The sequence below is a fragment of the Kineosporia rhizophila genome (assembly GCF_021277265.1).
Lineage (GTDB): Bacteria > Actinomycetota > Actinomycetes > Actinomycetales > Kineosporiaceae > Kineosporia > Kineosporia rhizophila.
In genome coordinates this window covers 56,421-111,048 of sequence record NZ_JAJSOH010000024.1, presented here as the reverse complement: position 1 = coordinate 111,048, position 54,628 = coordinate 56,421, and the positions used below count along the sequence as shown (strand labels likewise).

At 70.8% G+C, this 54,628-nt stretch carries 46 protein-coding genes, 1 tRNA gene and 2 pseudogenes; 16 read left to right on the top strand and 33 right to left on the bottom strand.

Features of this window, described 5'->3' with window-relative positions:
• Positions 1–113: 113 nt before the first annotated feature.
• On the top strand, positions 114–260 hold the full coding sequence (locus LWF15_RS27250; protein WP_232813802.1) for a hypothetical protein: 147 nt from the start codon (positions 114–116) through the stop codon (positions 258–260).
• Positions 257–1,465, top strand: coding sequence for a glutathionylspermidine synthase family protein (locus tag LWF15_RS27245; RefSeq protein ID WP_232813801.1), 1,209 nt, complete (start codon positions 257–259; stop codon positions 1,463–1,465). Before LWF15_RS27250 ends, LWF15_RS27245 begins: the two co-directional genes overlap by 4 nt.
• A 50-nt stretch (positions 1,466–1,515) precedes the next feature.
• Here the strand turns inward: LWF15_RS27245 and LWF15_RS27240 are convergent, their stop codons facing one another.
• Complete coding sequence (locus tag LWF15_RS27240) at positions 1,516–2,382, bottom strand: sugar phosphate isomerase/epimerase family protein (RefSeq protein WP_232813800.1); 867 nt, start codon at positions 2,380–2,382, stop codon at positions 1,516–1,518.
• Positions 2,383–2,642: 260 nt separating this feature from the next.
• Here LWF15_RS27240 and LWF15_RS27235 point away from each other — a divergent pair, with 260 nt between their 5' ends.
• Positions 2,643–5,288, top strand: a complete 2,646-nt coding sequence (locus tag LWF15_RS27235) for an AMP-binding protein (RefSeq protein ID WP_232813799.1) — start codon at positions 2,643–2,645, stop codon at positions 5,286–5,288.
• 12 nt (positions 5,289–5,300) lie between these two features.
• On the opposite strand, the gene LWF15_RS27230 is transcribed toward LWF15_RS27235, so the two are convergent.
• A complete protein-coding gene (locus LWF15_RS27230) occupies positions 5,301–6,491 on the bottom strand; it encodes a hypothetical protein (RefSeq protein WP_232813798.1) in 1,191 nt (396 codons plus the stop codon).
• Positions 6,492–6,719: 228 nt separating this feature from the next.
• Complete coding sequence (locus LWF15_RS27225) at positions 6,720–7,436, bottom strand: hypothetical protein (protein WP_232813797.1); 717 nt, start codon at positions 7,434–7,436, stop codon at positions 6,720–6,722.
• A 272-nt stretch (positions 7,437–7,708) separates the two neighbouring features.
• Between LWF15_RS27225 and LWF15_RS27220 the strand changes: the two genes are divergently transcribed.
• Positions 7,709–7,781: transfer RNA gene (locus tag LWF15_RS27220), tRNA-Asn, on the top strand.
• A 527-nt stretch (positions 7,782–8,308) separates the two neighbouring features.
• Here LWF15_RS27220 and LWF15_RS27215 read toward each other — a convergent pair.
• Positions 8,309–10,867, bottom strand: coding sequence for a sensor domain-containing diguanylate cyclase (locus tag LWF15_RS27215; RefSeq protein ID WP_232813796.1), 2,559 nt, complete (start codon positions 10,865–10,867; stop codon positions 8,309–8,311).
• Between the two features lie 212 nt (positions 10,868–11,079).
• On the opposite strand from LWF15_RS27215, the gene LWF15_RS27210 reads away from it, so the two are divergent.
• From LWF15_RS27210 to LWF15_RS27195, 4 genes are all read left to right on the top strand, one after another.
• On the top strand, positions 11,080–12,264 hold the full coding sequence (locus LWF15_RS27210; RefSeq protein WP_232813795.1) for an NAD(P)/FAD-dependent oxidoreductase: 1,185 nt from the start codon (positions 11,080–11,082) through the stop codon (positions 12,262–12,264).
• Positions 12,265–12,339: 75 nt separating this feature from the next.
• Positions 12,340–13,074, top strand: a complete 735-nt coding sequence (locus LWF15_RS27205) for a hypothetical protein (RefSeq protein ID WP_232813794.1) — start codon at positions 12,340–12,342, stop codon at positions 13,072–13,074.
• Positions 13,071–15,857 (top strand): hypothetical protein, encoded by a 2,787-nt coding sequence (locus LWF15_RS27200; RefSeq protein ID WP_232813793.1) that lies wholly within the window; start codon positions 13,071–13,073, stop codon positions 15,855–15,857. Before LWF15_RS27205 ends, LWF15_RS27200 begins: the two co-directional genes overlap by 4 nt.
• Positions 15,854–16,504, top strand: coding sequence for a hypothetical protein (locus tag LWF15_RS27195; RefSeq protein ID WP_232813792.1), 651 nt, complete (start codon positions 15,854–15,856; stop codon positions 16,502–16,504). Before LWF15_RS27200 ends, LWF15_RS27195 begins: the two co-directional genes overlap by 4 nt.
• Positions 16,505–16,526: 22 nt before the next feature.
• On the opposite strand, the gene LWF15_RS27190 is transcribed toward LWF15_RS27195, so the two are convergent.
• The 12 genes from LWF15_RS27190 to dusB form a co-directional block, all read right to left on the bottom strand.
• A complete protein-coding gene (locus LWF15_RS27190; protein WP_232813791.1) occupies positions 16,527–17,813 on the bottom strand; it encodes a hypothetical protein in 1,287 nt (428 codons plus the stop codon).
• A gap of 74 nt (positions 17,814–17,887) precedes the next feature.
• A complete protein-coding gene (locus LWF15_RS36875; protein WP_269810893.1) occupies positions 17,888–19,132 on the bottom strand; it encodes an RNA polymerase sigma factor in 1,245 nt (414 codons plus the stop codon).
• 15 nt (positions 19,133–19,147) lie between these two features.
• Positions 19,148–19,579 (bottom strand): YciI family protein, encoded by a 432-nt coding sequence (locus LWF15_RS27180; protein WP_232813790.1) that lies wholly within the window; start codon positions 19,577–19,579, stop codon positions 19,148–19,150.
• A gap of 57 nt (positions 19,580–19,636) precedes the next feature.
• Positions 19,637–19,981 carry a hypothetical protein gene (locus tag LWF15_RS27175; protein ID WP_232813789.1) on the bottom strand — a complete coding sequence of 115 codons (345 nt, stop codon included), beginning with the start codon at positions 19,979–19,981 and terminating at the stop codon, positions 19,637–19,639.
• Positions 19,978–22,494, bottom strand: a complete 2,517-nt coding sequence (locus tag LWF15_RS27170; protein WP_232813788.1) for a glycosyltransferase family 2 protein — start codon at positions 22,492–22,494, stop codon at positions 19,978–19,980. Before LWF15_RS27170 ends, LWF15_RS27175 begins: the two co-directional genes overlap by 4 nt.
• A gap of 42 nt (positions 22,495–22,536) precedes the next feature.
• Complete coding sequence (locus LWF15_RS27165) at positions 22,537–23,064, bottom strand: MarR family winged helix-turn-helix transcriptional regulator (RefSeq protein ID WP_232813787.1); 528 nt, start codon at positions 23,062–23,064, stop codon at positions 22,537–22,539.
• 708 nt (positions 23,065–23,772) lie between these two features.
• Complete coding sequence (locus LWF15_RS27160; RefSeq protein WP_232813786.1) at positions 23,773–24,345, bottom strand: hypothetical protein; 573 nt, start codon at positions 24,343–24,345, stop codon at positions 23,773–23,775.
• Positions 24,346–24,384: 39 nt separating this feature from the next.
• Positions 24,385–26,682, bottom strand: a complete 2,298-nt coding sequence (gene dnaG, locus LWF15_RS37845) for a DNA primase (protein WP_232813785.1) — start codon at positions 26,680–26,682, stop codon at positions 24,385–24,387.
• A gap of 9 nt (positions 26,683–26,691) precedes the next feature.
• Positions 26,692–27,063, bottom strand: a complete 372-nt coding sequence (locus tag LWF15_RS27150) for a hypothetical protein (protein ID WP_232813784.1) — start codon at positions 27,061–27,063, stop codon at positions 26,692–26,694.
• A gap of 100 nt (positions 27,064–27,163) precedes the next feature.
• Positions 27,164–28,435 carry a deoxyguanosinetriphosphate triphosphohydrolase gene (locus LWF15_RS27145; RefSeq protein WP_232813783.1) on the bottom strand — a complete coding sequence of 424 codons (1,272 nt, stop codon included), beginning with the start codon at positions 28,433–28,435 and terminating at the stop codon, positions 27,164–27,166.
• A 15-nt stretch (positions 28,436–28,450) separates the two neighbouring features.
• On the bottom strand, positions 28,451–28,657 hold the full coding sequence (locus LWF15_RS27140) for a hypothetical protein (protein WP_232813782.1): 207 nt from the start codon (positions 28,655–28,657) through the stop codon (positions 28,451–28,453).
• Entirely contained in the window at positions 28,650–29,861 is a 1,212-nt protein-coding gene (dusB, locus tag LWF15_RS27135; protein WP_408624098.1) for a tRNA dihydrouridine synthase DusB, read from the bottom strand. Before dusB ends, LWF15_RS27140 begins: the two co-directional genes overlap by 8 nt.
• 83 nt (positions 29,862–29,944) lie before the next feature.
• Here dusB and LWF15_RS27130 point away from each other — a divergent pair, with 83 nt between their 5' ends.
• The 5 genes from LWF15_RS27130 to LWF15_RS27110 all read left to right on the top strand — a co-directional run bounded on the left by LWF15_RS27130 (position 29,945) and on the right by LWF15_RS27110 (position 33,432).
• On the top strand, positions 29,945–30,376 hold the full coding sequence (locus LWF15_RS27130) for an SRPBCC family protein (protein ID WP_232813780.1): 432 nt from the start codon (positions 29,945–29,947) through the stop codon (positions 30,374–30,376).
• A gap of 102 nt (positions 30,377–30,478) precedes the next feature.
• Positions 30,479–30,775: a hypothetical protein gene (locus tag LWF15_RS27125; protein WP_232813779.1), complete on the top strand. Its 297-nt coding sequence runs from the start codon at positions 30,479–30,481 to the stop codon at positions 30,773–30,775.
• Positions 30,772–32,205 carry a putative T7SS-secreted protein gene (locus LWF15_RS27120; protein WP_232813778.1) on the top strand — a complete coding sequence of 478 codons (1,434 nt, stop codon included), beginning with the start codon at positions 30,772–30,774 and terminating at the stop codon, positions 32,203–32,205. The genes LWF15_RS27125 and LWF15_RS27120 overlap by 4 nt, the downstream gene beginning before the upstream one ends.
• On the top strand, positions 32,202–32,825 hold the full coding sequence (locus LWF15_RS27115; protein WP_232813777.1) for a hypothetical protein: 624 nt from the start codon (positions 32,202–32,204) through the stop codon (positions 32,823–32,825). The genes LWF15_RS27120 and LWF15_RS27115 overlap by 4 nt, the downstream gene beginning before the upstream one ends.
• Position 32,826: 1 nt before the next feature.
• Positions 32,827–33,432 (top strand): hypothetical protein, encoded by a 606-nt coding sequence (locus tag LWF15_RS27110; RefSeq protein WP_232813776.1) that lies wholly within the window; start codon positions 32,827–32,829, stop codon positions 33,430–33,432.
• A 12-nt stretch (positions 33,433–33,444) separates the two neighbouring features.
• Here the strand turns inward: LWF15_RS27110 and LWF15_RS27105 are convergent, their stop codons facing one another.
• The 5 genes from LWF15_RS27105 to LWF15_RS27085 form a co-directional block, all read right to left on the bottom strand.
• A complete protein-coding gene (locus LWF15_RS27105; RefSeq protein ID WP_232813775.1) occupies positions 33,445–34,155 on the bottom strand; it encodes an HAD family hydrolase in 711 nt (236 codons plus the stop codon).
• An 8-nt stretch (positions 34,156–34,163) separates the two neighbouring features.
• Entirely contained in the window at positions 34,164–36,422 is a 2,259-nt protein-coding gene (locus LWF15_RS27100) for a hypothetical protein (RefSeq protein WP_232813774.1), read from the bottom strand.
• A gap of 115 nt (positions 36,423–36,537) precedes the next feature.
• Positions 36,538–38,643, bottom strand: coding sequence for a hypothetical protein (locus tag LWF15_RS27095; protein ID WP_232813773.1), 2,106 nt, complete (start codon positions 38,641–38,643; stop codon positions 36,538–36,540).
• 102 nt (positions 38,644–38,745) lie between these two features.
• Positions 38,746–40,134 carry a glycine--tRNA ligase gene (locus LWF15_RS27090; RefSeq protein ID WP_232813772.1) on the bottom strand — a complete coding sequence of 463 codons (1,389 nt, stop codon included), beginning with the start codon at positions 40,132–40,134 and terminating at the stop codon, positions 38,746–38,748.
• A gap of 51 nt (positions 40,135–40,185) precedes the next feature.
• Positions 40,186–40,578, bottom strand: a complete 393-nt coding sequence (locus LWF15_RS27085; protein ID WP_232813771.1) for an antibiotic biosynthesis monooxygenase family protein — start codon at positions 40,576–40,578, stop codon at positions 40,186–40,188.
• A gap of 75 nt (positions 40,579–40,653) precedes the next feature.
• On the opposite strand from LWF15_RS27085, the gene LWF15_RS27080 reads away from it, so the two are divergent.
• On the top strand, positions 40,654–41,055 hold the full coding sequence (locus tag LWF15_RS27080) for a Fur family transcriptional regulator (RefSeq protein WP_232813770.1): 402 nt from the start codon (positions 40,654–40,656) through the stop codon (positions 41,053–41,055).
• Positions 41,056–41,142: 87 nt separating this feature from the next.
• Here the strand turns inward: LWF15_RS27080 and rpmG are convergent, their stop codons facing one another.
• Together rpmG and LWF15_RS27070 are read right to left on the bottom strand one after the other, a co-directional pair.
• Entirely contained in the window at positions 41,143–41,310 is a 168-nt protein-coding gene (gene rpmG, locus LWF15_RS27075; protein WP_232813769.1) for a 50S ribosomal protein L33, read from the bottom strand.
• Between the two features lie 90 nt (positions 41,311–41,400).
• Positions 41,401–42,216 carry an isoprenyl transferase gene (locus LWF15_RS27070; protein WP_232813768.1) on the bottom strand — a complete coding sequence of 272 codons (816 nt, stop codon included), beginning with the start codon at positions 42,214–42,216 and terminating at the stop codon, positions 41,401–41,403.
• A 138-nt stretch (positions 42,217–42,354) separates the two neighbouring features.
• Between LWF15_RS27070 and LWF15_RS27065 the strand changes: the two genes are divergently transcribed.
• A complete protein-coding gene (locus tag LWF15_RS27065) occupies positions 42,355–42,684 on the top strand; it encodes a nucleoside triphosphate pyrophosphohydrolase family protein (protein WP_232813767.1) in 330 nt (109 codons plus the stop codon).
• Positions 42,685–43,460: 776 nt separating this feature from the next.
• Here LWF15_RS27065 and recO read toward each other — a convergent pair.
• A pseudogene (recO, locus tag LWF15_RS27060) lies at positions 43,461–44,189 on the bottom strand (DNA repair protein RecO); the annotation flags it as partial.
• Between the two features lie 751 nt (positions 44,190–44,940).
• Positions 44,941–46,665 (bottom strand): 2-isopropylmalate synthase, encoded by a 1,725-nt coding sequence (leuA, locus tag LWF15_RS27055; RefSeq protein WP_232813765.1) that lies wholly within the window; start codon positions 46,663–46,665, stop codon positions 44,941–44,943.
• Positions 46,666–46,901: 236 nt separating this feature from the next.
• Here leuA and LWF15_RS37840 point away from each other — a divergent pair.
• A pseudogene (locus tag LWF15_RS37840) lies at positions 46,902–47,447 on the top strand (VanZ family protein); the annotation flags it as partial.
• 171 nt (positions 47,448–47,618) lie between these two features.
• Here the strand turns inward: LWF15_RS37840 and LWF15_RS27045 are convergent.
• The 8 genes from LWF15_RS27045 to LWF15_RS27010 all read right to left on the bottom strand — a co-directional run bounded on the left by LWF15_RS27045 (position 47,619) and on the right by LWF15_RS27010 (position 54,561).
• Positions 47,619–48,935, bottom strand: coding sequence for an MFS transporter (locus LWF15_RS27045; protein WP_232813764.1), 1,317 nt, complete (start codon positions 48,933–48,935; stop codon positions 47,619–47,621).
• Positions 48,936–49,853: a GTPase Era gene (era, locus tag LWF15_RS27040; RefSeq protein WP_232813763.1), complete on the bottom strand. Its 918-nt coding sequence runs from the start codon at positions 49,851–49,853 to the stop codon at positions 48,936–48,938.
• Entirely contained in the window at positions 49,850–50,287 is a 438-nt protein-coding gene (locus LWF15_RS27035) for a ribosomal protein L7/L12 (protein ID WP_232813762.1), read from the bottom strand. Before LWF15_RS27035 ends, era begins: the two co-directional genes overlap by 4 nt.
• Positions 50,284–51,603: a hemolysin family protein gene (locus LWF15_RS27030; RefSeq protein WP_232813761.1), complete on the bottom strand. Its 1,320-nt coding sequence runs from the start codon at positions 51,601–51,603 to the stop codon at positions 50,284–50,286. Before LWF15_RS27030 ends, LWF15_RS27035 begins: the two co-directional genes overlap by 4 nt.
• A 6-nt stretch (positions 51,604–51,609) precedes the next feature.
• Positions 51,610–52,071: an rRNA maturation RNase YbeY gene (gene ybeY, locus LWF15_RS27025; protein WP_232813760.1), complete on the bottom strand. Its 462-nt coding sequence runs from the start codon at positions 52,069–52,071 to the stop codon at positions 51,610–51,612.
• A 77-nt stretch (positions 52,072–52,148) separates the two neighbouring features.
• Positions 52,149–53,231: a PhoH family protein gene (locus tag LWF15_RS27020; RefSeq protein ID WP_232813759.1), complete on the bottom strand. Its 1,083-nt coding sequence runs from the start codon at positions 53,229–53,231 to the stop codon at positions 52,149–52,151.
• Positions 53,232–53,371: 140 nt separating this feature from the next.
• Positions 53,372–53,656 (bottom strand): HIT domain-containing protein, encoded by a 285-nt coding sequence (locus tag LWF15_RS27015; RefSeq protein ID WP_408624109.1) that lies wholly within the window; start codon positions 53,654–53,656, stop codon positions 53,372–53,374.
• 158 nt (positions 53,657–53,814) lie between these two features.
• On the bottom strand, positions 53,815–54,561 hold the full coding sequence (locus LWF15_RS27010; RefSeq protein ID WP_232813757.1) for a 16S rRNA (uracil(1498)-N(3))-methyltransferase: 747 nt from the start codon (positions 54,559–54,561) through the stop codon (positions 53,815–53,817).
• Between the last annotated feature and the right edge of the window lie 67 nt (positions 54,562–54,628).

Here is a 54,628-nt window from a genome sequence, read left to right as displayed (position 1 = left end):
GGGACAGGGGGGGGGCGGGGGCGGGGGGGGGGGGGGGAACCCCCGGGCTGCGCGGGGGCGGGGGGGGGGGGCCCCCGCCGATCGGCGGGAAGATCGCCAGCTATCCGGGCGGCGTGACCACCCTGCCTTCCGGGCACGCCGGGGCCTACGGCGGCGCCGAGGCCAAGGGCGGCACGGTCAGCAAGGCCAGCGCCAAGACGGCGATCGAGCGCGGCGGGTTCGGCAAGACCAGCCGCAGCAGTGGGAGCGTGGGCGGTTGATCAGGTTGCCGCAGACTCCGCGGCCGAACGCGTACCAGCTGGTCGAGGAGGAGGGGCTGGCCTACGCCCGCGAGCGCAACGACGGGCCGGACGAGCTCCCCTACTGGTTCGAGGGTGCCGCCTACCGGTTCACCGAGGCGCAGGTCGACGAGCTCGAGCGGGTCACCGACGAGCTGCACGCGATGGCCATGCACGCCACCCGGGTGATGTGTCACGACACCGCCACCCTGCGGCGGCTGCGGATTCCCGAGTACGCGTGGCCGCACCTGCGCCGGTCGGTCGAGGAGAACTGGACGCTGTACGGGCGTTTCGACCTGCTGTGGGACGGCAGCGGGTCACCGAAGATGCTCGAGTACAACGCCGACACCCCGGCCGCGCTGGTGGAGACCGCGGTCACCCAGTGGTCGTGGCTGGAGACCGTCCAGCCCGACCGCGACCAGTGGAACATGCTGCACGAGCGGCTGGTGCGCACCTGGCAGAAACACCTGGGCGACAACGAGTTCGTCCACCTGGTGGCCGGGGTGGCCGAGCCGCTGGAGGACTGGAACACCATCGCCTACCTGGCCGACACGGTGCGCGAGGCCGGTGGCCGGCCGATCACCCTGCCGATCGACCAGATCGGTGTCACCGGCGACGGCCGCTTCGTCGGGCTCGAGAACGACCCGATCCGGACCTGTTTCGCGATGTACCCGTGGGAGTGGATGCTGGCCGAGGACTTCGGCCGCCGCGCGGTCGAGTCCGGTGTGGTCTGGCTGGAGCCGGTGCACAAGGTGCTCACCGGTTCCAAGGCCGTCCTGGCCACGATGTGGGAGCTGTACCCCGATCACCCGAACCTGTTGCCGGCCTACTGGTCGCCCGACCGGCTGGGGCCGGACTACGTGGTGAAACCCGTGCACGGCTGGGAGGGCGCCGGAGTGAAGGTGGTGCGCGACGGTCGCACCGCGGCCAGCGTGGCCGACCGGCACACCGCCGGCCAGGAGGCGATCTACCAGACGTACCAGGAGATTCCGCGGATCGGCGACTGCCTCCCGGTGCTGGGTACCTGGGTGGTCGGCGGGCACGCAGCCGGTCTCGGGATCCGGGAGACCGACGCAGGCCGGCTCATCACCGACACCCAGGCCCGCTTCGTCCCCCATTTCATCGACGCTCCCCGATCCACCCCGCAAGAGGTGCAGGGCTGGATCGACGAGGCCGAACAGAACTGATCAGAACTGCTTGAGGACGTCGGTGAGCGGCCACGGTGCGGCCGCTCACCTCAGGCGGCGGCGGGCTCGCGCAGCAGTGCTTCCACCGAACGCGCGGCGAGCATCGCCACCTCGACCGGGTTGCGGGCGTCCAGTTCGTCGGAGAGCACCTCGACGGCAAGGGGGAGCTGCACGCCGACCTCGTTCAGGGCGCCGAGGAAGCCGGCCAGGTCGACCACGCCCGCGCCGGGCAGCAGGCGGCCGTGCCGGCCCTCCTGCCGGAGGTCTTCGTAAGGCGTTGCCCCCGCATCGCACAGCTGAACGGCGAACACCTCGGAGGCCGAGAGCGTGCGCAGCTCGTCGGTGGTGCCGCCGGAGCGGTGCCAGTGCCACGCGTCGAGCATGAGCCCAGCGTTGCCGGTTCCGGCCTGGGACACCAGTTCTCGGGCATCGTTCAGGGTGCGCAGGGAGCTGTAGGGCATGAATTCCAGTGCGATCCGCACGCCGTGGTCGGCGGCCCGGGTGCACAGGCGGCGGAACTGCTGTTTTTGGACGTCGGTGGGCACGTCGGCGAAAAGGCCCACGTTGATCTGGGGCACGCCGAGCAGATCGGCCAGATAGAAGAGCAGGTCCTCCTCGAGCCGCACGCCGCGCACATCGGCCTCACGCCACCAGTCGGTCAGGAACTCCAGCTCCACCACCCGCAGGCCGTGGCGGGCCACGTAGTCGGCCAGCTGCTCCTCGGAGAACTCCGAGCGCCGGGCGTCCAGGTAGTCGACGGCCCCCAGGCCGATCCCGGTGAAGCCTGCGGCGGCCGCGGCCAGCACGCGGTCGGAGAACGAGGCGTAACGCAGAGTCATGGCCGAGAGGTGCAGGTCCACCGGACTGGTGCGAACGGGAGTACGGCGGGTGGACCAGGGGCCCGGGGCGTCGATCATGCGTTCACCCTACGAAACGAATTCTTCAGCTGTGGTGCTTCTCCGATTTCTCTCAGCCGTATGCGTCTATTGTAATGATGAAATTCCCTCCTTTCCACCGCGAACCGGTACATATCGCCTCGCCCCGGGTCGGCATTGTTAACACCACAACGGGCGCGTAACCCGGATTCCTTGGCATATTGGAGTGCCGACAGACAGAAGTCTCACGCTGCGTAATGGATCACCATTGACGCCCGCGCGTGGGGAACAGGGAGGGGATCATGACCGCGCAGACGGTTCACACCGGGCGCCGCGCCGATCCGTTGACTTATGCGGATGTCGAAGCAGGCACCATTGCCCGGCTACGTCACGTAGTCATTGCCCAGCCCGATGCAGTGGCCGTCCACGACGGCGACCTGAGCCTGACCTACGCCGAGTTCGCCCTCCGCGTCGCTGCCGTGCGGCGCCAGGTGTTCGCCGCCACCCACGGCCCGGCCGGCTCGCAGGACGAGCGCCCGGTCGCGCTGCTGTACTCGCACGGCGCCGCCGCCGTGGCCGCGGTGTGGGGCATCATCGCCTCCGGCCGGCCGATCCTGGTGCTCGACCCGCGCACTCCCCCGGCCCGGCTGCGCTCGTTCGTCGAACGGGTCGACGTGCGCCTGTGTCTCACCGACCAGGCGAACGCGGCCACCGCCGCCGAACTGGTGGAGCAGGTGCTGGTCGACGCCTCGGCCGAGGAGAGCGGCAGCCCGGCCGATCTGGACGCGCTCTGGGGCACCGCCCCCAGGCCCACTGACGCAGCGGCCTACGCCTTCACCTCGGGCTCCACCGGCCGTCCCAAGGTCGTCGTCAACGATCACCGCATGCTGGTGCGCGACGCCTGGGCCAACGCCCGGGCCACCGACTGCTACGACGTCGACGACGTGGTGGCGCACACCCTGCCGATGGCCTTCCACGCCGGCCTGATGGCCACCTGTGCCGGCATTCTGGTGGGCACCACGATGGCTCTCTACGACATCCGCTCGCGGGGTATCAACGGACTGCCCGCCTGGATCGAGCAGAACCAGATCACGATCGTCCAGGCCAGCCCCGCGATTCTGCGCAACCTGGTGGGCATTTCACCGGATCCGCGGCTGCTGGCCCGGCTGCGCTCGGTCACGATCGCCGGTGAGGCCGCCTACGGCCCGGACATCGAGGCCGCCCGGGCCCTCTTCCCGGCCGGCTGCACGCTGCGCAACCGCTACGGCTCGTCCGAGACCAGCCTGCTCACCGAGTACCAGGTCGACAGCGAGCACCCGCCGCTCGAGGGCCTCCTCCCGGTCGGCCGGCCCATTCCCGACATCGAGCTGAGAATCGTCGACGCAGAAGGCGTTCCGGTCCCGGTCGGCGGTTCCGGCACGGTCACGCTGACCGGTCGCAACCTGGCCACCGGCTATCTGGGCGACCAGGCGGCCACCGACAAGGCCTTCACCCCCGACCCCGCCACCGGCGGTCGCACCTACCGCAGCAGCGACGTGGGCACGGTCGGTCCCGACGGAGCACTGCGGCTGCTCGGCCGTCGCGACCACAGCGTGAAGATCCGCGGCTACCTGGTGGAACCGGGTGAGGTCGACGCCGCGCTCTCGTCGATGGAAGACGTGCGCGAGTCGCTGACCGTGGGGGCCGAGAAGGGCGGCGACAGCGGCGGCAAGCGGCTGGTCTCGTACGTCGTCTCCACCGCCGACCGGCCCAGCGCCGCCGCGATCCGCCAGCACCTGGCCGGTGTCCTGCCTTCGTACATGGTTCCCGAGAGCATTGTCTTCCTCGAGGCCCTCCCCCGCACCGACCGCGGAAAGCTCGACCGCAACGCCCTTCCCGAGCCGCCCGAGGTCACCGCCGGCCGGGGCGCCGAGCACCTCAGCGAGTGGGAAGAGGTGGTGCGGGCCCTGTGGTGCAGCGTCCTCGCGCTGCCCGAGGTGGGCCTGGAAGACGACTTCTTCGAGCTCGGCGGCGACTCGCTGGCCGCCGAGAGCCTGATGAGCCGGATGGCCTCCGAGCTCGGTGTGCCCACGGCCGAGGCGCAGACCACCGTGCTGGTGCAGGCGCCCACCCTGGGCGAGTTCGCCGAGCGGGTCACCCGCAAGGTCGACGTCGCCAACCAGACGCTGGTCCCGTTGCGCGGCACCGGTTCCCGCCCGCCGCTGTTCCTGCTCACCGGGGGCGGTGGCCTGGGCGTCACGCTGGTGCCGCTGGTCCGGCACCTGCCCGAAGACCAGCCGGTCTACGCGCTGCAGGCCCATGGGCTGGAGGCGCGCGGAATCCCCGACTGGAGCGTTGAGGCTTCGGCCCGCCGCCACATCAAGACGCTGCGCACGATCCAGCCGGTGGGGCCCTATTTCATCGGCGGGCACTCGTTCGGCGGGGTGCTGGCCTACGAGGTGGCCCAGCAGTTGCGCGAGGCTGGGCAGCAGGTCGAACTGCTGGTGGTGATGGACTCGTTCCCGCCCGACGGCAAGTCGCACGCGCCGCTCGAGGGCACTCCGGTGCAGAAGCTGAAGACGGCGCTGGGCGTGGCCACCACGGGCCTGCGCGGTACCCCCGGAGACGACCAGTACTGGCGTTTCTGGCGGCAGAGCAACTATCTGCACATGCGTTACCGGGCGCGCCCCTACGACGGGGAGACCCTGGTCATCGTGGCCGCCGACAGTGAGGAGAAGGCCGAGCGCCGCTCCTGGGCGTCCTTCCTGACCGGCACCTGGCGGCTCACCCACGTTCCCGGTGACCACATGTCGATCCTGCGCGACCCGTACGCCCTGAAGACGTCGCAGCTGATCTGGGAGCAGCTGGAACCGGCGCAGCGGCGCGAGCCCAGCGACCCACCCCAGCGCCGGGAACGCTCCCGCCCCCGGCTGTTCCGGCGCAGCAAGGCCTGGCCGGACCAGTTCTGAGATCCGAACGGTTCAGCGGTAACCCGCGGCGCCGGTGATGGTCGACTCCTCACCCGGCTCCGCGGCCCGCGGCGAAAGCCCGGCCAGCAGGTCGTCGTAGGAGGTCTTCAGCGCGTTGGGCATCCGCCAGCCCCAGACGCCGTAGGGCTTCCACACCGCCTCGACCAGCAGCATCCGGCCCTCCACGGGGATGAAGGTGGCCCGCACCCGGGCATTGTTGGTGATCTGGGTGCACTCCCGCGTGGAGGAACGCACGCTCGTGCGGTAGATGCTGGTGTTGTCCGGGTCGTCGCCGTTCCAGCCACAGAACAACGGCAGCCGGGCGTAGCGGCTCTGCGGTTCGGCCATCGACGAGCGCCGGTAGTCGATCTGGGTGGCGGTACGCCCGTCCACCTCGACCGTGCGCACGCCACTGATGAACACGTCGGGGTGACTGCGCAACCAGCCCGCCGGATCCGGGGGCATCGGGGCCCGCAGACCGTTGGGGGTCACCACCTCTTCGGGAACGGTCACCAGAACCCAGCCCCCCGAGGCGAACTGCACCCCCACATAGCTTTCGTCGGCCGTGGCCACCGCGCCCTCGGGCAGGTTCAGCGCCACCGGGGCAGTGAGATGCCGGCCCAGCACGACCGTGTCCCCGGTGGGCTCTTCTTCACCGGCCAGGATCCCGGGGATAGACAGCCCGGCGACCACGGCGGCCAGCACAGCCGCTGCGAGCACGAACACCTTGCGCCTACGGGGATCGGGCGGGGCCGCCTTGCCGCCCTCGTCCACCCACCCGTCAGGTTGGTCGAGATCGGTGGCCCAGTCGGAAGCGTCTTCAATTGGCGCCCTGCTGGTATCGGTTGCCGGGCGCTCACCGAGGTCGTACTCCCAGACCCCGCCCTGCCCATCGATCGCCTCCGCCGCAGGGGCGGCACCACCGGTCTTCTGCACAGCCAGAATGGGGGACGACGATGGTGGCGTACCCAGCGTGCGTACCGTTGGGGAGGGCACCAGTTCGGGAGCCCGGGCATCACTTCCCGGCGCCCAGGAGGACGCTTCGGGGGCCGCCGGACTCTCGTCCGGCTCAGGCGGGGCAGTCTGCCGGGGCTTGCTACGAGCGGTGGAGATGATCACCGGCTCCTGCCCCGGTGGACCCCACAGAGCTGCCGACTCCTCAGGCGACATCTCTCCCGAAGCCTGCGACACCGAACCCGCCATTGCCGACTCCTCGTTCACTTCACGCCTACCCGGAACATTGTCACATCCCGATAACGATTCGGCCTGTTGGGTGACAACGGCGAGTCCGATCGGGTGGTTCCCAGATTTCAAGGCAAGTGAAGAGACCGGGCCGACACCACCCGTCCTCAAGTTCGAAACAGCAGTTCAGACGCCCGACGGCCCGCCACGATCAGGTGGCGGGCCATCGGGGTTCCGATCGACTCTGACTCAGGCCACGCCCAGGAAGGACGACTCGCTGGTGCCGGGGCTGCCGTCCTCACTCTGTTCCGAGTCCTCGCCCCGCTCTCCCGGGCCCCAGTGGTCGAAGCGCGGCCCCTCGCCGTCCAGGCCCTTACGCAGCTCACCCGGAGCAGGCAGCTTGGGCAGGCCCTCCTCGACCACCTCACGGATGCGCTCCTCGAGGTTCTTCTTCACCTCGGCGGCGTTCTCCTCGGAGATCCGGCCGGCCTCGACCGCCTCGTCGACCTTCTCGGTGGCCGCCGCGACCAGCGCGTCCACCACCTCGTCGACGCTCTTGCCCTTCTCCTCGGCCAGCTCCTTCAGCGACTTGCCGTCGGCCAGACCGCTCTCCGCCTCGTCCCGGGAGAGCCCGAGCGCCTCGGCCACCTCGTCCAGGGCGACCCCGAACGGGCCCCCCATCCGAAGGTGCATCCCCGGCCCGGCGAAGTCGGCGTCCGACAGCTTCTCGGCCACCTTGTCGGCCTGCTCCTGAGTGAGTGTGCCGTCCTCGACCAGGCCCTTCAGCGCCTCCTGGATCCGCGACTCCCCCCGCTCCTGGCGCTCGGCGGGCTCGCCGGGCTCGGCGCTCGCCGAGGGCGAACCGCCCGGCGTCTCGTCGGCGAAGGCCGGATAGGCCGCGAACCCCGCAGCTCCCAGAGCGATGGCCCCGGAGGCCACCACCACCGTCAGTCGTCGTGTGCGCATGCTTCGGTTCCCCTCGTTCGGGGCCGCCCCCGCCAAGTACCCCCGGACCTGAACCGGGTCGGGCGCCGCCCTCCACCCTCGACGCTGATGCCGCCCCCTGTGGCCGGGCTTGGCCGCACCTGGCAGTTCCCTGTGAAGCTGTGCGCCACCTGTGCCACCCCTGTGACCCAGCTCCCAGTCACTCCTGCGCCACACCGGGCCGGGGATGGTCACGAGCACTGCCCCGGCTGCGGTAGAGTTTTCCGTGCCGGAGGGAACTCCGGAGAGCACGATCCCCCGTAGCTCAATTGGCAGAGCATGCGACTGTTAATCGCAGGGTTACTGGTTCAAGTCCAGTCGGGGGAGCTTCCACTCCTGGTCAGAGGCTTTTAGCCTCCCAGGGAGTGCGGGTCGAAGTCATCTTTCCGACCGTTTTCCCCCACATAAGCGCCGCTCGCACGAGGGTGGGGATATTCGAGCTGCGGTGCACTCACCTCGTCCAGCCACTAGAGCTGCTGCGTCGTGATCTTCAGACCGGCAGCCGCGAGGTTCGAGGCAAGCTGATCCACGCTCCTCTGGCCGACAACGGGAACAATCCCCTTCGACATCGCCCAGTGGATCACCATCTGCTCCTTGAGCCTTGCATCGGTCTGCCATGGGCAGCCGACTTTCGCGGCAGTAGCCCAGCTTTCTCACCGCTGGCCGTACGATCCATAACGTGAAGTGGGGTAATTCTTCATACATCGTCCAGCTCCGCGAACGTTCTTGATGCGCCGGCCTCCATCCACAGGGCGCTGTCACTGGCCCGCCCTGAAACGTCGCCTCTGTCCCGCTCCACGCGAGGGCACCACAGGCCTGCGCCGTGCACACCAACCCGCGTCGGCTCTGACCTCTCACCGAAGGCTCAACCGCACAGCCCCTTTCCCCGCCCGCTTCGCCTCGTACATCGCCTGGTCGGCCGCGTGCAGCAGCTCCGGCCCGGTGTCTCCGTCGACCGCCACCGCCACGCCGATGCTCGCGCCCACCCGGGCGCGGGTCTCGGACAGGTCGAACTCCTTGGAGAGCACGGCCAGCACGCGGCGGGCGGTCTGCAGGGCAGTCTCCGCGTCGGGGATGCCCGGGCAGAGCACCGCGAACTCGTCGCCGCCCAGCCGGGCCACCACGTCGGAGGCCCGCACCGAGGCCGCGATCCGGTCGGCCACCTGCACCAGCAGTTCGTCGCCGGCGCCGTGGCCCTGGGTGTCGTTCACCGCCTTGAACCCGTCCAGGTCCAGGTAGAGCACCGCCACCTGGCCCGAATGCCGCTCTCGCAGCTCTCTTTCCAGCTGACGGTGCAGGTGGAGGCGGTTGGGCAGGCCGGTCAGGGAGTCGTGGGCGGCCTCGTGCTGGAGGCGGTCGGTGAGTTCCTTGCGGGCGGTGATGTCCTCGATCAGGAGGATCAGGTAGGGCTCGCGGTCGCCGCCGGGGCGCACCGCCGAGGCGGAGACCCGGCCCCAGCGCTCGGCGCCGTCCGGGCGGTTCAGCCGGCGCACCGTGGTCACCGTGTCGAGCTCGCCGCTCTTGAGCCGCAGCAGGTTGTCCTGTGACTGCTCGTAGTGCTCGGGGTCCTCGAGCAGGTCGCCCACGGTGGCGCGGAGCAGCTCGGCCGGGCCCATTCCGGCGAACTCGGACAGGGCGTCGTTGACCCGAAGGAAGCGTCCGGGCTGAGTCGACGAGAGCGAGACCATCGCCATGCCCATCGGGGCCGTGTCGAAGGCCAGGCGGAAGCGTTTCTCGCTCTCGGCCAGCTCCTCCTGGGTCCTCAGCACGCTGGTCAGGTCGGTGACCACGCCGATGAAGCCGATGAGTTTCCCGTCCGCCCCGTCCTGCGCGGTGACGGTGAGCTGGCCGGGGAAGGTCGAGCCGTCCTTGCGCGCGAAGATCCGCTGTCCGCTGTAGGTCCCGTTCCTCTCGATCCCCGCCGCGGTCAGCCGCCGCGGGTCCGAGCCGCCCAGGACCTTCTGGTCGTGCAGCTCCAGGGTGGTGATCTTGCCGATCACCTCCTCGGCCCGGTAGCCGAAGAGCCGCTCGGCCCCCACGTTGAAGAAGCTGATCTTCCCGTTCTTGCCCTCGGTCCCCAGGATCGCCGTCCCGGTCACCGCGTTCAGCACCGCGGTCAGCTCGGCGTGGGCCTGACTCACCCGGGCAGCGGCCGAGCGTGCCTCGGTCACGTCCTGGACGGTGAAGAACACGTACTGCAGGCCCCCGGCGCGATTGCGTTCGGCGATCATCCGCAGGACCACGTCCCGGACTTCGCCGTCCGGCCGGACGATGCGGTACTCGGTGGTCTGGGCACGGCCGTCGTCCTGGGTCAGCGCAGCAATGTCGGCGGCCACCCGTTCCCGGTCCTCGGGATGCACCCGTCTCATGTAGGTCTCGGTGCCCGGCACGTCCTTCTCCGGGTCGGTGCCCAGGACCAGGTGCAGGCCGTCGCTCCAGGTGGCCCGGCCGGTGGCCGGGTACCAGCGCGAGGAGCCGAGCCCGGCCAGCCGCTCGGCCTCGTTCAGGTCGGCCGTCCTCTGCGCCAGCAGGGCCACGGTCTGTTCGCGCAGGCGCGCCGAGATCGTCGTGAAGATCACCGCCAGGGCCATCACGGCGACGGAACTCTGCAGCGTGATCAGGCCTTCGCGGGAACTGTCGAACGCCGCGATCCGGCCCATCCCCCGGTTGGTCCCCACGGTGATGATCAGGGCCCCGACCAGCAGGCTGGCCGTGGAGCGCAACGGCCCCAGGCGAAGAGCCCCCCAGATCAGCGGCAGCACCAGCAGCATCGAGGGGAACAGGTGGTCGTTGGTCAGGAAGAGCAGCGCGGACAGGACGGTGGTCGCGCCCAGCTGGAGCAGCCATTCCAGGTTGCGGCGGAACTCACGCAGCTGCCCGAGCAGTTCCCGGCGGCTGATGTAGACCACCAGGCATGGACTGACCAGCAGCAACGCCAGCAGGTGATTGCGTACGAACTCGCCCCACAGGCTGATCGCGGCGCGCTCGCCGAAGGCACCCCCCGCCACTGCGAAGACCACCGAGGCCAGCATGCTCGCGGCGAGCACGCTGGCCAGTACGCGCGGCGTGTCCATCAGCCGTTCCTCGAGCGCGCTGCGAGGTCTGAGCCGGCGCAGCAGGAGCGCGACCAGCAGGCTCTCGCACAGGCCGGCTGCCAGTCCGGCGAAGTTGACCGGGGTCTGGGCGATCCCGACCACCACGGCCAGGGTCCCCGTCACCAGGCCGATCACGACCGACGGCCAGAGCTTCGGCGACAGGTAGACCAGCGCTACTGCACCGAATCCGGCCAGCGGCCAGAAGACGGGCTCCCCGGCCCCGGGATGACGGAGCGGATCGTGCCCGAGCCAGGCCAGGAATCCGGCCACCACCGCAACGATCAGGAACACGAGGATGCGCGCTCCCGATCTCGGCACGCCCCTCGCCTCCCGCTGCTGTAGCCCTACGTTCAAGTACTCGATCGGGGGACGAGGGCCCGCGCCTGAGCGGTCCGGCGCAGCTCACCCGGTCGGCTCAGAAGGGCGCCACACAGAGTCAGAGCATCCAGAAGAGCACCAACTATGGACGGATGCGGCCGCCTCGGTCGCCCAGTCCCGGAACGCTCGTGCGGGGTTTCGTACCATTGCGCATGACCATCTCACCGCCGCGCTCCGCCCGACCGCTTCCCCCCGTCGAGGCCGACGTGGTGGTGATCGGTGGTGGGGTGATGGGCCTCAGCACGGCGTACCACCTGGCCGCGGCCGGTGTGGACGTGGTGCTGCTGGAGGGGCGGCAGCTGGGCAGCGGCTCCACCGGCAAGGCCGCCGGCGGCCTGCGCACGCTGTTCGCCGACGAGGTGGACGTGCGGCTCGCGCAGCACGGCCGGGAGGCCCTGCACCGGTTCGGCCGGGATCTCGGCAAGGACGTCGAACTCCAGGTCAGCGGGCACCTGTTCCTTCTCGACGACGCGGCTGACGTGGCGGCCTTCGAGGCCGCCGTGAAGGTGCAGAACTCCCTGGGTGGGAAGAGCCGGATGATCGATGCCGAGGAGGCTCGGCGGCTGGCACCGTTGATCAGTACCGAGGGTCTGCTGGCGGCGGCCTACTCACCGGAAGACGGGTACTGCTCGCCGGAGGCGGTGGTGGCCGGCTACACCGGCGCCGCGCGCAAGCTGGGGGTGGAGATCCTCACCGGCACCCCGGCGACCGGCATCCACGTCGAGAACGGCCGGATCCAGGCGGTTCTCAGCCCCGCCGGGCGGATCGCCACCAGCACGGTGATCTGCACGGCCGGTGCCTGGTCGGGCCGGATCGGGGAGTGGGCCGGGGTGGAACTGCCGGTCCGGCCACTGCGCGTGCCGACCGCGCTCAGCACACCCGTCCCCGACCTGCCGCCGGGCCTGCCGTTCACCGTCGACCTCGGCACCTCCTTCGCCTTCCGGCCCGAGGGCTCCGGCCTGCTGCTGGGCGCCGCCGAGCAGCAGGAGAGCTGGGCCTTCGACCAGAACCCGGCCGAGAGCTGGCTCGACGACCTGGCCCGGGCGATGGCCGTGCGGGTGCCCGGGCTGGGCGAGGTCGGCGTCCGCCACAGCCAGGCCGGGCTCCACGAGATGACACCGGACCGCAACGCCCTGATCGGTGAGGCCGCCGACGTCTCTCGTTTTCTCTACTGCACCGGCTTCTCCGGGCAGGGCCTGGCGATGGCGCCGGCCGCCGGCGAGGTGATGCGCGACCTCTACCTCGGGGCCACGGCAACGGTGGAAGTGGGCAGCCGGTCCGCCGAGCGCTTCGGGGCCCGTCCGAGCTACGAGCTACCGGCCATCAACACAAAGTAGCCAATCTACTCCGCGCAGTCATATACCGGCATAAGCCCATCCAACCCCTGGGGGTTGTCCCTAGAATCCGTCCCGATGTCCCAACCGTCCGCACCCACCGAAGAACCGGCGCCCGAAGGCAGCCGGGTGGCGAGCCGTCTTCTCGAGCAGCCACTGCGCAACCTCGGCGTCGGAGTCACCGCGATCGTGCTGGGCACGACCGCGGCTTTCGGCGGTCTGGAGGAGGCCCAGGGAAGCGCCGCCTCCACCGACGTCGTGGTGGGCAGAACGATGACCGCGGACCCGTTCGACATCACGATCCGGCGCCTGCTCTGGGTGTCGGAACTTCCCGGTTTCCCCACCAGCGCGGAGGGGAACCGGTGGCTGGCGATCGTCGCGGACGTGAAGAACACCTCGGACGAGACGCTGCTGCCCTACTACGCGAAGGAGGCCCTCACCGTCAGCGACGTGGAGGGCCTGCCCAAGCCGCCGGAGATGGACCTGACCACGACCATCGAGGACGACCGCACCGACCGGGTCGGTCCCGACCAGCTGGTGCACTTCCCCGACAGCACCCAGCTGAGCCCACTGCAGCCGGGAATGACTTACCAGGCCGTGTACCTGTACGAGCAGAAGGCGGACGCCGAGCCTGCGCAGAAGGTCACGGTGCAACTGGTCGCGCACACCCTGCGGCCGAACTCCTTCGACCAGGTGGAGATGTGGCTGGACCCGGTGGTGAAGGCCGAGTCGAGTCTGGCGGTGCTACCGCCGGAGAAGTCGGCTGACGCGCAGGACGACACGAACGAGGAGACAGAGGCGGCGGCCGGGTGAGCAACGAGAACGACCACGGTAGGCCGACACTGGTGACCGGGCCGCAGGACCGGTCCGAGCCCGAGGAGCTGGCCAAGGCCCGTCCGGGCAAGGAGGGCGAGGTCTGGCCCCCGCCGGTGTACCGCGACGTCACCGGGCGCCCCATCCCGCTGGCCGCCGGCTGGGAGGCCCCGGAGGGCGAGCGTCCGCGCGACCACGCCCACCAGCGCTGGGCCGGAGCCGCCGAGGCCATGAAGGAAGAGGCTGCCAGCCTGTTCGCGGCCGATTCCCGGCAGACCCAGGCTGACTACCGGCCGCCGGTGTCCTACCCGGCCACGGCCGGGGGCAGCGCGTTCTTCACCGGTGCCCGTCAGGCTGCCAACGATCAGCAGACCGGTGGTCAGGCTCTTCGCACCGGCGGTCAGTCGGTGCGCACGGGTGGCCAGGCTGTTCGTACCGGCGGTCAGGCTGTTGGGACCGGCGGTCAGGCTGTTGGGACCGGCGGTCAGGCTGTTGGGACGGGCGGCCAGTCCACGCGCACCGGCGGCCAGAGCACTCGAACCGGCGGTCAGGCATCTCAGCCGCGGGAAGAGCAGCCGACGGCCGCGCCGTACGCCGACCCGGCGGCAGAGCGCGCCGAGGCCCCCCGTCGGCCTCTGCGCGACTACCAGCAGAACTACCCGCGTACCTCGCCCGGCGGTTTCCAGCAGCCGCTCGGTGACGACTACGCCCCGTTCGAGGACTACCAGCCCGGGCAGACCGGCGCTCAGCCGCAGATCCAGGGTGAGGCGCCGGGGTGGGACGAGCCTCGGTACCAGCAAGGGCGCTCGGCCACCGGTGAGCAGCCGGCCGGGTGGCAGCAGGTGCAGCCGTCGCAGCAGCTCAACCGCTATGCCGGTGGACCGGCCGAGAGCTACTCGGAGAACTACGCCGAGCAGGACGAGACCCGGCGTGCAGCCGACGGCCGGAATGCCGCGCAGGAGAACTGGAACACGCCCCAGGGCGGCTACGCCTCTCAGGACGAGACCCGCCGCGCGCCGGACGGCTGGGGCAGCCGCCAGGACAACTCCTCCCGGCAGGACGAAACCCGCCGCGGACCCGACAGCTGGAACGCCCCCCAGGACGACTACCAGTCCCAAGAAGAAACCCGCCGCGCACCCGATGGCTGGGACAGCCGCCAGGACAGCCCCTCCCGGCAGGACGAAACCCGCCGCGCACCCGACGGCTGGAACGCCCCCCAGGACGACTACGCCTCCCAGGACGAGACCCGCCGCGCACCCGATGGCTGGGACAGCCGCCAGGACGCCCCCTCCCGCCAGGACGAAACCCGGCGCGCACCCGACGCCCGAAATGGCCAGCAGGAGAGCTGGAACACGCCCCAGGGTGGCTACGCCTCCCAGGACGAGACCCGGCGCGCACCGGACGGCTGGGACAACCCTCGGGACGACTACCCCTCTCAGGACGAGACCCGCCGGGCACCCGACGGCTGGGGTAACTCATCCCGGCAGGACGAAGCCCGCCGCGGACCCGACGGCTGGGACGACCCCCAGGACGACTACCCGTCCCAGGACGAAACGCGGCGGGCCGGCGAGGGCCAGAACGCGGCGCAGAACTACTCCGCGCAGGACGAAACTCGCCGCGCACCGGACGGCTGGAACGCACCCCAGCAGGGCTACCCCGGCCAGGACGAGACCCGCCGGGCGCCCGAGCGCGCCCGGGGCTGGGACTCCCCTGGCGACGAGGTGCCGGGCTGGGGTCCGCAGACCGGCCCCACCCAGGGCGGCAACAGTGGCGGCCAGGGCTGGGCGGCCCCGGCCCGCCAGGAGCCGTACCAGCGCGACGACTACGAGTCCGAGTCCTACAGCTCCGGCTCGAACTCCGGTGCCAACCCCGGCTCCAACGCTGGGTCCAACGCTGGCGCCCGTGACCAGTACCGCGGCCCCGAGCAGCCTCGTCAGGGCGGTTTCCCCGACCCTGAGCACGAGTACGACCAGATCCGTCAGCGCGGAGGCCGTCTGCTCGGCGGGCCGTGGCCCGACGACCCCGGCTACGGCGACCAGAACGACTGGGACAACCAGGCTGGGTACCGAGGCGCCCACGGCCGTCCTCCGCGCGGGCACGGCAACCCGCCCCGCGGCGGCCGGAACGGCAAGCGGCGGGTCAGCTACCGCACCCGCGCCGGAGTGGCCGTCCTGATCATCGTCGCGCTCGCGGTGGGCCGATTCGTCAGTCAGTACTCCGACGACGTGCTCGGCCAGACCCGTCCGTTCCTGCGCGAGGGCACCGTGGGCAAGCCCGTCGACCTGCGCTACGCCCAGGTGACGGCGACCGACGCGCAGGGCTCGGCCTGTGTCTCGGCCGGCTTCAACGGCACCTTCCGCTCCCCCGGCGTCTTCGTCGTGGTGCCGGTGAAGATCGTGCCCAAGGGCCGCGCCGCGCAGTTCCAGTACGCGGCGATCGAGGACAGCGAGGGGCGGCTCTACACCACGTCGACGCTCGGTCGTTCCTCGTTCGACATGGGCTCGGCCCAGGCCGGCGTGGCCCGCTACGCCACCGTGATGATCGAGATGCCGAAGGACCGGGTGGCCGGTGCCCGGCTCCGGCTGGCCCTGAACGAGCTGTACACCAAGCAGGACGACATGACCGACATCGACCTGGGCATCAGTCAGAAGGACGTGGACGCCTGGGTCAAGAACGCCGAGACGATCACCGTCGGCGAGTCCTCGGACCTCCCGCCCGGCCAGAACCAGGAGGCGGCAGCCGAGGCCGAGGCCCCCTGTGAGGGCCCGGTGGTACCGGAGTGAAGTCCTTCGCCCGGCACTCCAACCGCCGGACCGGCTGGCTCTCCCGCAACCGCTGGGGTCTGGGCCTGATGCCGCTGGCCACCGTCCTGGCTCTCGCGGCCAGCTCGGACCGGGTGAAGACGTACTGGTGGGAGGCCGACCTGCACGATCCGGTGGTGGCCGAGCAGGGCGAGTGGTTCGAGTACTCGCAGCCGTACGAACTCGACGACGGCAAGCACGTCATGTCGCTGCGGGTGCGACTGGACTCGGTGCGCACCATGACCGACGCCGAGGTGTCGGCCGGCTCGCTCGGCACCGAACTGCCCGAGGGCACCAAGGCGGTCGAGGTCAGCCTGTCGGTGGCGGCCGACCCGAACATGCCGCTGGCCGGGTGCCAGGGGATGCTGCGCGGCGACGACGGCACCCAGTACGCCTACCAGCAGAGCATGGTGGGCGAGATCGAGGCGGGCTCGGTGTGCACCCCGGTGAGCACTCCCGGTCCGATGACCTTGTTCGGCAAGCTGGAGATGCCCGGCCCGGACGAGGAGCCGCGGCCGAAGGAGTACTCGCTGAAGCGGGCCTGGGTGATCCCGAAGGACGCGGTGGTCAGCGAGTTCGACCTCTGGTGGGAGATCCCGGAGTACATCGCCTTCCGCGCCGGCTCCTGACCGGTCCCTCGTCCAGAGGTGGTCAGGCCTGCTGACCGGTCGGTTCTTCCTGCTGGTCCTGCTGGTCCTGCGCGCCTTCCGGCGTCGCCCCGCCGGTGGCCAGGACCCGCTCGACCGCGGCGGCCAGCAGGCACACGGTCACGGTCAGGCCGACGGCCCGGGTGATCGTGGTGATGTGCGGGGTGAAGGCCAGCCACGGGGAGGCCGCCTGCGGGCCCACGATCCAGCGGGCCAGCTCGTTCAGGGCGTCTTCCAGCCGCTGGGCGGCCAGGAAGGCGAGGGCGAAGATCAGCATCGGCGCCAGACCGGCTACCGCCAGCTGACGCAGCCCTCCGGTGAGGCCGGTGAAGCGCTCCTTCACCTCGCCGGTGAGCTCCCCGCCCCAGCGCTGCACCGGGCCGGGCACCATCCGCAGGATGCGTGGCTGCGGCGGGGGCGGCGGCTCGACCAGCTTGTGCCCGTAGACGACCGCTCCGACGGTGAGCCAGGCCACCGGCAGCACGACCAGCGAGTCCACGCTGCTGAGGATCCCGATGACGAACGCACCGGTGGCGTCGACGGCGTCGGCGAACGGGCCGAGCTTGTCCAGCAGCGACTCCCAGCCCTCGATGAACATCTCCAGGCCGCGCCGGCTCTCGGCCCACGTCCAGCCGATGTTCTTGAAGTCGCGGAAGTGCGCCGCGATGGCGACCATCCAGACCGCCTCCACGTAACCGCCGAGCAGGCCCAGACCCCACAGCGCCTTGCGGCCCTCGAGCTTGGCCAAACCGAACTTGAGCACCACGGCCACCACGATGACGGCCACCAGCACCCAGCCGCTGCCGATGTCGAAGCGGGAGGTGTCGTTGCTGACCCCGGAGGCGCCGCCGAAGTAGTCGTTCTGCGCGAACTCCTCGCCGAACAGCGAGTTGAGGTACCGGTCGATGTCCTCTTTGAGGAACCCGTAGGTGGCGTAGACGGCCAGGAACGGCACCAGGACGCTGGCCAGCATGTCGAGCAGCCGGCGTTCCCGATGGCGGATCGGGTCTTCCGGGCCGACGGTGTCGGCGGCCTGGGCGAGCGAGGGCAGCGAGTGCCGCAGCGCGTAGAGCATCAGCACGATGCCGGTCACCGCCGAGAGCGGGGCCAGCACCAGGGTGAGCACGCCGAGGGTGTTGTAGATGTCGCTCATCCGCACGGCCGCCCAGATCGCGCCCATCCGGGCCGCCAGGGCGAACAGCGCGATGGTGAGCAGGACCGGCCAGTGCTGCAGCCAGAGCTTCGCACCGGCCCCCACCACCACGAACGCCTCACGGACCGCTTTCAGCACAGCAGGACAATAGGCGAACGATCCGGCGTCGAGCCCGGCTTACGACGAATCCGGGTGAATCTGGGCACGATCAGTCACGAAAGTTCACGGGCCCGGGCCAGCAGCGCCTCGCGCTCGCGGGCGTTGGTGGCCATCGAGGCGGCCAACCCGAACTGGGCCCGGGCCTCGTCGGCGCGGCCCAGCCGGGCCAGCAGGTCGGCCCGGACGCCGGGCAGCAGGTGGTAGTCGCGCAGGGCGGGTTCCTCGGCCAGTGCCTCCACCGCCTCGAGCCCGGCCTGCGGGCCCAGGGCCCGGCCGACGGCGACGGCCCGGTTCAGCGCGACCACCGGTGAGGGCAGCACGGTGAACAGGACCTGGTAGAGCGCGGCGATGCGCATCCAGTCGGTCTCCTCCGGGCTGCGGGCGCGGGCATGGCAGGCCGCGATCGAGGCCTGCAGCACGTACGGCCCGAAGGTGCCGCCCAGCTCCTGCGCCTTCTCCAGTGCGGCCAGGCCGCGCCGGATCAGCAACTGGTCCCAGCGACCCCGGTTCTGCCGGTCCAGCGGGACCGGCTCACCATCGTCCCCAGTTCTGCTCGCCAGCCGGGAGGCCTGGATCTCCATCAACGCGACCAGCCCGTGCACCTCGGGCTCCTGCGGCATCAGCCCGGCCAGGGTGCGGCCCAGGTGCAGGGCGTCCTGGCAGAGCGCGGGGCGCAGCAGATCGTCGCCGGAGCTGGCCGAGTACCCCTCGTTGAAGATCAGGTAGGTGACCTCGAGGACCGAGGCCAGCCGGGCCGGGCGCACGTCCGGGGCGGGCACCTCGAACGGCACCCGCTGCTGGGCGAGCGTGCGCTTGGCCCGGCTGATCCGCTGCGCCACCGTGGCCTCCGGCACCAGGAAGGCGCGGGCGATCTCGGCCGTGCTCAGCCCGCCGAGCAGGCGCAGGGCCAGGGCCACCCGGCCCGGGGTGGGCAGGACCGGGTGGCAGGCGACGAAGATCAGCCGCAGGACGTCGTCCTCAATCGCGTCCGGATCGATCGGGAGGCCCTCGTCGTGGTCCTGGATCCGGTGGCCCAGCTCGGCCAGGTTCTCGGCGAGTTTCGCGTCCCGCCGGATCCGGTCGACGGCCCGGTTGCGAGCGGTCGTCATCAGCCACGCCGCCGGATTCTGCGGCGTACCCCGGACCGGCCACTGCTCCAGGGCGGAGACCAGGCAGTCCTGCGCGATCTCCTCGGCCACTCCGACGTCGCGCACCAGACGGGTCACGAACGCGACGATGCGGGTGGCCTCGACCCGCCAGACACCTTCGATCAGGGCGTGCGGGGACGGCTCGGCCATCCCCGCACCCAACCACTAGCCGGGGAAGTTGGTGAAGTCCTCCGGCCCCATCACCCGACGGATCTCGGAGCTACCTTCCCAGCCCGGCCAGAGCTCCTGATGGCAGCGCAGGAACCGGCTGGTCCACTCGACCGCCTCCTCCTGGCTGCGCAGCTCGTACATGGCGTAGCTGGTGATCGTCTCCTTGGCCTCGGTGAACGGCCCGTCGGTCACCGTGATCTTCCCGCCCTCCAGCCGGACCTCGGCGCCGGCCGACACCGGGGTCAGTCCCCCGGTGTCGAGCAGTACCCCGGCCTTGGTGGCCTCCTCGCCGAGTTTGGCGATGGCGGCGAACAACTCCGGCGGCGGGTTACCGCCCAGCTGGTTCTCGGCCGCCTTCAGAATCACCAGATAGCGCACTTGGTCGTTCCCCTCGTCGTCACGGATACGGCTGTTCTCAGCCTTCACCGAACTCGACGATCGGGCGGACGGGTTCTCGACAAACGTCCGTAAGAAAGTTCTTGGCTATCCCAGACGCCAGCTCAGGAACGCGGACGAGCCGAACGCGGCGGCAGCCGGAAAGAGCAACAGGCAGGTGGCGGCGAAGGCGGCCCCGGACTCACCGGGGCGGTGCCGGGCCGTGACCACTGCGCCGATCGCGACCAGCACGGCGACCGGGATCAGGGCCAGCGGCTCGATCAGGACCAGCATGCCGAAGATCAGGCCGGCCAGGAGCCCCTCGGCGGTGGAGCCGTGGATGGTGAACCGGCGCAGGGCGCGCAGCAACAGGAAGACCAGGACGGCGCCACCGAAGACGGCGAGCCAGAGCTCCAGGTGCCGGGGTAGGTCGAGCGGCAGGTCGCCGATCACAGCGGCTCCGGGTAGACGATGCGCGGCGGGGTGCGCTGGTAGGGCGCGGGTTTGGGGGTGCGAGTGCGCAGACGGGTCAGGGCCCGGGTGAACAGGCCTACGGAAGCCTTCTCGGTGTCGGCGGTCGAAGCGGCTGTGGTGCCGGTCGCGGGCGTGGTTGCGGCGGGCGAGGCCGGGGTTGCGGCAGCCGGGGCTGTAGATACGGCGGTGAAAGCCTCGGCTGCGGCAGTCGGGGCCGTAGTTGCAGCGGTCAAGGCCACGGCTGCGGCAGTCGCGGCGGTAGTTGACGCCGCCGGGGCGGCGATGGCGGTCGGGTCGGCGGCCGCGAAGTCGGTGGGCGAGGCGGCGGTCGGGGCCGCAGCGGTGATGGGGTGGGCCGAGGTCTGGGCAGGCACCACACCGGAGACCGGAGAAGGGGCGGGCGTTGCTGCGAGAACCGGAGCCGTTGCCGGAGCCACAGCCCCGGACGCCAGCAGCGCGGTCTGCCCGGCGGGAGCCGGCAGCGCAGCGGGAGCCGACAGCGCAGCGGGGGCTGGGAGCGCAGCGGGAGCTGGGAGCGCGGCAAGGGCTGGGTCGGCGGCGGGAGCGTGGGCGCCCGACAGGCCGTGGGTCGTCTTCTCCCAGTAGTGCGGCTTGGTGATCAGCTGCCAGAGCGCCTTGTACGCCGACACCGAGTGCATCATCCAGTAGACCGGGTTCAGCAGCGCCCAGGGCACCAGCCGGTAACGACGGCGCTTGAAGGCGCCCATCATCGTCACGTAGATCATCATCGCGTTGCCCAGCAGCAGGTTGGCCAGGCTGATCTCGAGGATCGGCGAGGGGAAGATCGCGCTCAGCGCCTCGATCGGCATCACCAGGCTGGTCAGGAACAGCGCGTACAACGGTGGCGAGAGCAGGAACGACAACGGTGTGCCGCCGACCAGCAGGGCGAAGGCCAGGGCCTGCACGGCGCCGGCCTCCCGCACCAGCCGCACCGGGTGCCGGGTGTGCACCAGCGTGGTCTGCAGGTAGCCCTTGATCCAGCGGGAACGCTGCCGGATCCAGTTGCCGTAGGCCCGGTTGGCCTCCTCGTACGTGGTCGAGTTGATCACGCCCACGGTGTAGCCGAGCGAGGCCGCCCGGATGCCCAGGTCGGCGTCCTCGGTGACGTTGTACGGGTCCCAGCCGCCCAGGTCGCGCAGCGGCTGGGTGCGGAAGTGGTTCGACGTGCCGCCCAGCGGGATGGGCAGCCGCAGGGCCTCCAGACCGGGCAGCATGTAGTCGAACCAGAAGCTGTACTCCAGGGTGAACATCCTGGTCAGCGCGTTCTCGTCGGCGTTCCAGTAGTTCAGTGCGGCCTGCACGCAGACCAGCTTGTCGTTGTCCTGGGCCTGCGCCCGGCGGAACGCGATCACCGCCTTCTTCAGCTGGTCCGGCTCCGGCCGGTCCTCCGCGTCGTAGATCACCAGGAACTCGCCGCGGGCGAAGAACAGGCCGATGTTGCAGGCCTTGGGCTTGGTCTGCGGCCCGCCCTTGGGCACCACCACGAAGGTGATCGTGCTCGGGCAGTCGGCGGCCGCGGCGGCCCGGCGGGTCTCCTCGTCCTCCTCCTCCAGCAGGAGCAGGATCTCCAGCTTCTCGGCCGGGTAGTCCAGCCCGCCGAGGTTGCCGATCAGGTCGGCCACGATGTTGGCCTCGCGGTAGACCGGCACCAGCACCGTGTAGACCGGCAGTTCGTCGTCGGTGAGCGCGGCCACGTCCTCGTCGGTGATCGGGACCGCGGCCTCCCGGCGGGCCCCGACCACGCAGACCACGAACTTGAACACCACGCCGACCAGGAAGAAGACGGCGATCAGCATGGACAGCACGAGCAGCGAGACCATCGGGGCGAGGACCGCACCGAGCACAGCGACCGCGATCGCGGCCACCCCGGCCACGGCCTGCGCGGTGGACAGCACCGAGCGGGCCGAGGCCGCGGGGTGGCGCTGCCACAGCCCGTTCGCGGCCTCGTCGATCAGCTGTTCCCGGAAGACCTGACGCATGGCCAGGGCGATGTCCCAGTCCGACGTCACCATCAGCCGGACGGGGCTTCCCACCCGCTGCTCGATGTGCCCGCACCGGGCCGCGCTGGGTTCCTCGGCGGTGGCCACCACCAGCACCCCGTCGGGGTCGCGGCGGACCGGGATCCAGCCCTCGTCCACCAGGGTGCGCGGTTCCAGCCCGGCCACCAGCTCCGGGTCGATCACGGTGTGCGCCACGTCGACGAACTCGCTGTCCCAGACCTGGGCCAGGGTGCGGTACAGGTCCAGGCGGCGCACCAGACCGGAGGCGATCAGGATCGCGCCGAGCCGGGAACCGGTGCGCTTCTGCACGTCGAGCGCCCAGGCCAGGTCACTCGCGGCGAGCAGCCCGCGCTCCACCAGCACGTCGCCGAGCAGGTCGGACTCCGGGGCCCGCTGCTGCGGAACCCGCCCGACCACACCTCCCGGCACCGGCTGTGAGCCGATCGGGTCGATCACCGCGCTACTCGTCACACCCTGCGACGTCGGCGGGGCCTGGACGGTGTTGAGCGAGTGTCACCAGATCGGGCGCAGCGGCGGAACCTCACTTCCGGCCTGAGACCGGACCAGCTGGGCGAGGCGGGTGCGCAGCTCGGTGAGCCCGTTCCCGCCGAGCCACTCGGCCAGCCGGGCCTCCTGCCGGGCCTGGACGTAGCCGGCCGCCCGGAGGTGCTGCTGGGCCTTGCTGGTGATCACGTAGTGCGGGTGCCGAGGGCCGCGCGGCCCGGGGATGCGCCGCAGGTAGCCGCGCTTCTCCAGCTCCTTGGCCAGCTTGACCGCCTCCGGCGTGGCCACCCCGATCTCCTCGCCCAGCTCGTCGCTGGTGCAGCCGCCGCGGGTCTGCAGCACCGAGAAGGCCAGGTCGTGCAGCGGGCCGAGCTGCTCGTAGCCGGCCGCGGCCAGCTCGGTCATCGTCTCGGCCCGCACCGTCTGCAGGGCCAGACGCAACAGGTGGGTGAGGTCGGAGTCGGCCAGCGGATCGGGCTCTTCGGCAGTGACGCTCTCTTCGGCCGGCTCGGCATCTTCAGGCTCTTCGGCCGACACCGCTTCAGGAAAAGGCGAAGGCTCGGGGAAGGGCGCCGGCGGGGCCGCAACCGGAGGATTCGGAACGGCTGCAGAGGCTTTCGGGACAGGCAGGGCCCGGGCCGAAGGCTGAGAAGCACCCCACAGATCCTGAGGTTCCGGCTCGCTCAGGGCTTTCTGAGACGACGGCTGCTCGACCCAGGCGTTCTGAGACTGACCACCGCTCCAGGCGACCTGAGAGGACTGCCCGCCACGGGCGTCCTGAGATTCAGCACCACCCCAGGCGCCCTGAGACGGCTCCTCGACCCAAGCGTCCTGAAACTGACCACCACGCAAGGCACCCTGAGGCGTCTGCTCACCCCAAACGTCCTGAGACTGACCAGCACCCAAGGCACCCGGAGACGACTGCTCAACCCAAACGTCCTGAGACTGACCACCACCCCAGGCGACCTGAGAGGACTGCCCGCCCCAGGCGTCCTGAGATTCACCACCGCCCCAGGCGCCCTGAGACGGCTCCTCGACCCAGGCGTCCTGAGACTGTTCGACCATCCAGGCATCCGGAGACGAAGCGCCGCCCCAGGCGTCCTGAGGCTCTTCAACCGACTCGACCGACTCGACCGGCTCAGCAGGCCCAGCCGGTCGCCCCGGCGGCCGGGCCCAGCTGATCGGGGCAAACCGGAAGTCGTCCTCGCCGCTCACCCCGTCTGCGCTCCCCATCATCACCATGGTCTACAGCACCGGAGGAGCGCCGGCATTGAGCCCCTGCTCGCCGGCCTCGGCCCAGAGATCGGCCAGAGCCTGGTCGATCACCGGTTTCACATCGGGGGCATCAGCCTTGAGCCCCGGGGGCAGCAGCGACTGGGCGACCAACCGGCCCTCCGGATCGCGCCGCAGCGCCACCCGTGCCGGTTTGCCGCGTGGCATCGGCACACTCGCAGTGAGCACCACCGACGACTGCACCCGCTCCCGCACCACCTCGGGCAGGCGGCCGATGTCGTCCTGGATCTCCAGAGGCGTGGTCTTGCGCGTACCCACCCACCAGATCACCAGCATCGCCGAGTCCTGGTCCCAGACCGCGTGGTCCACCTCGCTCCAGCTGCGCACGATCCGCTCCCCGCGCGGGGTGACGATGCGCAGGTCACGCACCGTGGCCGCGGCCGCCCCGCCACCGACCAGCACCGACCAGGCCAGCAACCGGGGTTGCCGGGGTTGGTCCAGGCCGAGCGCCTTCTCGGTCTCCGGGGGCATGGTGACCCGCTGGGGAAGCTTGATCAGGCGGGGCAGTCGCGGAACCAGACGCATCTCAGCACCCACTCGACTCGGGGACGTTCCAGCAGCAGATCACATGGCACCGTGCTTACGCTCGAACAGGTCACGCTTACGCATCTGCAGCTCCAGCAGACGCATCCCGACGTCCTCGCCCTGCTGCAGCGCCGCCCGCAGATTCATGATCTCGCGGCCGACCTGCGACTCGGCGATGTGCAGGACGATCCCGGCCGCGTACTTGGCCAGGGCCACCTCGTCCTCCAGGGTCGGCAGCGGGGCCACCGCGAGCTCGGTGATCATCGGGACCACCGGGTCGGGCGCGTAGTCCTGCACCAGGGCCACCCAGGCGCCCGGGTTCATCCCGACCGCCACGGCGATGCCACCGGCTCCCCGGATCGCCTCGTGGATGGCCCGGTAGAGCGGCGTGGCGAAGGCGTCGGCGGGCAACTCGTCGGTCTCCACCGAAGGCACCAGCCGGGGCACCTGGAGCATGCACTCCAGAGCCTGGCGCTCCACCGCCGCGACCGGGTCGTTGCGGTTGGGGCGCTCCAATTTAGGACGCTCGAAGCGCCTCGGCGGCGCAGGTTGCCTTCCAGCCTGGTCGCCCGGGTGCGCGGCGACCGCGTCGGCGTACGCCTCGTACGGCGGCTCGTCTTCCGGCGGCGGGGGCATGTCGTCGGGCGGGGGTTCGTCGTGGTGCCACGCCTGACCGTTATTGGCATTGGCACTGGCACTGGCACCGGCGCCGGGGCCGCCCGCGTTGTTCTGGCTCTGGTGCTGGGCCCGCCAGTCGCGGTTACCGCCCCCGAAACTGCGGCCCCCCTGACCTTCTCCGCGCTTCCACTTCTGCTTCGGCTCCGCCGGGGGCAGGTGGTACGAACCGTCGGGCAGCAAGAACGAACCGTCGGGCTGGCGCACACCACCCGCCGGGCCCTCGTTCCTTCGCCCGTTACCCGAGAACGCGCTACCGGGACCGGACTGACCCGGTGCGTCCCTTCGTCCTCGATCGGCGCCGGAAGGAGTACCGGAGCGCAGGTCGCGCAGCGCCCGGTTGACCGCCTGCTTGACCGGCTCGACCTCCATGCCCAGCCAGCCGGCCAGTTCCCGCGCGTACTCCGGGCGCAGCGCCGGGTCCTTGATCCCGGCGACCACCGGGGCGGCCAGCCGCAGACCCTGCACGCGCCCCTCGGCGGTGGAGAGGTCGACCTCCTTCATGATCGACTGGATCTTGAACTCGAACATCGGCCGGCGCGTGGCGATCAGCTCGCGCACCGCCTCGTTGCCCTGCTGAAGGCGCAGGTCGCACGGGTCGAGCCCCTTGGGGGCGAGGGCGATGTAGGTCTGCGCGACGAACCGCTGATCTTCTTCGAACGCCCGCAGCGCGGCCTTCTGCCCGGCCGCGTCCCCGTCGAAGGTGAAGATCACCCGGCCGCCGGAGTTACGGTCGTCGCCGATCAGCCGTCGCACGATCCGGATGTGGTCGGTGGCGAACGCGGTGCCGCAGGTGGCCACCGCCGTGCCCTCACCGGCCAGGTGGCAGGCCATCACGTCGGTGTAGCCCTCGACCACCACCACCTGGCGCGACTTGGCGATCTCACGCTTGGCCAGGTCGACGCCGTAGAGCACGTGCGACTTCTTGTAGAGCACGGTCTCGGGGGTGTTGAGGTACTTGGCCTCGATGCCGTCGTCGTCGAACAGCCGGCGCGCGCCGAAGCCCAGCGTCTCGCCCGTGACGTCGCGGATCGGCCAGATCAGCCGGCCGCGGAACCGGTCGTACAGGCCGCGCCGGCCCTGCCCGGTCAGGCCCGCGGCGACCAGTTCGTCGCTGGTGAACCCGCGGCCGATCAGGTGCCGGGTGAGCACCTCGCCGCCGCGCGGGGCGAACCCGACCCCGAAGTGCTCGGCCGCGGACTGGTCGAAACCGCGGTCGACCAGGAACTGGCGGCCCTTGGAGGCGTCCGGCGCGGTGCCCAGCTGCTCGGCGAAGAACTGGGCGGCCGCCCGGTTGGCCTCGAGCAGCCGGCGCCGCTGGTTCAGGCCCTCACGGGGCTTCTGGCCGTCGTTGCCGCCCTCGTCCTCGTAGCGCAGCTCCATGCCCAGGCGCTGGGCCAGCCGCTCGACCGCCTCGGCGAAGTTCAGGTGGTCGATCTCCATCACGAAGGAGATGACGTCGCCGCCCTTGTCGCAGCCGAAGCAGTGGTAGTAGCCCACGGTCGGGCGCACGTTGAACGACGGCGTCTTCTCGTCGTGGAACGGGCACAGACCCTTGAGCGCCCCGACCCCGGCCGGCCGCAGCGTGACGTGCTCGGAGACGATCTCGTCGATCCGGGACCGCTCACGGACGGCTTCTACGTCCTCCCGGCGGATCCTCACCCAGTGATTCTAGGTCGTCCCGGGCACTGTGGCGTCGGGCAGGTCGCCCGAGGACGAACTGGACACCGGCGCCCACTTCACGGTGATCCCGTCCAGGGTGCCGCTCGGCCCGGCCAGCAGCCGCAGCCCGAGCACGGTCAGTAGTGCCACGGTGACCAGCACCCCGATCAGCGCGAAGTAGACGGCCACGCTGATCTTGAACGCGCTGCCCCAGGTGATCGTGCGGGGGGCCAGCACCGGCGCGGCCGCCGGGCGGGTGTTCAGGGAGCCGGTGTCGGACAGGGAGCCCTTGACCCGGGCCCGCTCCCGCGGGCTCTCCAGCCGGCGCCGGGCCTGCTCGAAGCTCTCGGCCCGCTCCTGGAAGAATTCTGTGTTGCTCAACGCTCGCTCACGCCTCGCTGTCCCGTCCGTCGGCCCGATGCCGGATAGTGACAGCGCTCCATGTCAGCGAGTGCTTCGGCAACCGCAAGAACGCGTCAAATCACCGGGCGTGAAGTGGGCTCACCAGTTCGTGGTGCCAGCTCACCGCGCGGGTGTCGGTCAGGCTGGCGGCCTGGTCGATGACCGCCCGCAGACGCCCGGCGTCGTCCTTCGCCGCCTCCCAGGCCGCGGCGAAGGGCACGTCGAGAACCTTGGGCGCCCGGTCCTCCAGGGCCTGCACCAGTTCCATCAGCAGTTCGCGCTGGCGGGTGTAGAGCGGCTGCCGGTCCTCCACCGTCATCACGTAGACCGCGGCCAGGCCCTTCAGCACGCCGATCTCCACGGCCGTCTCGCGGGGCACCACCAGGTCGGCGCCGTACCGGGTCAGGGGTTCCTCGGGGGCCGGGTCGCCGTTCAGAGCAGAGCGGGTAGCGGCCTCCACCGAGCGGATGAAGTCGCCGATCAGCTGCGAGGTCATGTTCTTCAGGGCGGCCAGCGAGGCGTAGTCGCCGACGAACGAGGTGACCCAGGCCGGCCCCTGCCGCAGGCGCAGCAGCCCTTCGGCGATCTCGTTCTCCGACACGTCCGGCAGGTACCAGGCGCGCACCTGGGTCACGATCCGCGCGGTCTCGTCGGGGTCGGACAGCAGCCGGGGGTCGAAACGGGCCGACACGATCGCGTCTTCCACGTCGTGCACGCTGTAGGCCACGTCGTCGGCCAGGTCCATCACCTGGGCCTCGATGCAGCGGCGCCCGTCCGGCGCCCCGGCCCGCAGCCACTCGAACACGGCCAGATCGTCTTCGTAGACGCCGAACTTGGGCGTCTGCGGGGAGCGGCGCCAGGGGTACTTCGTCGCCGCGTCGAGGGTGGCGCGGGTCAGGTTCAGCCCGTGCCCGCGGTCGGGCCCGGTCACCTTCGGCTCCAGCCGGGTGAGCAGCCTCAGGGTCTGCGCGTTGCCCTCGAAACCGCCGATCGGGGCGCAGATCTCGTCCAGCGCGGTCTCACCGTTGTGGCCGAACGGCGGGTGCCCGAGGTCGTGCGCCAGGCAGGCCGCGTCGACGATGTCCGGGTCGCAGCCCAGGGCCGCACCCAGTTCCCGGCCGACCTGGGCCACCTCCAGGCTGTGGGTCAGCCGGTTGCGCACGAACTCGTCCGAGCCCGGGCCGACCACCTGGGTCTTGGCCGAGAGCCGGCGCAGCGCCGAGGAGTGCACCACTCGGGCGCGGTCGCGGGAGAACTCGCCCCGGCGTGGGTCCTTCGGGGGCTCGGGGAACCAGCGCTGCTGATCCTCCTCGCGGTACCCGGCCTCCGGCCCGCGGTAGAACCGGCTCAATTTCTCCTCCTGCACTTACGGCTGTTCGGACCGGCCGCGCCGGACCAGTACGCCCAGACCGCCGCCGAACAGCATCACGCCGACCAACTGCAGCAGCACCTCGAGCAGGGTCGGCGCTCCCTCGGGCAGCAGGTAGAAGGCGATCGCCACGACCACCGCGGCCAGCCAGAGCAGGACCACCGGACGCAGACCGCCCCGCACCGGGGGCACCGGCTCAGCCACCGCTGACCGACAGTTCGGCCTCACGCAGGATCCCGGCCAGCTCGCCGTCGATCTCCCGGCTGTCCAGCCAGCCGGCCGGCAGCGAGACCGACCGCGGCGAACCGGCCCGCCCGCGCGGGCCCTCGGCGCCCTCGCCCGGGTAGGGCTGGCTGCCGTCGAGCCGGCCGGCCAGGTCGTCGAACTCGGCCAGCGAGCTGATCATGGCCAGCCCGGCGCGGGTCTCCTTGCCCACCACGTACCCCTTGAAGTACCAGGCGATGTGCTTGCGGAAGTCGCGGCAGGCGCGGTTCTCGGCGTTGCTCTCGGCGTCCCGGCCGGTGTGCTTGAACGGTTTGTCGTAGCCGTCGTAGTGCTCGATGAGCAGCTGGATGTGCCGGCGCATGGTGGCCAGCACGTAGTCGAGGCCGGGCCGGCGGCGCTCGGTGCGCCCGTCCATCGCGGCCGCCAGGTCGGCGAACAGCCAGGGCCGGCCCAGGCAGCCGCGGCCCACCACCACGCCGTCGGCGCCGGTCTGGGCCATCATCCGCACCGCGTCGTCGGCCGACCAGATGTCGCCGTTGCCCAGCACCGGGATGCTGGTGACGGTCTCCTTCAGCCGGGCGATGGCCGACCAGTCGGCGGTGCCGGAGTAGTACTCGGCCGCGGTTCGCCCGTGCAGCGCAACCGTGGCCACCCCCTCGGCCTCGGCGATCCGCCCGGCGTCGAGGTAGGAGAGGTGGTCGGCGTCGATGCCCTTGCGCATCTTGACCGTGACCGGCACGCCGTAGGGGGTGGCGGCCTTCACCGCGGCCCCCACGATCGCCGCGAACAGACCGGCCTTCCAGGGCAGCGCCGCTCCCCCGCCCTTGCGGGTGACCTTCTGCACCGGGCACCCGAAGTTCAGGTCGATGTGGTCGGCCCGGCCCTCGCCCAGCAGCATCGACACGCAGGCGCCGACGGTGGCCGGGTCGACGCCGTACAGCTGCACGCTGCGCGGGTTCTCGTCCGGGTCGTGCTTGATCAGCCGCATCGACTCGTCGTTGCGCTCGATCAGCGCCCGGGAGGTGACCATCTCGCTGACGAACAGGCCCTGCCCGCCCTCGGCCGCCATCTGCTCACGGCACAGCCGCCGGAAGGCCGTGTTGGTGATCCCGGCCATCGGGGCCAGGACGACGGGGGTGGCGATCCGGTGCGGTCCGACCTGCAGTGCTGTCACGGGGACCATTCTCCCCCAAGGTTCGGCTCGGGATGCGCGCCCGCCCCGAGAGGGAAGGCTGGGCCGGAACCCTTCCGACAGGAGGCACCGAAATGCCCGAGTACCAGCGCTCGCTGACCATCGCCGCGGCCCCGGACGAGCTGTTCGACTACCTGTCCCGGGTGGAGAACCTGCCCAAGTACTTCTCGGGACTCTCCGAGGCGCACGGGGCCACCGGCGGTGAGATCCACGTCACCGCAGTGGAGCCGCCCGAGGCCACCCAGAGCGGGAAGCCGGAGAAGGTCGAGTCCAACGCCTCCTTCGAGGTCGACGCCGAGCAGCGGGCCATCCGCTGGGGTACGCCCGCGCTGAACGACCACGACTACGGCGGACGTCTGCAGGTCACCCCCGAGGGTGACGGCGCCCGGCTGGCCGTCACGCTGCACACCGAGCACGATGCGCCGGACGTGATCAACGCCGGCATCGACGAGACGCTGCGCAACGTCGAGCGCCTGGTCACGCAGAAGCCGGACCTGCAGAACTAGGTCGTGCGTACCCCTGCTCATGTCCTCACCTCGTTCGGGTAAGTGTCCCCATTAGCGCTGTAAACTCCGCTTCTTCTGGCGGCGGGCACCTAGGGGTGGGGCATGAGCTACGTAAAGGCAGATCTGGCTGCGCTGGAGCAGACGGCGCTGCGGCTGGGGCAGGTCGCCAGCACGCTGGCCCAGGCCCGGTCCGGGGCGGACAGCGACGGTGCTCTGGTGGGGCAGGCCGACCTGGCGGGGGCGCTGGGCGACTTCGCCGACAACTGGCGCATCCGCCGCGAGCGGCTGACCAAGGCGGTCGAGGGGGCTCACACCTTCGTCTCCGGCGCCGTCACCGCCTACCGCGACCTGGACACTGCGCTGGCCGAGGCCTGCACGCCCGAGGGGCAGGGCAAGTGAGCCGGCCGCTCGACTGGGCCCCGCTGGCCGACTCCGACCCGATCCCGGGCGACGAGGCGCAGCTGCGGGCCAGTGCCCGGCGGTACCGCGATTTCGCCGCCGAGCTCGAGGAGCAGGCGGCCGTCCTGAACCGGGTGGCGCACGCCGAGGGCTGGGACTGCGGGGCGCAGCGTGCGTTCTCCGCGACCGCCGTCGAGATCGCCGGTCAGCTGACCAAGGTCAAGGGTCGCTACCAGACCGTCGGCGAGGCCCTGGACACCTACGCCGGTGAGCTGGCCCACGCGCAGGCGGAGGCCGATGCGGCGCTGCAGGAGGCCAAGCAGGCCGAGCAGCAGGTCAAGGCGGACGCCGCCGCCCGGGCGGCGGGCACCGGGCCGTCCACCCCCGCCCCGGCGCCGGGCGCGCCCGGCGCCGACCTGGCCGAGGCTCTGATCGGGCCCCGGAACCGGCTGAACCGGGCCCGTGACCAGCGGGAAGATGCCGGGCGCCGGGCCGCCGACCGGGTACGGGAGGCCATCGACAACGACGGCCTCGAGGACAGCTGGTGGGACGAGGTCTCCAACTGGGCCGGCCGTAACTGGAACTCCTTCATGGACTGGGTCCACGAGCACGCCGAGCAGATCGACGGCATCGCCGACGTCCTGGGGAAGATCTCCAGCGTGCTGGCCGTCATCGGCACGGTGCTGGCCTGCATCCCGGTGGTCAATGCCCTGGCCCCGGCCTTCTTCGCGGTCGGGGCGGGCCTCACCGTGATCAGCCTGGGGCTGCACCTGATGACGGCGATGTCCGGCGACGGTTCCTGGGTGGCGGTCGGCCTCGACGTCGTCGGCCTGGCCACCTTCGGGGTCGGGCGCGCCCTCACCGGCGGGGTCCGGGTCGCCCAGACCGCCCTGCGGGGGGCGGCCAAGAACACGGCGCTCACCTCCGCCACCGCCTCCCGGTTCTCCAGTCTCAGCCGCGGCTTCGCCAACGCCCAGAACGCCGGCCGCGGACTCACCACCGAAGCCCGCACGGTCGCGCAGAACGCCGCTTCCCGCATCGCCGAGACCCGCTCCACGCAGGCCGTCAACTCCGCGGCCAACCAGTACGGCAAGGCCTCCCAATGGGTGTCCGACAAGCTCACCGGCACCAAGGTGGAGACGTTCGTCAACTGGGCGACCAAGGCCCAGAGCCCGATCCGGCAGAAGGTCCTGGGCCTGGACGCGGAGGTCGTGGTCGACACCGCCGGGCACCGCGCCCTGGCCGATCTGGCCGGCCGCACCGACGAGGTCAACGCCGCCCTGAAGACCGCCACCACGAAGGCCAACCTCGGCGGGATCGTCGACCTCGTCGGCCTCTACGGGGACGTCGTGGACAAGTCCAAGGTCACCGACAAGATCGGCCTGGACGACAAGCTGACTCAGGGATTCGGGCGGTACGTCAACCAGTGAACCCGACCGAGACCGCGGGAGACCCCGCCGGCGTCACTCCCGCCTGGTCCTTGCTCCTGCCCAGCGCCTGGTCCCGGGTCAGGCTCCGGACCGACCGTCGCGAACAGGTCCAGGCGCTGGTCGCCCGGGCGTTCGCGACCGTGTCCCGCGACCAGGCCGGCGAGGTCCGGCGATCGCTGGAGAAGGACCTCCTGGGCATGGCCGAGAAGGCCTTCCGGAACGGGGGGCGTGAGCTCTACCTGCTGTCGGAGGTGCGGCGCGGCCTGCCGCTGGCCGCCAGTTGTGTGGTCTCGGTGCATCCCGAGCCGCTGCCGGCCGACGTCTCGCCCGAGATCCTGGCCCAGAGCCTGGCCGGCGGGTCCAGCGAGGCCGCGGTGATCCTGGTCGACGGCGAACCGACCGCCGCGGTCCGTCGCTCGGAGGCCAAGGTCTTCCAGGCGGCCCTGCCCGAACTCGAGCCGCCCCGGCTGAAGTTCACCGGCCTGGACGTGTACGCGCCGTTCCCCGACCGGTCGCAGCTGCTCCTGCTCAGCTTCCGCACCCCGGTCGAGCCGATCGCCGACTCCATGATGATTCTCTTCGAGGCGATCGCCGGGTCGCTGCGCTGGCAGGAGGCCTGAGATGCCGCACATCCGGATGGACGCCAGGCCTGCCTGGGTCCCGGCCGACCTCACCGCCGACCCGGTGCAGTGGGCCCGGGCGACCGTGCGCGAGCGGGCCGAGGCCGAGCAGGCCGACCTGTCCGACGAACGGGCCGGACTGCTCGCCGAGGTCCTGGTCCCCGCCCTCAGGGCCGCGGCCGCCGAAGAGGCTCCGCCGGTCATGCTCCTCTTCCTGATCCCGGAGGCCACCGAACCGTCGGTGTGCAGCGTCAGCATCCGGGTCGAACCGGTCCCGCCGTCGGCCACGCCGCAGAGCCTGCTGGAGGACGTGCGGCTGCCGGAGCCCATGCTGGAGCGGCCCGCCGAGGAGGAGACCGTCCCGACCGCCGCCGGCCCGGCCACCCACCTGGTGCAGCGCTACCGGGTCCCGGTCAGCCCCGAGTACGAGATGGTCCAGGAGCACGAGCTCTTCCTGTGGCGCATCGCCACCGAAGAGGGAGTCCTGGCGATCTACCTCTCGACCAGCTACCTGGACCTGACCGCGGCCGGGCAGTGGCGCCCGGAGCTGGTCGCCCTGGCCTCCGGTCTCGACGTGGTCGTCGACGATCCGGTCCTGGAGGCCTAGACCGCCCGGGAGTCAGAGGTCCAGCAGCTCACTGAGGCTGCTCAAGACCCGGTGCGGCCCGCTCGGGTGCGGGTCGTCCAGGTGGTACCCGAACGGGTCGTGCAGCAGCGGGGTCAGCCCGGCCGCGGTGGCGGCGCGCACGTCGTAGAACACCGTGTCGCCCACATAGGCAATACGTGGGGACGCCGGTAGCCCCAGAGCGTCGAGAGCGTGCCGGAAGATCGCGGGGTCGGGTTTGGAGACGCCGACCACGTGCGAGTCGACCACGCACACCACCCGGGCCGCGCCCGGGGTGTCCACCCCGCAGATCCCGAGCATGGCCAGGTCGCCCTCGACCTGCCCCTCGGCGTTGGACACGATCCCGATCGGCACGCCCCGCTCCTCCAGGGAGAGCAGCGTCCGGGCCGCGTCGGGCACCGGCTCACGCCACATGGTCTGGTTGAAGCCGTCGAAGAACGCCTCCAGGGCTTCCTCGTGCCGTTCCTCGGCCACCCCGGTGGTGCGCAGATAGGCCCGGGCGTAGGCCTCCCAGTCGGACTTGTCGCCGTCGGCGCGGGCGTGGTCCATCGCGTGCGCCCCGGCGAAGTGCGCCTTCTGGTGCACCTCCCGCTCGCTCGAGCCGCCGAACCGGGCCACCACCGGGGCCAGTCCTTCCGGGCTCGGAGTGACCAGCACTCCCCCGGCGTCGAAGAGGATGGCGTCGAATTCTCCGCTACGCGTCATACCGCGCATCATCCATCGGTGCGCACCCGGAAGGCCACGTCGGCGAGGATCCGCACCAGGTACGCGTCGGTCGCGATCTCGTCGGCCGCGCTCGGGATCCGCTCGTCACCGCAGATCAGCGGCTCCAGCGCTTCGGCCACCCGTGGGTGCAGGTCCGGGCGCAGCACCAGGGCCCGGTCGAGCAGCCCGGCCACCACCGGGGTCACCCGCACCACCCGGCCGCTGCGGGCCGCCTCCGCCTCCACCGCCAGGGCTCGCTCCACGGCCTCCTCGGCCGTCATCTCGTTCTCCTCGAGCAGGTGCGCGAGGGCCACCGCGGTGGCCACGTGATCCGGTTCCGACCAGGTCTGGCGCCCGTGGTCGGCGATGTCCCACAGCTGGTCCAGCCATTCCGGGCCGAGCTCGGGAACCAGGTGCACCATGCGCCCGGCGATCGAGGCCGCCTCGGCCAGCGGCTCCCCGGCCCGGTCGATCACCGCCTGCACCGTCGGCCAGGCGGCCCGGATCCGCGCCGGGTCACCGGTGCCGAGCATGACCGAGGCCGCGACCAGCTGAAGATGCCGGTCCGGCAGCGAGTCCCGGGCCCACCCGGTGAACTCCTCCTGGGCGGCCCGCAGCAGGGCCGGGGAGGGGAAGTGCGACCAGGCTCGCAACAACTCGTCGGCCCCGAACCGGCGCCCGGCCAGTTGCCAGACCCGGTCGAAGGTTTCGCCCGGGTCGGAGGCGGCCGGGTCGAGCCAGGTCTGCAGCGTGAGAAGCCAGGCGCCGGCCTCGTTCTCGGCCGGAGGCAGTTCGCGGATCCGGGCGCGGGCGGCCTCGGTGAAGACCTGCGAGTCGACCACCGCCAGCTGGGTCAGCGCCTTCAGCACCACCGGCTCGGGCGAGGGCTGCGGGGTCGCGGCGAGTGCCTGCAGAAGCACGTCGACCACGGCTTCGGACGGCGGGAGCTGGCTGAGCACCTCGGCCCACGATCCGTCGGCGGTCGGCCGGGCGGCCAGGGCGGTCCGGGCCACCTCCGTCAGATCGGCCCTCGCCCAGGCCACCGGGCGCGACGCGGACACCCGGGCGAGCAGCACGGGCAGGCTCGTGCTGCCGTTGAGGCCGGTGCTGACCATCAGGTGCTCGCCGGTGGCGACCGCCTCCCGGGCGGGCGCGGCCCAGCGGGGGTCTTCCAGTACGAACAACAGCGAAACAATGGACGCTTGTAGCGCCAGATGCGCACGAACGTCCTTGGGTTCGTTGGTGCTCACGTTGTCGAGAAGGTGAGCGAGGACGTCCGTAATCGAGCTTTTCTGCTCCTCGGCGGCCGGCAGCACCGCCGCGAAGGCCGCCACGATCTGCTGGGCCGCCTGTACGTCGGGCGATTCTTCCCGCTGGGCGAGGTCGATCAGCGCCTGCACCGCGGAAGGGGTTGCTGAACGCGAGATCTGGGCCACGTCGCACCAGGCGTAGGCGAGATCCCCCACTCCCACACCCATCTGCGCTCCGGTTTCCGTCTCGAGTCGTTCGGCCAGCACCTCGAGCAGCGGCAGGGCCCGGGGACCGGCCCGCTGCACCAGCAGAGCCAGCGAGTTGGACGCCCCGAGACCGGGATAGTGGGCTGCGTGCGAGGGCCACAACCGCACGAGATGCTCCAGCACCGAAGGCATCTCAAGATCCACGGCGAGCGCGCACCAGACCGCGGCGAACAGTACGTCGTCCTGCCCGGTTTCGGTCAGCGTGGTCAGATCGGCCGGCCCGAGCACCCGATGCCGGGCCATCGGCTCCATCAGGGCCACCCGCGCCCTGAGATCCGTCTCCGCCGCGAAACGCGCCCGTAACATTCGCCCGACCGACTGATCGGCTCCGGCGTCCGGCCAGTAGCAGGCGCACTCGTACACCCCGGCCCGGACGTCCGGATCAGGATCCTCGGCCAGCGGTGCCAGCGACCGGGCCGAACGATCAAGCCCTGCGCGTGCTTCGGCCTGGAACGACGGATCTTCCTGACCGGCCCCGGCAGCCACCGACTGCCCGTAGAAGTACAGCAGCTGCAGGGCCCCCAGCCGCCCGGGAGCCTGATCGTCCAGAGCCACCTCGACCAGGAACGGAAGCGCCGCCAGCGTGGCCGGGTACACCCCGCCCTGGTAGAGGATCGACCCGAGCAGTTCCTCGACGGCCTCCGACCAGTCGTCCTTCCTCAGTTGCCGGACCAGACCAGGGGTGTCACCGGCGTTGCCGTAAGCGTGTTCGAGGCGGGACCAGTCGATCTCGTCGAGCGAATCGATCATGACCGCAGAGTAGCGAGGCGACAGTCAAGGCTTGATGCACCACGCGTACCAAGCTGGTATCGGTCTGACTACTGTGACGTTCCGGGGTCAGGTGGGCACATTGAGCTGTGGTTTTTCAGAGCGCTTTCTCAAGTGTCCGGACAAGATACGAGTCCAGAGTTATGTCTCCCGGTGCCAGGACCCGCTCGTCGCAGTCGATCAGGGCGGTCAGCGATCCGGCCACCCGGGGCCGCAGTTCGGGACTCTCGGCCAGAGCCCGGTGGATCACCCGGGCCGCGGCCGGCACCGTGTGAATCCCCTTCCGGGTCCCCGCCAGGGCCTGCAGATCGGCCAGCACCTCGACCACCGCGCTCTGCGGATCAGCCGCACCGAGCGCCTGCAGTGCCTCGATCGCGACCGCCCCGGCCGGACGCTCCTGCCCCACGAGATCATTCAGCCGCGCCACCCATTCGGCCCTCCACTGCGGCCGGACGGTGACCAGCCGGTTGCCCAGCTCGACCGCCGCCCCGAAGCACACGCCCAGCTGCGGCGTCAGCGAAAGCAGCACCTTCCACAGGGTTTGCACAGGATCCGGGTCGGCGTCGCGGCCGGAAAGCACCGGGGCGAAGAGGATCTGCAGGGCCGCCACCTGGACCGCGCGGCTGCGGTGGGTGCCCCAGGTGGTGCGGGTGGCCAGGTCGAGGCAGACCTGCTCGAGCTCGGCCGACGGGTGGGTGGCCCAGATCCGCAGCAGCTCGTCCTCCCCCGCCCCGGACTCGCTCATCCGCCAGGCCCGGGCGAACGCCGCTGCGTCGCCGGAACCGAGCAGGGCCTGAAGCACCAGCAACCAGGCCCCGGAATCACCGGCCGAGACCGGAAGTTCCTGCACCACCTGATAGGTCGCCACGTCGAAGACCCCCGGCCGCTCGGCCGCCGTACGGGCCAGCAGCCGCAGCGCCGCCTTCGACGGCACCCCGCCGCTCAACAGCACCTCGACCAGATCAGAGGACGGCGGCAGAGACTCGAGCAGTGCGGTCCAGGCATCAGCGGTGCCCGGCCAGGCAGTGATCGCAACTTTCACCAACTCGAGCAGACCGCTGTGGGCCCACGGGCCCACACCCGTCCTCTGTTTGAAAGACTCCAGGGCGGAAGCGAACTCGACCGACTGCGCGCCGACTGCGATCCACGGCGGCTCGCCCCGCGTCGCAGCCAGGGCAGGGCCGGACCAGCGGGTGTCCCGAAGAGCGAAAAGGGCCGTGGCGAAAGCAGCCAGCAGGTCGGACGCCGGGTCGGCACAGCGTTCCAGCAGGCCGTACACCGCATCGGCGGCTTCCTGCCGGTCTTGGGTTTCCGGCAGCAGCGGCAGCATCGCGGCCAGCAGATCCGCCGCATCCTCCTGCCCGGCCCGGGCGATCAGGCCGAGCAGAGCCCGCGAGGCCGGCGCGTACGCCGAGCGGGCGAGCACCGCTGCGTCGTGCCAGGCCCAGGCCAGTTCGGCCAGGGAGACGGCCTGCGTCTCGCCGAGGCGGTCCAGCAGCGCAAGCGCCCGCCCGGAGACCTTCTCGACCAGGTCGCAGAGCGGATAGCCGTCACCGGCGCCGTAGTTCACCTTGGCCTGCGCGCTCCACAACCGGGCCAGGTACTCGATCGCCTCCGGCGACTGCGAACCGGCCAGCATCATCGCCCAGGCCCCGCTGAAGACCACCTCGTCCTGCCCGCGGGCCGCGAAGGTGTCCAGGTCGGCCGCGGTGAGCACGCCCCGCCGGGCCAGCGCGGTGACCAGGTCGACCAGCAGCTCTGCATCGGCCTCGGCGTCGAGCCGGGCCCGCAGCAGCGACACCGGGTCCGGCCAGTCGGGGGCCGAGCCGTAGACCGCCCGGCGCACCTCGGGCTCGGGATCGTGCACCAGTTCGGCCAGGTCGCGAGTGGCCCGTTCCAGCGCGGCGACGGCCTGAGGCCCGCAGTCGGCGGCGAATCCGGTGTAGTGGTCGATCAGCTGCAGCGCCCCGAGCCGTCCCTCCGACTCCCGGTCCAGCGCCACCTGCACCAGGAACGGCAGCGCGGCCAGGGTCGCCGGGTGCGCCACCCGGTCGTGCATCAGGGCGACGTAGAGCTCGTCCACCGCATCGTTCCAGTCGTCCCACTCCCCCTCGCGCAACCGCGTGAGCAGCAGCGGCACGTCATCGGCCTCGCCGTGGGCATGGGTCAGCCCCGACCAGTCGACGGCATCCAGGTTGAGCACTGGCGAAATGTACCGGAACAGGTGTTCGACTCCGACCGGAGGCGAACCGGACCGGCCGCCGCGCAGGCACTTTGCGCGACGGCCGGTCAGCGGAGCGCAGTCTCAGCAGCCCGGGAGGCGGGCGCCCAGCCAGGCGGTGACCCCGTTCAGCGGCACGCGCTCCTGCTCCATCGTGTCGCGGGAGCGGATCGTGACCGCCTCGTCCTCGAGGGTGTCGAAGTCGACGGTGATGCAGTACGGCGTACCGATCTCGTCCTGGCGGCGGTACCGACGGCCGATGGCCTGCGCGTCGTCGAAGTCGACGTTCCACGAGCGGCGCAGCTCGGCGGCCAGGTCGCGGGCCTTGGGCGAGAGGTCGGCGTTGCGCGACAGCGGCAGCACCGCGGCCTTGACCGGGGCCAGCCGGTGGTCGAGCTTCAGCACCGTGCGCTTGTCCACACCGCCCTTGGTGTTGGGCGCCTCGTCCTCGGCGTAGGCCTCGACCAGGAACGCCATCAGCGAGCGGGTCAGACCGGCCGCCGGCTCGATCACGTAGGGCAGGTAGCGGGTGTTGCTGGCCTGGTCGAAGAAGCTCAGGTCGACGCCGGACTTCTCGCTGTGGATCTTCAGGTCGAAGTCGGTGCGGTTGGCGATGCCCTCCAGCTCACCCCACTCCGAACCGGTGAAGCCGAAGCGGTACTCGATGTCGACCGTGCGCTTGGAGTAGTGCGAGAGCTTCTCCTTGGCGTGCTCGTACAGGCGCAGGTTGTCCGGGCTCAGGCCGAGGTCGGTGTACCAGGCCATCCGGTGGTCGATCCAGTACTGGTGCCATTCCTCGTCGCTGCCGGGCTCGACGAAGAACTCCATCTCCATCTGCTCGAACTCGCGGGTGCGGAAGATGAAGTTGCCCGGGGTGATCTCGTTGCGGAACGACTTGCCGATCTGGCCGATGCCGAACGGCGGCTTGCGGCGGGCGGCCTGGTAGACGTTCTTGAAGTTGACGAAGATGCCCTGCGCCGTCTCCGGGCGCAGGTAGGCCAGGCCGGACTCGTCCTCGACCACACCGAGGTAGGTCTTCATCAGGCCGCTGAACTGCTTGGGCTCGGTCCACGCGCCGCGGGTGCCGCAGTTCGCGCAGGCGATCTCGTCCATCGAGGTGGCCGGGCGGCCCTTCTTCTCCTCGAACTCCTCCTCGAGGTGGTCGGCCCGGTAGCGACGGTGGCACGACTGGCACTCGATCAGCGGGTCGGTGAACACGTCGACGTGACCGGAGGCCTCCCACACCTGGCGGGGCAGGACGACCGAGGAGTCCAGACCGACGATGTCGTCGCGGCTGGTGACCATGTAGCGCCACCACTGGCGCTTGATGTTCTCCTTCAGCTCGACGCCGAGCGGGCCGTAGTCCCAGGCCGAGCGGGTACCGCCGTAGATCTCACCGCTGGGGAAGACGAACCCCCGGCGCTTGCTGAGATTGACGACTGCATCGAGGCGGGATTCCTGCTTGGCGGCCACGTTCGGCTCACTCCATCCGGCTGGTTGTCGGCGGACTCTTGATTTCTGACTTCACGTAGCGTATCTGCCCCCACCGACAGCCTTCGACGAGGTTTCGCCGACGACGCGCGCCTGTTCCACGATCAGGTCGCTCTCGTGCTCGGCCAGCCCCTGCTCCGGCCCCCAGGTGAGCAGGTCCTCGAAGGCGGTGGGCTCGTCGATGCACCGGTACATGAGGGGCACGGCCCGGATCTTCACCTCCGGGTGAGACAGCGCACGACGGTAGGCACCCACCGTCTCCCAGCGGGTGGAGAGCACCCACAGGTCGGGTTCGTCGATGGAACGCGCCACCCGCCCCTCCAGGCAGCCCGGCCGCTCGGCGAGCGCGGCCAGGGCCTCGCGGGCGAGGGCGGCGAACTCTTCCGATTCCGGCGCGGGCACGCGATATCTGGTGACTACGAACACCTTCGCCACGTTACCCCTGCGCCCTGCGCGAACCAGACTCCCCTGAGGGTGCCCTTACATGAAAAGCTTGACCTCATGAGCACGAACCGGCGCGAGACGAAGCAGCGGGTGGCCGTCTCGGCGGCGCTCGACGAAGTGAACGAGTTCGTCAGTGCACAGCAGCTGCACACCATCCTGCGTGAGGGCGGCGACGGCGTCGGGCTGGCCACCGTCTACCGCACCCTGCAGCAACTCGCCGAGGACGGCGAGGTCGACGTGCTGAAGAGCACCGACAACGAGTCGATGTACCGCCGGTGCAGCCGCGGGCACCACCACCACCTGCTGTGCCGTTCGTGCCGGCGCACGGTCGAGGTGGAGAGCCCCTCGATCGAGAAGTGGGCGCAGAAGGTGGCCGCCGCCAACGGCTTCGCCGACGTCGACCACGTCGTCGAGATCACCGGCATCTGCGCCGAATGCCAGGCCGCAGCCCGGGCCTGACAGACCAAACTGAGGACGCCCCACACGAGTCGTGTGGGGCGTCCTCCGGTTTTGGTTGTGGTCGGCTCCGACGCGGAGCCGCCGGGATCAGCGCTCTTCGCGGAAGTCCACGTGCTGCCGGACCACCGGGTCGAACTTGCGCAGCACCAGCCGGTCGGGGTCGTTGCGGCGGCTCTTACGGGTCACGTAGGTGTACCCGGTGCCCGCCGTCGAACGCAGCTTCACGATCGGTCGCAGTTCGGTGCGGCTCGCCATCTCGATCACTCCTTCACACGCCCGGCCGTTCCGGTCGCATGCAGAAGAACCTGAGAACCGTTCTCGGTATTCCGCCCGTCCCGAACTGGGTCAGGCGGTGGGTTTGTCCACCGCGCCGCCGTAACGCCGGTCCCGCTCGGCGTAGATCTGCACGGCCTCCCAGAGCGTCCGCCGGTCCACGTCGGGCCAGAGCACGTCCATGAAAATCATCTCGGCGTAGGCGGACTGCCACAGCATGAAGTTGGAGGTGCGCTGCTCGCCGGAGGAGCGCAGGAACATGTCCACGTCAGGCAGGTCGGGCTCGTCGAGGTACTTCTGAATGGTGCGCTCGTCGATCCGGTCGGGATCGATCTTGCCCTCCACGGCGAGCTGGGCGATGGTGCGCGCGGCATCGGCGATCTCGGCCCGGCCGCCGTAGTTGACGCACATGGTGAGGGTGATCACGTCGTTGCCCCGGGTCAGCTCCTCGGCGACCTCGAGCTCCTTGATCACGCTGGCCCAGAGCTTGGGGCGGCGCCCGGCCCAGCGCACCCGCACCCCCCACTCGTGCATCTCGTCACGCCGGCGCCGGATGACGTCCCGGTTGAAGCCCATCAGCCAGCGCACCTCCTCCGGCGAGCGCTTCCAGTTCTCGGTGGAGAACGCGTAGGCCGAGATGTGCTTCACGCCGATCTCGATCCCCCCCGCCACCACGTCCAGCAGCGAGGCCTCCCCCATCTTGTGCCCCTCGGTCCGGCTCAGCCCCCGCTGGTTCGCCCAGCGCCCGTTACCGTCCATGACGACAGCGACATGCTTGGGCACCAGCTCGGCCGGGATCGCGGGCGGCCGGGCCCCGGAGGGGTGGGGCGGGGGCGCGATCGGCGGGGTGGTGCGGACCGGCAGTGCCTGGCGACGGCGAAGCGCCAACGGAAGACCTCTTCAGAACGGCGGATCAGGGGCGGCAGCGATCGTAGTCCGGCCCAGCCCCCTCCCCCGACCCACCTGACCCGACCCCCGGCCCGATCACCGGCCTGCCCACCGGCCGCGCGGGCATACTGACCCGCCATGGACCTGGACGACTACCAGCGCAGGGCCCTCCTGACCGCGGCCTCCCGCGAGAAGCCGAACGAACTGCTGCATCTGGTGCTCGGCCTGGTCGGCGAGTCCGGCGAGATCGCCGAGAAGTTCAAGAAGTGGATCCGCGACCAGGAGAGCGACGAGACCCGCATCGACCGCGAGGACATCGCCAAGGAACTGGGCGACGTGCTCTGGTACCTGGCCGTCCTGGCCAACTACCTCGACCTCTCACTGGACGACATCGCCACCGCCAACCTGACCAAGGTCACCGACCGCAAGAACCGCGGAGTGCTGGGCGGCAGCGGCGACCATCGCTGACCAGAACGGCCTGGCCACCGCACCCAACTTCCCGCCCACGCCCTGGCCAACTCCCCACCCCAGCACGCCGAGACAACGGCAAACAGCCGCGGCACGGCAGCGCGGCGGCAGCCTCACCGCAATCAACTTCCCACCCACGTCCCCGGCCAACTCCCCACCCCAGCACGCCGGAGACAACGGCAGCACAACAGCCGCAGTACGCCACCGCGACAGCGGCATCAGCAGGCGGCAGGAGCAGGCGGCAGCCGCACGGCGGCACGGCGGCAGCCGCACGGCGGCACCTCGGCACGGCGGCACGGCGGCACCTCAGCACGGCGGCACCTCAGCACGGCGGCACCTCAGCACGGCGGCACCTCAGCACCTCGGCACCTCGGCACGGCGGCACGGCGGCACGGCGGCACGGCGGCACGGCGGCACGGCGGCACGGCGGCACGGCGGCACGGCGGCACCAGCCTGATCATCGGGCGCCTCAGCAACTGGACGGCTCGTCAGCACCCGGTCAGGCCGACAGATCCGGCCTACCAGCCGGGGGGATCTGCTGGCGCCACGGCGGCCTGGGCTCGTTCGATCGCGGCGACGTCGAGGCCCGGCTTCCGGGCACCTGCCTCGCTTCTCTGCCGCGCCTCACTCCCCGCCCGCGCCTCACTCCCCGCCCGCGCCTCGTTCCTTGCCCCGGTCTCGTTTCTCGCCCCGGTCTCGTTTCTCGCCCCAGCCACGCTTCTTGCCCCAGCCTCGCTCCGGCCCCGGGGCAGGTCCGGGCCCAACTGGTCGCCTTCACGCTCGACCCAGCGCAGCGACCGCACCCGCCGCTCCACGTGCCACTGCAGGTAGGCAGCCACCAGCCCGCTGGCCTCGCGGCGGCGGCGGGCTTCGCTGGCGTCGGCGCTCGTCCAGTCGCCGGTGAGCAGGGCGGACAACAGTTGCAGGGTTTCGGGGTGGGGCGCAGCCGAGCCCGGGGGGCGGCAGGAGGGGCAGACGGCGCCGCCCATGGCCAGGGAGAAGGCGCGGTGCGGGCCGGTCTGGCCGCAGCGTGCGCAGTCGGTGAAGCTGGGGGCCCAGCCGGCCACAGCGAGGGAGCGGATCAGGTAGGCGTCGAGCACCAGGCCGGGCTCGTGCAGGTTCTGGGCCAGGGTGCGCAGGCCCCCGGCGAGCAGGAGGAACTGCTGCAGGGCGGGCTCGCGTTCGGTCTCGGTCAGGCGCTCGGCGGTCTCCAGCATGGCCGTGGCCGCGGTGTAGCGGGCGTAGTCGGCCACGATCGCCAGGCCGTAGGGGCCGATGGTCTCGACCTGGGTAACCGTGTCCAGCGAGCGGCCCTCGTACAGCTGCACGTCGATCAGCATGAACGGCTCGAGGCGGGCGCCGAAGCGGGACATGGTCTTGCGCACGCCCTTGGCCACCGCCCGGACCTGGCCGTGCTCGCGGGTGAGCAACGTGACGATGCGATCGGCCTCGCCCAGCTTCTGGGCGCGAAGCACGATCGCTTCGTCTCGATAGATGACCGGCACGCCTGCGATTCTCCCTCATACCAAGTAAACGCAGTGGACGGCCCGAACGTGAGGTGCCGGGTACAGCGATTTCGACGGATACGCGCACCCATGGTCCCGAGGCCGGGGAGGCGATTTTCGTCAGCTGCGGACGATGCATAAAGCCACGAGCCTCTGGATCTGCTCGATCGTCTCGCCAGAAAAAATGGAAACCCTGGTCGGACCGGAGGCTGCGCCGGCCGACCGCTCCGGGCCTGCGAAGCCGGGGCCTGGGAAGCCGGGCCAGCGAAGCCCGCGGGTGCGAAGCCCAGCCTGCGAAGCTCGGGCCTGCGAAGCCGGAGCCCGAGAAGCCGGGGTTGCGTAGCCGGGGCCAGCGAAGCCCGGGGGTGCGAAGCCCAGCGAGCGAAGCTCGGGCCTGCGAAGCCGGAGCCGAGAAGCCGGGGTTGCGTAGCCGGGGCCAGCGAAACCGGGCCTGCGAAGACCAGCCTGCGAAGCTCGGGCCTGCGAAGCCGGAGCCCGAGAAGCCGGGGTTGCGTAGCCGGGGCCAGAGAAACCGGGCTTGCGAAGCCGGGGCCTGGGAAGCCGGGCCAGCGAAGTCCGGCCTGAGAAGCCGGGTTGCGAAGCCAGCGGGTTGCGAAGCCGGCGGGTTGCGAAGCCGGCGGGTTGCGAAGCCGGGCCTGGGAAGCCGGCGGCTCGCCGGCTTCCTCCAGCGGAACCGATGACGCGGGTGGCCGCCCAAAGGCGACCACCCGCGTCATCAATTCACCGAAAGTCAGCGGCCTACGGACCGGTTGACCGCCGACAGCACGGCCTTCAGCGAGGCCCGCACGATGTTCTCGTCGATGCCCACGCCCCACAGCACCTGCTCGCCGACCTGGCACTCGACGTAGGCCGCGGCCTTGGCGTCGCCGCCGGCGCTCATCGCGTGCTCGCTGTAGTCCAGCACCCGCACCGACACGCCGTGCCCGGCCATCGCGTCACCGAAGGCCGCGATCGGGCCGTTGCCGGTGCCCTGCAGGGTGAACGGGGCGCCGTCGTCGACGATCTCCACCCGCAGCTGGTCGGTGCCGTTCTCGTCGCTGGTGTGCTGCATCGACTTCAGCGCGTAGCGACCCCACTGACGGGCCGCCGCCGGCAGGTACTCGTCCGAGAAGATCGTGTACAGCTGGCCCGGGGTGACCTCGCCGCCCTCGGAGTCGGTGTGCTTCTGCACCACCTGGCTGAACTCGATCTGCAGGCGGCGGGGCAGGTCCAGCTGGTACTCGTTCTTCATCAGGTAGGCGACGCCGCCCTTGCCGGACTGGCTGTTCACCCGCACCACGGCCTCGTACGAGCGGCCCACGTCGTGCGGGTCGATCGGCAGGTACGGAACCTCCCAGACCACGTCCTCGACGGTCTTGCCGACCGCCGCGGCCGAGGCGTTCAGCGCCTCCATGCCCTTCTTGATCGCGTCCTGGTGGGAGCCGGAGAACGCGGTGTAGACCAGGTCGCCGCCGTAGGGGTGGCGCTCGGCCACCTTCAGCTGGTTGCAGTGCTCGACCGTGCGGCGGATCTCGTCGATGTCGGAGAAGTCGATCTGCGGATCGATGCCCTGGCTGAACAGGTTCATCCCCAGCGTGACCAGGCAGACGTTGCCGGTGCGCTCACCGTTGCCGAACAGGCAGCCCTCGATCCGGTCGGCACCGGCCTGGTAGCCCAGCTCGGCCGCGGCCACCGCGGTGCCCCGGTCGTTGTGCGGGTGCAGCGACAGGATCACGTTCTCCCGGAAGGCCAGGTTCCGGTTCATCCACTCGATCGAGTCGGCGTACACGTTGGGCGTGGCCATCTCGACCGTCGCGGGCAGGTTGATGATCACCTTGCGCTCGGGCGTGGGCTCGAACACCGCCAGCACCTCGTTGCAGATGCGCTTGGCGAACTCCAGCTCGGTGCCGGTGTACGACTCCGGCGAGTACTCGAAGTACACGTCGGTGCCGACCATCTCGTCGGCCAGCTTCTTGCACAGCCGCGCGCCGTTCAGCGCGATGTCGACGATGCCGTCCTCGTCGGTGTTGAACACCACCTTGCGCTGCAGCGTGGAGGTGGAGTTGTACAGGTGCACGATGGCCTGCTTGGCACCGCGGATCGACTCGAAGGTGCGCTCGATCAACGCGTCCCGGGCCTGGGTCAGCACCTGGATGGTCACGTCGTCGGGGATGTGACCGCCCTCGATCAGCTCCCGTACGAAGTCGAAGTCGGTCTGGCTGGCGGCCGGGAAGCCGACCTCGATCTCCTTGTAGCCCATGCGGACCAGCAGGTCGAACATCCGGCGCTTGCGCTCGGAGTTCATCGGGTCGATCAGGGCCTGGTTGCCGTCGCGCAGGTCGACGGCGCACCAGCGGGGCGCCACCTCGATCCGCTTGTCCGGCCAGGTGCGGTTCTCCACGGCGACATCGATCAGCTCGTGGAACGGCACGTACTTGTGGACAGGCATGCCGGAGGGCTTCTGGGTGTTCTTCATGGCTTCGGGCCTCTTCTGCTGGGCTGAGGTAAAGGGACGATCGGCCGGCATGCAGAAAACCACCGCGACGAGAGGACCGGCCTAGCAGGTCCCGCCGCGGCGACCAAGGAGGAGAAGCTCCGAACGCACGGTCGACAGGTTACACACGCATTTGCCCCTGGCGACAATCGAACCGCCTGACTGCTGCATCCGGTGGGATCTCAGCGGCTACGGATGTTTGCCTCAGGGACTTCTCAGTGCCGCCTTCCCATCATGAGCCGGTGGTCACCCTGAAATCCCTTGTCCCCGTCGCCGACGGGTACTGGTTCGAGAACGCGCTGGCCTTCGGCGGCAGCTTCGGTCTGCAGCTCGCGCTCGACATCGTCGTGGCGGGGGTGGCGCTCGCTGCCGCCGTGCTGCTGCGCAACCGCAGACCGGTGCGCGGCCTGCAGGTCTGGGCCCTGTGCCTGGTGGCCGGCTCGCTCGGGGTGATCGCGATCAGCACGCTCACCCGCCGCTCGGGTGCCACCAGCCCCGGCCGCCTGCAGCTGGAGCCGTTCGGCACGCTGCAGCGCTACACCCACGACCCGGCCGACCTCCTGATCTACCTCGGCGGGAACGTGGCCATGTTCATCCCCCTGGGCTTCTTCCTGTACCTGGCCCTACGCCGCCGGATGCTGCTCTGCGCGGCCCTCGCCACGCTGGTCTCGATCGGCGTGGAGATCCTGCAGCTGCCGATCTACAGCCGGGCCACCGACGTGGACGACGTGATCACCAATGGCCTGGGCGGGCTGATCGGCGCCGTGCTGGGCGTGGTGGTGGGGTGGCTGGCCCGGACAGGCCGGCTCGGCTCATGGGCACGACAAACAATGGTCCCCCAGCCCCTAGGGGGCTGGGAGGTGCCCCCAGTAGGTCAGCTCACCGATTCGTACGAGCCCGCGCCGGCCTACCCCCGCTCGGCGGACACCCGCCCGTCAGGCCTCGGGACTATGCGCGTCGTACCGGGCGAAACGTGGGTTCCGCAGGCCGAGGAACACGACCAGCGCGATGCAGGTCAGGCCCCCGGCGATCGCCGCGACGCTCTCGCTCGTGAGGTCGGCCGCCGACCCGACAGCCAGGTCACCCAGCCGTGGCCCACCCGCGACGACCACCACGAAAACGCCCTGTAGACGGCCGCGCATGTGGTCCGGGGTGGCGGTCTGAAGGATCGTGCTGCGGAAGATGCCGCTGACCGAGTCGGCCACGCCGGACAGCACCAGCAGCCCGAAAGCCGGCCAGAGCAGCCAGTGCGCCCCGCCACCCGCGTCCGGGCCGGACGAGAGGCCGACCACCACGCCGAAACCCACGATGCTGGCGCCCCAGGCCACGATCGCGACCAGCACCGCCAGACCCTGACGGCGCACCCGGCCAAGCGGACCGGAAAGGACCCCGGCCAGCACCGCGCCGGTGGCGATCCCGGCCGAGAGCACGCCGACCGTGGTGGCCCCACCGCCGATCACCACCGCACCGAGCGCCGGGAACAGCACGCGCGGCATGCCGAAGATCATCGCGACCAGGTCGACCAGGAACGTCATCCGCACGTTCGGGCGGGTGCGCAGATAGTTCAGGCCCTCCAGCACCGAGGCCAGCCCGGAACGCCGCACCTCGCCCAGCGGCGGCATCGCGGGCAGGGCCACCAGGGTGGTCAGGGCGACGCCGAGCAGCAGCACCTCGCTGAAGTAGGTACCGCCGAAACCCAGGTGGCTGACCGAGAACCCGGCCAGCAGCGGGCCCAGCGTCATCCCCACGCTGTTGCCCAGGGTGGACAGCGCGTTCGCGGCGGGCAGCATCTCCTTCGGCAGCAGCCGCGGCAGGATCGCCATCCGGGCCGGTGAGTTCACCGCCCAGAACCCGTTCTGCACCGCCACCAGGCCGTACAGCAGCCAGACCTGGTTCAGCCCGGCCCAGGCCTGCGCCGCGAAACACAGGGCGGTCACGAAGAGCCCGCCGGAACTGACCAGCAGAACCTTGCGGCGGTCGAAGGCGTCGGAGACCGACCCGCCGTACAGGCCGAACACCACCAGCGGCACCAGCGCGAAGAGGCCGACCAGGCCCACGCTGAAGCTGGATCCGCTGAGGTCGTAGACCTGCAGACCGACCGCCACCGTGGTCAGCTGGGCGCCGACCGAGGACAGCAACGTGCCCAGCCACAGCCGACGGTAGGCCGGGCTGTGGCGCAGCGGGGTCAGGTCTGCGAACAGGCCCAGCCTGCGTCTGGCGGTCTCCGGCGGCACCCCTCGGGGCGCCGCCACTCAGAACCCCAGCCGCTGCATCTGTTTCGGGTCGCGCTGCCAGTCCTTGGCCACCTTGACCCGGATGTCCAGGTGGATGCGGGTGCCCAGCAGGGCCTCGATCTCCTTGCGGGCCTTGGTGCCGACCTCGCGCAGCCGGCTCCCGCCGCGGCCGATCACGATCGCCTTCTGGCTGTCGCGCTCCACGTAGAGCAGCACGTGCACGTCGAGCAGCGGCGCACTCTGCGGCCGGCCCTCGCGCTCGCTGACCTCCTCGACCACCACCGCCAGGCTGTGCGGCAGCTCGTCCCGCACACCCTCCAGCGCGGCCTCGCGCACCAGCTCGGCGATCATCACGTTCTCGGGCTCGTCGGTGAGCTCGTCGTCCGGGTACATCCGCGGGCCCTCGGGCAGGTGCCCCATGAGCACGTCGACCAGGGCGCCGACCTGGAACCCGTCGACCGCGGAGACCGGGATGATGTCGTCCGACTCCATCAGCTCCTGGACCTCGAGCAGGTGCTCGGCCAGACGCTGCGGCTTGACCTTGTCGGACTTGGTCACGATGGCGACGATCGGGGTGCGGCGCAGTTCCTTCAGCTCGCGGGCGATGAACTTGTCGCCCGGGCCGATCTTCTCGTCGGCGGGCAGGCAGAAGCCGACCACGTCGACCTCCAGCAGGGTCTCGCGCACCAGGTCGTTCAGCCGCTCGCCGAGCAGTGTGCGCGGGCGGTGCAGGCCGGGGGTGTCGACCAGCACGAGCTGGGCGTCCGGCCGGTGCACGATGCCGCGGATGGTGTGCCGGGTGGTCTGCGGGCGGTCCGAGGTGATCGCGATCTTCTCGCCGACCAGGGCGTTGGTCAGCGTCGACTTGCCCGCGTTGGGCCTGCCGACCAGGCAGGCGAAGCCGGACCGGTGCTGGGTGTCGGGCGTGTTCGTCACTTTTCTCCGATGGGTGCGGCCAGGGCCCGGGCCCCGGCCTTCTGCAGGTGGTCGGCGACCAGGCCCGCGCTGGACTCGCTGAGGTTCTCCTTGACGATGGTGGGGGCCTCGTCGAGGAGTTGCTTGGCGGCGCGCAGGTCCAGCCCGGTGGTGCGGCGGATCTCGCGGATCACCGCGATCGGGTTCGGCCCGGCGACCTGGAGCACCACCCGGTGCCCGCCCGGCTCGGTGAACCGCTCGGCCACCCGCGACGGATCGGCCGGGCGGTAGACCCGGTAGATCCGCATCGCCGGGGAGATCGCCAGCACCAGCAGGAGCAGCCACCAGCCGCCGCGCAGCGCAGAGCCGACGAAAACGACGAGCAGCAGGCCGTTCAGGGCCAGCGTGACGTTCTTCTGGGTACCGGTCATCGGAGTGGTCATCGGGGTGGTCATCGGGGATGGCTTCCTTCCGCTGCCGGCTGTGCCTCGGCGAGCTCGGGTTCGGTGCCGGCCCGGGCGTCGTCGTCCCGGCCGACCAGGACCGTGGCCAGGCTGTGCCGCCGGCCCTCGAAGGTGTCGGCGGTGAGCAGGAGACCCTGCACCGCCGTGGTGGACCCGGCGATCGGCACCCGGCCCAGGCCTTTGGCCAGCAGACCGCCCACGGTGTCGACCTCCTCGTCCTCGATCTCGATGCCGAACAGCTCCCCGAGGTCGTCCAGGTGCATCCGTGAGCTCACCCGGCGGCGGCCGTCGGGCAGATTCTCCACCGCGATCTCGGCCCGGTCGTACTCGTCGGCGATCTCCCCGACGATCTCCTCCAGGATGTCCTCGATGGTGACCAGGCCGGCCGTGCCGCCGTACTCGTCCACCACGATCGCCGCGTGACCGGCGTGCTGCATCTCGCGCAGCAGCTCGTCGGCCGGTTTGCTGTCGGGCACGAACACCGGCCGCCGCATGATCGACTCGACCCGCTGGGTGAGCCCGGCGTCGGGGTGCTCGTGCATCCGGCGGGCCACGTCCTTCAGGTAGAGGATGCCGACCGGGTCGTCCAGGCCGCCGCCCACCACCGGCACCCGGGAGAAGCCGGAGCGCAGGAACAGCGACATCGCGTCGTGCAGGTTCCGGTCGCGGTCGACCGACACCACGTCGGTGCGCGGCACCATCACCTCACGGGCCAGGGTGTCGCCCAGACCGATCACCGAGTGGATCATCTTCTGCTCGCCCAGCTCGATCAGCTGGCTCTCCTGGGCGATGTCGACCGCCTGGCGCAGCTCGGCCTCGGAGGCGAACGGCCCGTCGCGCAGCCCGCTGCCCGGAGTGACCGCGTTGCCGATCAGCACCAGCAGCCGGGTCAGCGGGGCCAGCACGGTGGTCAGCGCGACCAGCGGCGGGGCCGCGATCAGCGCCACGTTGTCGGCGTACTGCCTACCCAGGGTGCGCGGGCCCACCCCGACCATGACGAACGAGGCCGCGGCCATGATCAGCCCGGCCACCACACCCGAGGTGTAGTAGTTGCCCAGCGCCTCGATCGTGGCGAACGTGACCGAGACGACCGCGCCCACCTCGGCGGTGACCCGCAGCAGGGTGGCCACGCTGAGCACCGGCGCGGGCTCGTCGGCCACCTTGACCACCGCGGCCGCACCGCGCCGGCCCTGGGCCTGCAGGTCTGCCGCGTGCGAACGGCCGATCCGGGACAGCGCGGCCTCGGACGCCGCGGCCAGACCGGCCACGACGGTGAGGACCAGTGCGATGAAGACCAGACCGACCACCGGCGACTAGCCCTTGCCCTGGGTGGCCAGGAAGGTGAGCAGGAGCTTGCGCTGCAGCCCGAACATCTCCTTCTCCTCCTCCGGCTCGGCGTGGTCGTAGCCGAGCAGGTGCAGGATCCCGTGGGTGGTCAGGAGCAGCAGCTCCTCCTCGAACGAGTGACCGGCCGTGCGGGCCTGCTTCTGCGCGACCGCCGGGCAGAGCACGATGTCACCGAGCAGACCGGGCTCGGGCTCCTCGTCGTCCTTCCCCGGGCGCAGTTCGTCCATCGGGAACGACAGCACGTCGGTCGGGCCCGGCTCGTCCATCCACTGGATGTGCAACTGTTCCATCGAGGGCTCGTCGACCATCACGATCGACAGTTCGGCCTGCTGGTGCACCCGCATCGCGTCGAGGACGCTGCGGGCCAGGGCGGCCACCTCTGCCTCGTCGACGGCGACGCCGCTCTCGTTGTTGACCTCGATGCTCACCTGGGCATTGTCTCGCATCGCGGGAGGTCCCCGAGCCACCGGCCTGCTGGCCGCCGGTGGCCGGGGACACGGCCGGCCTACCGACCGGTGCGGTTACGCCGTTCCATCCGGTTCTGCGGGGCCATCCGGTCCTGCGGCTGGCGGGTGGCCCGGGCGCTCTGCTGCACCTGCTGCTCGGTGTCCCACCGGCCGTAGGCCTCCACGATCTCCCCGACCAGCCGGTGCCGGACCACGTCGGTGCTGGTCAGCTGGGCGAAGTGGATGTCCTCCACGTCGTCCAGGATGTCCTGCACCACCCGCAGGCCGGACTGCGTGCCGCTGGGCAGGTCGACCTGGGTCACGTCACCGGTGACCACGATCTTGGACTGGAAGCCCAGCCGGGTCAGGAACATCTTCATCTGCTCGGGCGAGGTGTTCTGCGCCTCGTCCAGGACGATGAAGGCGTCGTTCAGCGTGCGTCCGCGCATGTAGGCCAGCGGGGCCACCTCGATCGTCCCGGCGGCCATCAGTCGCGGGATCAGATCCGGGTCGAGCATGTCGTGCAGCGCGTCGTAGAGCGGGCGCAGGTACGGGTCGATCTTCTCGGTCAGGGAGCCGGGCAGGAAGCCCAGCCGCTCCCCCGCCTCCACGGCGGGCCGGGTCAGGATGATCCGGTTGACCTGCTTGGCCTGCAGCGCCTGCACGGCCTTGGCCATCGCCAGGTAGGTCTTGCCGGTACCGGCCGGGCCGATCCCGAACACCACCGTGTGCTGGTCGATCGCGTCGACGTAGCGCTTCTGGTTCAGCGTCTTGGGCCGGATCGTGCGGCCACGGTTGCTCAGGATGTTGAGGGTGAGCACGTCGGCCGGCCGCTCGGCGGTCTGCTGCCGGAGCATGTTGATCGACCGCTCCACCGCGTCCGGGGTGAGGGCCTGGCCGGAGGCGACGACGGCGAGCAGTTCGTCGATCAGCCGCTCGACCAGGGCCACCTCGCCGAACGGGCCGGTGATGGTGATCTCGTTGCCGCGCACGTGGACGTCGGCCCGGGTGAAGGCACGCTCGATCGCCCGCAGAACCTCGTCCCGGGATCCCAGCAGGGCCACCATGTTGACCTCGGACGGCACCACGATCCGGTGCACGGCCTCCGCGCCCTTGTGCGGAGCGCTCTTCGGTTCCGTCATGAGCTGGGGCTGCGCCCGCCTTCCGGGTTCGGCTCGCTGCCCGGCTGGTGGGCAGCGCTTACGCCAACGATCGTAGCCGCCGTCCCCATTCCACGGCGCCCCGATTTACCCCCGAATCAGAGTCGGACCCGGAGCGGGGTTCAGCCCGCGAGGCCCTGGATCTGTCCGGCCAGGACGTGGCCGTGCACGTGGAACACGGTCTGGCCGGCCCCGGCGCCGGTGTTGAAGAGCAGCCGGAACTCGCCCCCGGCCTCGGCCTTGGCGATCTCCCCGGCCACCGTGACCAGCTCGGTCAGCAGCGGCTCGTCCTGGGCGGCGAGCTGCACCACGTCGGGGTGGTGGTCGACCGGCACGACCAGGATGTGGGTGGGGGCGGCGGGCTTGATGTCGCGGAAGGCGACCACGCGGTCGCCGCGGTAGACCATGTCGGCCGGGATGTCGCCGGCGACGATCTTGCAGAACAGGCAGTCCGGGTCAGCAGTCACAGGCGGCACGCTATCGCGGGCGTGGACCAGCTCAGCAGACCTCGTCAGTGACAGCGCATCTCGTCCCCGCAGCGAGCCTCTTCAGCCGCAGACGCCTTTTAGGCCCAGCGCCCGGAGACGGCGGCGAGGTGCCCGAGCGCCACCGGGCCGGCCGAGGAGGTCCGCAGCACCTCGGGGCCGAGCCGGACCGGGGTGGCCCCGGCCTCGGTCAGAGCAGCGAGTTCCGGTTCCCCGATGCCCCCCTCGGGCCCCACCACCAGCAGCACCTCACCGGCCGCGGGCAGCTTCACCTCGACCAGCGGCACGGTCGCGTCCTCGTGCAGGACCAGCGCCAGGTCGGCCTCGGCCAGCCGCTTGGCCAGGGCCGAGGTGTTGCGCAGCGGCTCGACCACGGGGATGCGCGGACGGCGGGACTGCTTGGCGGCCTCACGGGCGATCGTGGCCCAGCGCTTCTCGTTCTTGGCCACCTTGGGCCCTTCCCAGCGGGACACGCTGCGGCTGGCCTGCCAGGGCAGCACCAGATCGACGCCCACCTCGGTGGCCGTCTCGACCGCCTGCTCGTCCCGCCCGCCCTTGGCCAGCGCCTGCACCAGGCCGAACCGCAGCGCCGGGGGCTCGTGCTGCTCGACCGAGGTGACCAGCAGGTCCAGCCGGTCCTTGGTGCTGGCGGTGACGTCGCAACGCGCAACCACACCCGAGCCGTCGGCCAGCTCGACCGTCTCCCCGGCTCGGATCCGCCGTACGGAGGCCGCGTGCCGGCCCTCTTCACCGTCCAGCACCAGGGCCGACTGCGGGCCTACCCCCGACAGGGCGCCCTCCGCGGCGAAAAACCTGGGCAGCGTCATGAATCCGCCTTCATCTTCCTGGCCGCGAAGGCCCTACCCCACCGGCGCCCACGGACGTCCACAAACT

Excerpts from the sequence above, each read along its gene's own strand:
- LWF15_RS27240 (WP_232813800.1), bottom strand. The coding sequence starts at position 2,382 with ATGATCGACGCCCCGGGCCCCTGGTCCACCCGCCGTACTCCCGTTCGC.
- LWF15_RS27235 (WP_232813799.1), top strand. The coding sequence starts at position 2,643 with ATGACCGCGCAGACGGTTCACACCGGGCGCCGCGCCGATCCGTTGACT.
- LWF15_RS27230 (WP_232813798.1), bottom strand. The coding sequence starts at position 6,491 with ATGGCGGGTTCGGTGTCGCAGGCTTCGGGAGAGATGTCGCCTGAGGAG.
- LWF15_RS27225 (WP_232813797.1), bottom strand. The coding sequence starts at position 7,436 with ATGCGCACACGACGACTGACGGTGGTGGTGGCCTCCGGGGCCATCGCT.
- LWF15_RS27210 (WP_232813795.1), top strand. The coding sequence starts at position 11,080 with ATGACCATCTCACCGCCGCGCTCCGCCCGACCGCTTCCCCCCGTCGAG.
- LWF15_RS27205 (WP_232813794.1), top strand. The coding sequence starts at position 12,340 with ATGTCCCAACCGTCCGCACCCACCGAAGAACCGGCGCCCGAAGGCAGC.
- LWF15_RS36875 (WP_269810893.1), bottom strand. The coding sequence starts at position 19,132 with ATGGCCGAGCCGTCCCCGCACGCCCTGATCGAAGGTGTCTGGCGGGTC.
- LWF15_RS27160 (WP_232813786.1), bottom strand. The coding sequence starts at position 24,345 with ATGCGTCTGGTTCCGCGACTGCCCCGCCTGATCAAGCTTCCCCAGCGG.
- dusB (WP_408624098.1), bottom strand. The coding sequence starts at position 29,861 with ATGGTCCCCGTGACAGCACTGCAGGTCGGACCGCACCGGATCGCCACC.
- LWF15_RS27130 (WP_232813780.1), top strand. The coding sequence starts at position 29,945 with ATGCCCGAGTACCAGCGCTCGCTGACCATCGCCGCGGCCCCGGACGAG.
- LWF15_RS27125 (WP_232813779.1), top strand. The coding sequence starts at position 30,479 with ATGAGCTACGTAAAGGCAGATCTGGCTGCGCTGGAGCAGACGGCGCTG.
- LWF15_RS27110 (WP_232813776.1), top strand. The coding sequence starts at position 32,827 with ATGCCGCACATCCGGATGGACGCCAGGCCTGCCTGGGTCCCGGCCGAC.
- LWF15_RS27105 (WP_232813775.1), bottom strand. The coding sequence starts at position 34,155 with ATGACGCGTAGCGGAGAATTCGACGCCATCCTCTTCGACGCCGGGGGA.
- LWF15_RS27100 (WP_232813774.1), bottom strand. The coding sequence starts at position 36,422 with ATGATCGATTCGCTCGACGAGATCGACTGGTCCCGCCTCGAACACGCT.
- LWF15_RS27080 (WP_232813770.1), top strand. The coding sequence starts at position 40,654 with ATGAGCACGAACCGGCGCGAGACGAAGCAGCGGGTGGCCGTCTCGGCG.
- rpmG (WP_232813769.1), bottom strand. The coding sequence starts at position 41,310 with ATGGCGAGCCGCACCGAACTGCGACCGATCGTGAAGCTGCGTTCGACG.
- LWF15_RS27065 (WP_232813767.1), top strand. The coding sequence starts at position 42,355 with ATGGACCTGGACGACTACCAGCGCAGGGCCCTCCTGACCGCGGCCTCC.
- leuA (WP_232813765.1), bottom strand. The coding sequence starts at position 46,665 with ATGAAGAACACCCAGAAGCCCTCCGGCATGCCTGTCCACAAGTACGTG.
- LWF15_RS27035 (WP_232813762.1), bottom strand. The coding sequence starts at position 50,287 with ATGACCACCCCGATGACCACTCCGATGACCGGTACCCAGAAGAACGTC.
- LWF15_RS27020 (WP_232813759.1), bottom strand. The coding sequence starts at position 53,231 with ATGACGGAACCGAAGAGCGCTCCGCACAAGGGCGCGGAGGCCGTGCAC.
- LWF15_RS27015 (WP_408624109.1), bottom strand. The coding sequence starts at position 53,656 with ATGGTCTACCGCGGCGACCGCGTGGTCGCCTTCCGCGACATCAAGCCC.
- LWF15_RS27010 (WP_232813757.1), bottom strand. The coding sequence starts at position 54,561 with ATGACGCTGCCCAGGTTTTTCGCCGCGGAGGGCGCCCTGTCGGGGGTA.